41 protein-coding genes and 1 pseudogene (1 of these 42 only partly in view) are annotated in these 48873 nt (G+C 72.3%); 13 read left to right on the top strand and 29 right to left on the bottom strand.

Annotated elements, in window-relative coordinates; translation table 11 throughout:
• Window positions 1-363: 363 nt before the first annotated feature.
• Complete coding sequence (locus ACFYPJ_RS32465) at window positions 364-591, bottom strand: hypothetical protein (protein WP_389024941.1); 228 nt, start codon at window positions 589-591, stop codon at window positions 364-366.
• Between the two features lie 314 nt (window positions 592-905).
• Complete coding sequence (locus tag ACFYPJ_RS32460; protein WP_389024939.1) at window positions 906-1562, bottom strand: helix-turn-helix domain-containing protein; 657 nt, start codon at window positions 1560-1562, stop codon at window positions 906-908.
• Window positions 1563-1793: 231 nt separating this feature from the next.
• On the opposite strand from ACFYPJ_RS32460, the gene ACFYPJ_RS32455 reads away from it, so the two are divergent.
• From ACFYPJ_RS32455 to ACFYPJ_RS32425, 7 genes are all read left to right on the top strand, one after another.
• Window positions 1794-2465 carry a hypothetical protein gene (locus ACFYPJ_RS32455; RefSeq protein WP_389024937.1) on the top strand — a complete coding sequence of 224 codons (672 nt, stop codon included), beginning with the start codon at window positions 1794-1796 and terminating at the stop codon, window positions 2463-2465.
• 119 nt (window positions 2466-2584) lie between these two features.
• Window positions 2585-3583, top strand: coding sequence for a LacI family DNA-binding transcriptional regulator (locus ACFYPJ_RS32450; RefSeq protein WP_389024935.1), 999 nt, complete (start codon window positions 2585-2587; stop codon window positions 3581-3583).
• 120 nt (window positions 3584-3703) lie between these two features.
• On the top strand, window positions 3704-5056 hold the full coding sequence (locus ACFYPJ_RS32445; RefSeq protein WP_389024933.1) for an ABC transporter substrate-binding protein: 1353 nt from the start codon (window positions 3704-3706) through the stop codon (window positions 5054-5056).
• Between the two features lie 5 nt (window positions 5057-5061).
• A complete protein-coding gene (locus ACFYPJ_RS32440; RefSeq protein ID WP_389024930.1) occupies window positions 5062-6015 on the top strand; it encodes a carbohydrate ABC transporter permease in 954 nt (317 codons plus the stop codon).
• On the top strand, window positions 6012-6887 hold the full coding sequence (locus tag ACFYPJ_RS32435; protein WP_389024928.1) for a carbohydrate ABC transporter permease: 876 nt from the start codon (window positions 6012-6014) through the stop codon (window positions 6885-6887). Before ACFYPJ_RS32440 ends, ACFYPJ_RS32435 begins: the two co-directional genes overlap by 4 nt.
• A gap of 32 nt (window positions 6888-6919) precedes the next feature.
• Complete coding sequence (locus ACFYPJ_RS32430; RefSeq protein WP_389024926.1) at window positions 6920-8527, top strand: glycoside hydrolase family 13 protein; 1608 nt, start codon at window positions 6920-6922, stop codon at window positions 8525-8527.
• Between the two features lie 93 nt (window positions 8528-8620).
• Entirely contained in the window at window positions 8621-10792 is a 2172-nt protein-coding gene (locus ACFYPJ_RS32425; RefSeq protein WP_389024924.1) for a discoidin domain-containing protein, read from the top strand.
• A 165-nt stretch (window positions 10793-10957) separates the two neighbouring features.
• On the opposite strand, the gene ACFYPJ_RS32420 is transcribed toward ACFYPJ_RS32425, so the two are convergent.
• The 9 genes from ACFYPJ_RS32420 to ACFYPJ_RS32380 all read right to left on the bottom strand — a co-directional run bounded on the left by ACFYPJ_RS32420 (window position 10958) and on the right by ACFYPJ_RS32380 (window position 21420).
• Window positions 10958-11878, bottom strand: a complete 921-nt coding sequence (locus tag ACFYPJ_RS32420; protein ID WP_389024922.1) for an endo alpha-1,4 polygalactosaminidase — start codon at window positions 11876-11878, stop codon at window positions 10958-10960.
• Window positions 11875-12537 (bottom strand): spherulation-specific family 4 protein, encoded by a 663-nt coding sequence (locus ACFYPJ_RS32415; RefSeq protein WP_389024920.1) that lies wholly within the window; start codon window positions 12535-12537, stop codon window positions 11875-11877. The genes ACFYPJ_RS32420 and ACFYPJ_RS32415 overlap by 4 nt, the downstream gene beginning before the upstream one ends.
• Window positions 12534-13445: an NAD-dependent epimerase/dehydratase family protein gene (locus tag ACFYPJ_RS32410; RefSeq protein ID WP_389024918.1), complete on the bottom strand. Its 912-nt coding sequence runs from the start codon at window positions 13443-13445 to the stop codon at window positions 12534-12536. The genes ACFYPJ_RS32415 and ACFYPJ_RS32410 overlap by 4 nt, the downstream gene beginning before the upstream one ends.
• A 7-nt stretch (window positions 13446-13452) precedes the next feature.
• Window positions 13453-14166 (bottom strand): NDP-sugar synthase, encoded by a 714-nt coding sequence (locus ACFYPJ_RS32405; protein ID WP_389024916.1) that lies wholly within the window; start codon window positions 14164-14166, stop codon window positions 13453-13455.
• A gap of 67 nt (window positions 14167-14233) precedes the next feature.
• Window positions 14234-15235, bottom strand: coding sequence for an SDR family NAD(P)-dependent oxidoreductase (locus tag ACFYPJ_RS32400; protein ID WP_389024914.1), 1002 nt, complete (start codon window positions 15233-15235; stop codon window positions 14234-14236).
• Window positions 15236-15334: 99 nt separating this feature from the next.
• Entirely contained in the window at window positions 15335-16741 is a 1407-nt protein-coding gene (locus ACFYPJ_RS32395; RefSeq protein ID WP_389024912.1) for a hypothetical protein, read from the bottom strand.
• Window positions 16738-18264, bottom strand: coding sequence for a GT4 family glycosyltransferase PelF (pelF, locus tag ACFYPJ_RS32390; RefSeq protein WP_389024910.1), 1527 nt, complete (start codon window positions 18262-18264; stop codon window positions 16738-16740). The genes ACFYPJ_RS32395 and pelF overlap by 4 nt, the downstream gene beginning before the upstream one ends.
• Before the next feature lie 84 nt (window positions 18265-18348).
• Window positions 18349-20472: a hypothetical protein gene (locus ACFYPJ_RS32385; protein WP_389024908.1), complete on the bottom strand. Its 2124-nt coding sequence runs from the start codon at window positions 20470-20472 to the stop codon at window positions 18349-18351.
• 420 nt (window positions 20473-20892) lie between these two features.
• Complete coding sequence (locus tag ACFYPJ_RS32380; protein ID WP_389024906.1) at window positions 20893-21420, bottom strand: hypothetical protein; 528 nt, start codon at window positions 21418-21420, stop codon at window positions 20893-20895.
• 396 nt (window positions 21421-21816) lie between these two features.
• Between ACFYPJ_RS32380 and ACFYPJ_RS32375 the strand changes: the two genes are divergently transcribed.
• Entirely contained in the window at window positions 21817-23868 is a 2052-nt protein-coding gene (locus ACFYPJ_RS32375; protein WP_389024904.1) for a phosphocholine-specific phospholipase C, read from the top strand.
• Between the two features lie 182 nt (window positions 23869-24050).
• Here the strand turns inward: ACFYPJ_RS32375 and ACFYPJ_RS32370 are convergent, their stop codons facing one another.
• Window positions 24051-25226: a hypothetical protein gene (locus ACFYPJ_RS32370; RefSeq protein ID WP_389024902.1), complete on the bottom strand. Its 1176-nt coding sequence runs from the start codon at window positions 25224-25226 to the stop codon at window positions 24051-24053.
• Window positions 25223-26017, bottom strand: a complete 795-nt coding sequence (locus ACFYPJ_RS32365; RefSeq protein WP_389024900.1) for a phosphatase PAP2 family protein — start codon at window positions 26015-26017, stop codon at window positions 25223-25225. Before ACFYPJ_RS32365 ends, ACFYPJ_RS32370 begins: the two co-directional genes overlap by 4 nt.
• 218 nt (window positions 26018-26235) lie before the next feature.
• On the opposite strand from ACFYPJ_RS32365, the gene ACFYPJ_RS32360 reads away from it, so the two are divergent.
• Window positions 26236-26850 carry a TetR/AcrR family transcriptional regulator gene (locus tag ACFYPJ_RS32360; protein WP_389024898.1) on the top strand — a complete coding sequence of 205 codons (615 nt, stop codon included), beginning with the start codon at window positions 26236-26238 and terminating at the stop codon, window positions 26848-26850.
• A 168-nt stretch (window positions 26851-27018) separates the two neighbouring features.
• Here the strand turns inward: ACFYPJ_RS32360 and ACFYPJ_RS32355 are convergent, their stop codons facing one another.
• The 3 genes from ACFYPJ_RS32355 to ACFYPJ_RS32345 form a co-directional block, all read right to left on the bottom strand.
• The gene (locus ACFYPJ_RS32355) at window positions 27019-28104 is read right to left on the bottom strand and encodes a DUF2510 domain-containing protein (protein ID WP_389024896.1); all 1086 of its coding nucleotides are present in this window, start codon (window positions 28102-28104) and stop codon (window positions 27019-27021) included.
• Window positions 28105-28431: 327 nt separating this feature from the next.
• Entirely contained in the window at window positions 28432-29598 is a 1167-nt protein-coding gene (locus tag ACFYPJ_RS32350; RefSeq protein ID WP_389024951.1) for an anhydro-N-acetylmuramic acid kinase, read from the bottom strand.
• Between the two features lie 29 nt (window positions 29599-29627).
• Complete coding sequence (locus ACFYPJ_RS32345; RefSeq protein ID WP_389024894.1) at window positions 29628-30938, bottom strand: MFS transporter; 1311 nt, start codon at window positions 30936-30938, stop codon at window positions 29628-29630.
• 180 nt (window positions 30939-31118) lie between these two features.
• On the opposite strand from ACFYPJ_RS32345, the gene ACFYPJ_RS32340 reads away from it, so the two are divergent.
• Entirely contained in the window at window positions 31119-33800 is a 2682-nt protein-coding gene (locus ACFYPJ_RS32340) for an ATP-binding protein (RefSeq protein ID WP_389024892.1), read from the top strand.
• A 40-nt stretch (window positions 33801-33840) separates the two neighbouring features.
• On the opposite strand, the gene pcaD is transcribed toward ACFYPJ_RS32340, so the two are convergent.
• The 7 genes and pseudogenes from pcaD to ACFYPJ_RS32305 form a co-directional block, all read right to left on the bottom strand.
• Window positions 33841-35019, bottom strand: a complete 1179-nt coding sequence (gene pcaD / locus ACFYPJ_RS32335) for a 3-oxoadipate enol-lactonase (protein ID WP_389024890.1) — start codon at window positions 35017-35019, stop codon at window positions 33841-33843.
• Window positions 35016-36374 (bottom strand): 3-carboxy-cis,cis-muconate cycloisomerase, encoded by a 1359-nt coding sequence (gene pcaB / locus ACFYPJ_RS32330; protein WP_389024888.1) that lies wholly within the window; start codon window positions 36372-36374, stop codon window positions 35016-35018. The genes pcaD and pcaB overlap by 4 nt, the downstream gene beginning before the upstream one ends.
• Window positions 36371-36976: a protocatechuate 3,4-dioxygenase subunit alpha gene (gene pcaG / locus ACFYPJ_RS32325; RefSeq protein ID WP_389024886.1), complete on the bottom strand. Its 606-nt coding sequence runs from the start codon at window positions 36974-36976 to the stop codon at window positions 36371-36373. Before pcaG ends, pcaB begins: the two co-directional genes overlap by 4 nt.
• Window positions 36977-36980: 4 nt before the next feature.
• Window positions 36981-37754: a protocatechuate 3,4-dioxygenase subunit beta gene (pcaH, locus tag ACFYPJ_RS32320; protein WP_389024884.1), complete on the bottom strand. Its 774-nt coding sequence runs from the start codon at window positions 37752-37754 to the stop codon at window positions 36981-36983.
• Between the two features lie 67 nt (window positions 37755-37821).
• Window positions 37822-38364, bottom strand: a pseudogene (locus ACFYPJ_RS32315) (3-oxoadipyl-CoA thiolase); the annotation flags it as partial.
• A gap of 26 nt (window positions 38365-38390) precedes the next feature.
• Window positions 38391-39038: a CoA transferase subunit B gene (locus ACFYPJ_RS32310; RefSeq protein WP_389024882.1), complete on the bottom strand. Its 648-nt coding sequence runs from the start codon at window positions 39036-39038 to the stop codon at window positions 38391-38393.
• Window positions 39038-39793, bottom strand: a complete 756-nt coding sequence (locus ACFYPJ_RS32305) for a CoA transferase subunit A (protein ID WP_389024880.1) — start codon at window positions 39791-39793, stop codon at window positions 39038-39040. Before ACFYPJ_RS32305 ends, ACFYPJ_RS32310 begins: the two co-directional genes overlap by 1 nt.
• 206 nt (window positions 39794-39999) lie before the next feature.
• Here ACFYPJ_RS32305 and ACFYPJ_RS32300 point away from each other — a divergent pair, with 206 nt between their 5' ends.
• Window positions 40000-40461: a MarR family winged helix-turn-helix transcriptional regulator gene (locus tag ACFYPJ_RS32300; RefSeq protein ID WP_389024878.1), complete on the top strand. Its 462-nt coding sequence runs from the start codon at window positions 40000-40002 to the stop codon at window positions 40459-40461.
• Window positions 40462-40463: 2 nt separating this feature from the next.
• Here ACFYPJ_RS32300 and ACFYPJ_RS32295 read toward each other — a convergent pair whose 3' ends face one another.
• The 5 genes from ACFYPJ_RS32295 to ACFYPJ_RS32275 all read right to left on the bottom strand — a co-directional run bounded on the left by ACFYPJ_RS32295 (window position 40464) and on the right by ACFYPJ_RS32275 (window position 45112).
• On the bottom strand, window positions 40464-41498 hold the full coding sequence (locus tag ACFYPJ_RS32295; protein ID WP_389024949.1) for a DUF3048 domain-containing protein: 1035 nt from the start codon (window positions 41496-41498) through the stop codon (window positions 40464-40466).
• A gap of 124 nt (window positions 41499-41622) precedes the next feature.
• The gene (locus ACFYPJ_RS32290) at window positions 41623-42693 is read right to left on the bottom strand and encodes an ATP-dependent DNA ligase (protein WP_389024876.1); all 1071 of its coding nucleotides are present in this window, start codon (window positions 42691-42693) and stop codon (window positions 41623-41625) included.
• A 523-nt stretch (window positions 42694-43216) separates the two neighbouring features.
• The gene (locus ACFYPJ_RS32285) at window positions 43217-43636 is read right to left on the bottom strand and encodes an arsenate reductase ArsC (RefSeq protein ID WP_389024874.1); all 420 of its coding nucleotides are present in this window, start codon (window positions 43634-43636) and stop codon (window positions 43217-43219) included.
• Window positions 43629-44717, bottom strand: a complete 1089-nt coding sequence (arsB, locus tag ACFYPJ_RS32280) for an ACR3 family arsenite efflux transporter (protein ID WP_389024872.1) — start codon at window positions 44715-44717, stop codon at window positions 43629-43631. Before arsB ends, ACFYPJ_RS32285 begins: the two co-directional genes overlap by 8 nt.
• Complete coding sequence (locus ACFYPJ_RS32275) at window positions 44714-45112, bottom strand: ArsR/SmtB family transcription factor (RefSeq protein WP_389024870.1); 399 nt, start codon at window positions 45110-45112, stop codon at window positions 44714-44716. Before ACFYPJ_RS32275 ends, arsB begins: the two co-directional genes overlap by 4 nt.
• Window positions 45113-45192: 80 nt before the next feature.
• Here ACFYPJ_RS32275 and ACFYPJ_RS32270 point away from each other — a divergent pair, with 80 nt between their 5' ends.
• Together ACFYPJ_RS32270 and ligD are read left to right on the top strand one after the other, a co-directional pair.
• Window positions 45193-45621: an ArsI/CadI family heavy metal resistance metalloenzyme gene (locus ACFYPJ_RS32270; RefSeq protein ID WP_389024869.1), complete on the top strand. Its 429-nt coding sequence runs from the start codon at window positions 45193-45195 to the stop codon at window positions 45619-45621.
• A gap of 382 nt (window positions 45622-46003) precedes the next feature.
• Complete coding sequence (gene ligD / locus ACFYPJ_RS32265; protein WP_389024867.1) at window positions 46004-47071, top strand: non-homologous end-joining DNA ligase; 1068 nt, start codon at window positions 46004-46006, stop codon at window positions 47069-47071.
• A gap of 86 nt (window positions 47072-47157) precedes the next feature.
• Here ligD and ACFYPJ_RS32260 read toward each other — a convergent pair whose 3' ends face one another.
• Window positions 47158-48873: the 3' portion of an OmpL47-type beta-barrel domain-containing protein gene (locus ACFYPJ_RS32260; RefSeq protein ID WP_389024865.1), read on the bottom strand. Its footprint extends 483 nt past the window's final position; only the last 1716 of its 2199 coding nucleotides appear in the window; its start codon lies beyond the right edge, outside the window; the stop codon is at window positions 47158-47160.

Here is a 48873-nt window from a genome sequence, read left to right as displayed (position 1 = left end):
GGGAGACTCGCACGCCGGGTTCGGCGAGCGGCATGGAGAAACGGACCGGTGGTAACACCAGCACCGCGCTCCGTGCCGACTCAACAGACGGGCACACGTGCCCGCACAGCGCGGTGAAGCAGGAAGCCCCTGGAAGGGTCCAACGACCCAGGCCGGAATCCCTGGACTTCAGGCCAGGGAGCACGTCAAGGATTCCCCCTTTCCACATGTCGGTTCCTGAGTTCCCCCGAACCGGGAACGGGCGGCTTCCGGGTCGGGGAGGCGCGGCGTTCGCACGGCCGGCCGGGCACCGGATCACCGCCTCCCGGACGGCGGTCGCACCCGGCCGCTCCGCCGGCCGGGTCACCTCGACGCGGTCGCCGCTCAGTCCCTCGGGCACCAGGTGTGCAGCAGTCGGAAGAACGCCTCTTCGTTGCCCATGAGCCCGGCCTCGGTCATCGCCTGCTCCGCCTCGGCCAGCACGGCGGGTGGGACCAGACACGGCCGGTCACCGTCCGGTGGGCCGTCGAAGGCGGCGCGTACCGTATGGAGCAGGCGCAGGTATGCCTGAACGGCGGTGCGCTCGCGGTCGGTCAGTACGGCGGTGGACATGGTCGGCTCCCCGGGTCGGCTCTGCGGTCACGCGTCGGGACGGCGCGTACGCCGCGCGCGGTGGCGGCGTACCTCCAGCTTGCCGTCCGCCACTGACAACGCCGTCCGGGCGCACGTGGTTTCGCCCGCTCGGCGCAGCCCGCGGGCGGGCGGGAACGCGGGTTCGGCGAGGCCGGGGCGGTGGGGTGCGGCTCCGGGGCGGGGCCGCGATGCGGGCGTCCGGCGCGCGGGGCCGCGCCGGAGGGTGCCGGTCCGGTCGGCTCCGCGGGCCCCGGCACGCGGGTTCCTGCGGATACCCGTGTTCCGCCGCCGGATCACGACTCGGGGCGGTTGACGCTTTCCAGGAGCATGTCCAGCCACTCCGCGACCTTGTCCCGGTGCTGGTCGGTGGGCAGTTGCGCGGCACGCCAGGCGATGCCGCGCACGCCGTGGTCCTGCAGCAGCCGCTCCAGCGGGTCCACGGCGGCCGCGGCCGCCGCCCGTTCGCGGCCGGCCAGCTTCTGCAGCAGCTCCTGCTCGGTGTTCTGGAGCGCGCCCGCGACGGCCTCGGCGTCCTCCGCGGTGAGAAATCCGGCGTGCACGCGGAAGAAGCGCTGCAAGGCGTCGCAGTGCTCCATGGTGGGCCGCCGGTCGCCGTTGATGAGGGCGCCGGCCTGCTGCCGGGACATGCCCGCGCCGTCGGCGATCTCCTGCTGGGTGTACTTGCGTCCGTTGGGCTTGAGCCGGGTGCGGCGCAGCAGGTCCAGGCGTTGCAGGAACCTGGCCTGGACGTCGGGCTCGCCCGCGGGGCGGCCGCTCAGCAGGGCCCCGACGACGGGTTCGGGGACGCCGCAGGCGACGGAGAGCCGCCCGACGTCGAAGACTTCGGGATGCGGCACGCCGAGCCGGTCGGCGAGCGCGGTGACGCGTGCGACGACGGCCGGCAGCTGGGCGGTCGCCGTGGCGCCCGGATCCTCGTAGCCATCCGTCACGGACAGAACTCCTCGGTCTCTCAGGGGATGCGGTGGCTTGCCACCAGGGGCTGCCGTGAACTTCCCGGAGAGTAGCCCCTGCCCGGAACCCGCATCCAGGTCTCGCCACAACTGTGGCCAATTTCAGCCGTCAACGAGGTTGAAATGCCACGATAGTTGACATGGACCTTGTCTGGCAGCAGGATCACAACGCCGCGTGAAGGCCGCAGAGGCAAGAGGGGTGACCTCCCGATGGCATATCAGGCAGATGAGCGGCGGCCGGCGCCGCGGCCGGTTCCCGGGGACCGTGAGGTCCAGGCGTACCTCCAGGACTACGCGCTGCTTCTGGACGCGGTCGCGTTCCCGTCGCTCGTCGTCGATCACCGCTGGGACGTGGTGCTGGCGAACAGCGCCTTCGAGACACTTTTCCGCGGCGTCGGATCGCACCCCACGGCCATGCCCGGTGACAACTTCCTCCGCTTCGTCCTGTTCCACCCCGACGCCGGCACGGTGCTCGGGGAGCACGAGTCGAGCTGGGCCCTGCCGATGCTGGCCCGCTTCAAGGCCGCCCTGGAGCGGTGCGCCCACGACCACGGACTACAGGCGATCCGCCGGGAGATCGCCCAGGACCCGATCATGGAGGCCGCCTTCCGGCACGGGCTGCCGCACTGGATCCGCGCGGTCGGCGAGGCCGCCGCCGAACACGACGGCGCCGTCCGTCCGCTGCTGCACCCGGACCCGCGCTGGGGTGCCACCGACTGCCGACTCGTCGACGACACCCCGAAGACCCTCCGGGACCTGGGCCACACCTGCATCACCCTCGTCCTGCGCGACCCACGCCGCCCGGCCGCCACCGCCCGCCGTCCGCGCCGCCCCCGGGGTACGGCCGCCCATCTGACCGTCGTACCCGCACCGGAGCCCTGACCCGGCACCGCCGGCGTTCAGGTCGCCGACGGCGCCGGGCGGGTCCACCTGGCCGGAGGCAGTGTGTGCCCCAGCAGATAATGCAAGTATCTTGCGTATCTTGCGCTATTCTTGCGCTCATGACGCGACGACTTGCGGAAGTGGCGAAGAAGGTCGGGGTCAGCGAGGCCACGGTCAGCCGGGTGCTCAACGGCAAGCCCGGAGTCTCCGAAGCCACCCGGCAGGCGGTGCTGTCCGCCCTCGACGTCCTCGGCTACGAACGGCCCACCCAGCTGCGCGGGGAGCGCGCCCGACTGGTCGGCCTGGTCCTGCCCGAACTGCAGAACCCCATCTTCCCGGCCTTCGCCGAGGTCATCGGCGGTGCGCTGGCCCAGCTCGGGCTCACCTCGGTGCTGTGCACCCAGACCAAGGGCGGCGTCTCCGAGGCGGACTACGTCGAACTGCTCCTGCAGCAACAGGTCTCCGGAGTCGTCTTCGCCGGCGGTCTGTACGCGCAGGCCGAGGCCCCGCACGACCACTACCGGCAGCTCGCCGACCGCAACATCCCGGTGGTGCTGGTCAACGCGGCCATAGCGGACCTCGGTTTCCCCGCGGTGTCCTGCGACGACGCGGTCGCCGTGGAGCAGGCGTGGCGCCACCTCGCCTCCCTCGGGCACGAGCGGATCGGCCTGGTCCTCGGTCCCGGCGACCACATGCCGTCGGCGCGGAAACTGGCCGCGGCCCGCGCCGTGGCGGCTGAGCTGCCGGACGAGCACGTGGCCCGGGCGATCTTCTCGATCGAGGGCGGGCACGCGGCGGGCGCCAAGCTCATCGACCGCGGGGTCACCGGCTTCATCTGTGCCAGCGACCCGCTCGCGCTGGGCGTCGTACGGGCCGCCCGGCGCAAGGGCCTCGACGTGCCCACGCAGGTCTCGGTCGTCGGCTACGACGACTCCGCGCTGATGAACTGCACCGAGCCGCCGCTCACCACCGTCCGTCAGCCCATCGAGTCGATGGGCAAGGCCGCGGTCGAACTGCTCAACGCTCAGATCGGCGGGACCGCCGTGCCCGCCGACGAGTTGCTGTTCGAGCCCGAGTTGGTGGTCCGCGGCTCCACCGCGCAAGCGCCACGTGACTGAGATGCAGTAGATACCATTCCGCTGTCAAATAATTACAGATTCTGCGCGACATCTTGCGAACCTCTGGTCTCGATGCTTGAGTGTGCGGCACCCACAGCTCCTGTCCAGAGGGGTCCACCGATGTCAAGCACCGGGTTCCGCCGTACCTTCGTCGCGATCGGCGTCTGTTCCTCCCTGGCCCTCGTCGCCACGGCCTGCGGGTCGTCCGGCGACGAGTCGGCCGACGGCAAGACTCGCATCACCGTCAACTGCGAGCCGCCCAAGAGCGCCAAGGTAGACCGGACGTTCTTCGAGGAGGACATCGCCTCCTTCGAGAAGCAGAACCCGGACATCGACGTCGTCGCGCACGACGCCTTCCCCTGCCAGGACCCGAAGACGTTCGACGCCAAACTCGCCGGCGGGCAGATGGAGGACGTCTTCTACACCTACTTCACCGACGTCAAGCACGTCGTGGACATCAACCAGGCCGCGGATCTCTCGCCGTACGTCAAGGAGCTGAAGAGTTACGAGACCATCCAGCAGCAGCTGCGCGACATCTACACCGTCGACGGGAAGATCTACGGCATCCCGCGCACCGGCTACTCGATGGGCCTGATCTACAACCGCAAACTCTTCGAGAAGGCGGGCCTCGACCCCGACAAGCCGCCGGCCACCTGGGAGGAGGTCCGCGCCGACGCCAAGAAGATCGCCGCGCTCGGCGGCGGGACCGTCGGCTACGCCGACTACAGCGCCCAGAACCAGGGCGGCTGGCACTTCACCGCCGAGCTGTACTCGCAGGGCGGCGACGTCGTCAGCGAAGACGGCAAGAAGGCATCCGTCGACACCCCCGAGGGCCACGCCGTCCTGCAGAACCTGCGCGACATGCGCTGGACCGACAACTCCATGGGCACCAAGCAACTGCTCATCCTCAACGACGTGCAGCAGATGATGGGCTCCGGCAAGCTCGGCATGTACCTCTCCGCCCCCGACAACATTCCGATCCTCGTCAAGGAGAAGGGCGGCAACTACGACGACCTGGCGATCGCGCCGATGCCCGGCGGCCAGGCCACCCTCGTCGGCGGCGACGGATACATGTTCAACAAGAAGGACACGCCCGAGCAGATCCGGGCCGGCCTCAAGTGGCTCGACCACATGTTCCTCACCCCGGGCTCCGGCTTCCTCGGCGACTATGCCCGTGCCAAGAAGAACGACGCCCCGGTCGGCCTGCCGGAGCCGCGCCTGTTCGCCGGCGCCGCCGACGCCAAGGACCAGCAGATCAAGAAGGCCAACGCCAACGTCCCGGTGGCGAACTACCAGTCCTTCCTGGACGGCAACCAGCAGCTCCAGATGAAGATCGAGCCGCCCAACGCCCAGCAGATCTACTCCGTCCTCGACGGAGTCGTCTCCGCCGTCCTCACCAAGAAGGACGCGGACATCGACCAGCTCCTCAAGGATGCCTCCGGCAAGATCGACAGCATCCTGGCCCGGAGCTGACGGCGATGACGAAGACGGCCGCGCGGCGAGACACCCCAGTGATCGCCGTACGCCCCGTTCCGGCGCCGCCCCCGGTAGGGGGCCGGGGGCGGCGCCGCCTCCTCGACCAGCTCCACGCCTACGGATTCCTTCTCGGCGGCCTCGTCTGCTTCGCCCTGTTCTCCTGGTACCCGGCGATCCGCGCCGTCGTGATCGCCTTCCAGAAGTACACGCCGGGCGCACCGCCCGAGTGGGTCGGCACCGCCAACTTCACCCGGGTCTGGCACGACCCGGAGTTCGCGGCGGCCTGGCGCAACACGCTCACCTTCACGCTGCTGGCCCTTCTCATCGGCTTCGCCATCCCCTTCGTGCTCGCCCTGGTCCTCAACGAACTGCGGCACGCCAAGGCGTTCTTCCGGATCGTGGTCTACCTGCCGGTGATGATCCCGCCGGTGGTCAGCGCCCTGCTGTGGAAGTGGTTCTACGACCCGGGGGCCGGCCTCGCCAACGAGGCGCTGCGCTTTCTGCACCTGCCCACCTCGAACTGGTCCAACGGCGCCGACACCGCCCTGGTCTCCCTGGTGATCGTGGCGACCTGGGCGAACCTGGGCGGCACCGTCCTGATCTACCTCGCCGCCCTCCAGTCCATCCCCGGCGAACTGTACGAGGCGGCCGAGCTGGACGGCGCGAACCTCCTGCAACGCGTGCGGCACGTGACGGTCCCGCAGACCAGGTTCGTCATCCTGATGCTGATGCTCCTCCAGATCATCGCCACCATGCAGGTGTTCACGGAGCCGTTCGTCATCACGGGCGGCGGCCCGGAGAACGCCACGGTCACCGTCCTCTACCTGATCTACAAGTACGCCTTCCTCTACAACGACTTCGGCGGGGCCTGCGCGCTCAGTGTGCTGCTCCTGGTGCTGCTCGGCGCGTTCTCCGCCGTCTACCTGCGGCTCACCCGCTCCGAGGGGGACGCATGAGCACCCGGACCCTGGTCTCCCCGGCGGTGCTGGCCCGCCCGCGCGGCAAGGCCGTCTACTGGGCCGTGTTCACCGGCGTCGTCCTGCTGTTCGCGCTTGCCTTCCTCTTCCCCGTCTACTGGATGGTGACCGGCGCGACGAAGTCGCCGGACGAGGTCGCGCAGACCCCGCCCACCCTGATCCCGAAGGCGTGGCACACCGACGGCTTCACCGACGCCTGGGATCTCATGCAACTGCCGCAGCACCTGTGGAACACGGTGGTCCAGGCCGCCGGCGCCTGGGTGTTCCAGCTGGTGTTCTGCACGGCCGCCGCCTACGCGCTGTCCAAGCTGAGACCCGCCTTCGGCAAGGTGGTCCTCGGCGGCATCCTGGCCACCCTGATGGTCCCGGCCCAGGCCCTGGTCGTACCGAAGTACCTCACGGTCGCCGATCTGCCGCTGATCCACACGAGCCTGCTCAACGACCCCCTCGCGATCTGGCTGCCGGCCGTCGCCAACGCCTTCAACCTCTACCTCCTCAAGCGGTTCTTCGACCAGCTCCCGCGCGACGTACTGGAGGCCGCCGAGATCGACGGCGCCGGAAAGCTGCGCGTCCTGTGGTCGATCGTGCTGCCCATGTCCCGGCCGGTCCTCGGCGTGGTCTCGATCTTCGCGCTGGTCGCCGTGTGGCAGGACTTCCTGTGGCCGCTGATGGTCTTCTCCGACACCGACAAGCAGCCGATCAGCGTGGCCCTGGTCCAGCTGTCGCAGAACATCCAGCTGACCGTGCTCGTCGCCGCCATGGTCATCGCCAGCATCCCGATGGTCGCCCTGTTCCTCGTCTTCCAGCGGCACATCATCGCCGGAATCAGCGCGGGCAGCACCAAGGGCTGACACGGCCTCCCCTCGACAGAAAGGCACGCACAGTGGGACAGCCCACCCATGCCCACAACCGGACCGACTGGTGGCGCTCCGCCGTCATCTACCAGGTCTACGTGCGCAGTTTCGCGGACGGCGACGGGGACGGCACCGGTGACCTCGCGGGAGTCCGCGCCAGGCTCCCGTACCTCGCCGAACTCGGCGTGGACGCACTGTGGTTCACGCCGTGGTACGTGTCGCCGCTGAAGGACGGCGGCTACGACGTCGCCGACTACCGGGCCATCCATCCGGCCTTCGGCACCCTCGCCGAGGCGGAGAAGCTCATCGCGGAGGCCCGGGAACTGGGCATCCGCACCATCGTCGACGTCGTACCCAACCACGTCTCCGACCAGCACCCGTGGTTCACCGCCGCGCTCGCCGCGTCCCCGGGCAGCCCCGAGCGCGAGCTGTTCCACTTCCGGCCCGGGCGCGGCGAGCACGGTGAACTGCCGCCCAACGACTGGCCGTCCCAGTTCGTCGGCTCCACCGAACCGGTGTGGACCCGGCTGCCGGACGGCGACTGGTACCTGCACCTGTTCACCCCCGAGCAGCCCGACCTCAACTGGGCCCACCCGGCGGTCCGCCAGGAGCACGAGGACATCCTGCGCTTCTGGTTCGAGCGGGGGGTGGCGGGCGTCCGCATCGACTCGGCCGCCCTGCTCGCCAAGGACCCCGCCCTGCCGGACTTCGTCGCGGGACAGGACCCGAACCCCTTCGTCGACCGCGACGAACTCCACGACATCTACCGCTCCTGGCGGTCCGTGGCCGACGACTACGACGGCGTCTTCGTCGGCGAGGTGTGGCTGCCCGACCCCGAGCGGTTCGCCCGCTACCTGCGTCCCGACGAACTGCACACGGCCTTCAACTTCTCCTTCCTGTCCTGTCCCTGGGAGGCGCCCCGGCTGCGCAACTCGATCGACACGACCCTCGCCGAGCACGCCCCGGTGGGTGCCCCCGCGACCTGGGTGCTGTGCAACCACGACGTGACCCGCACGGTCACCCGCTACGGCCGCACGGACACCGGCTTCGACTTCGCCGCCAAGACCTTCGGCACCCCGGCCGACCTGGCCCTGGGCACCCGGCGGGCGCGGGCCGCCGCGCTGCTGTCGCTGGCCCTGCCCGGCGCCGTCTACGTCTACCAGGGCGAGGAACTCGGCCTGCCCGAGGCCGACATCCCGCTGGACCGCATCGAGGACCCGATGTACTTCCGCTCCGGCGGCACCGACCCGGGCCGCGACGGCTGCCGGGTTCCGCTGCCCTGGACGGCCGAGGCGCCGTACGCGGGCTTCGGCTCGGGTGAGCAGCCGTGGCTGCCGCAGCCGGCCGGCTGGACGGAGTACGCGGCCGACCGGCAGCAGCGGGATCCCGCCTCGATGCTCGCCCTCTACCACACGGCGATCCGGCTGCGTCCCGTCTTCGGGGACGATCCGCTCGGCTGGCTGCCCGCCCCCGAAGGAGTGCTTGCCTTCACCCGCGCGCCGGGCACCAGCTGTGTGGTGAACCTCGGTGCGGACCCCGCCGAGCTGCCCGCGCACAGCGAACTCCTGCTCACCAGTGGCCCCCTGGACGAGTCGGGCCGGCTGCCGCAGGACACGGCGGCCTGGCTGCGCGCCTGAGCCGCCTCCCCACCCCCGCACCCGGCGGCCCGGCCCCGCGGCCGAGCCGCCACCGCACCTCCGCTATCCCGCACCCCACGAAGGGATCAGCACATGCACAGCAGCACCCGCAAGACGGTCGGGCGCATGCCGGCCATCGGCGCGGCCGTCGCCCTGGCCGCCGGAATGCTCGTCACCATCGCGCCGTCCGCGCACGCGGCGGCCGGCGCCACCCTGCCCTTCACCTCCGTCGAGGCCGAGTCGGCGACCACCACCGGCACGAAGACCGGCCCCGACTACACCCAGGGCACCCTTGCCTCCGAGGCATCCGGACGCCAGGCGGTACGGATCACCTCCGGCCAGCGCGTCGAGTTCACCGTGCCGCGCGCGGCCAACGCCGTGAACGTCTCCTACAACGTCCCGGACGGCCAGTCCGGCACACTCGACGTGTACGTCAACGGGCAGAAGCTGGCGAAGACCCTCACGGTCACCTCCAAGTACTCCTACGTCGACACCGGCTGGATCGCGGGCGCCAGGACCCACCACTTCTTCGACAACGCCCGCCTGCTGTTCGGCCAGAACGTGCAGGCCGGTGACAAGGTCGCCTTCCAGTCGAACGGCACCCAGGTCACCGTGGACGTCGCCGACTTCGAGCAGGTGGCCGCGGCGGCCGGCCAGCCCGCCGGATCCGTCTCCGTCACCTCCAAGGGCGCCGACCCCAGCGGCAACGGCGACTCCACCCAGGCTTTTCGGGACGCCATCGCCGCCGCCCAGGGAGGCGTGGTCTGGATCCCGCCGGGCGACTACCGGCTGACGTCCTCGCTCAGCGGCGTGCAGAACGTGACGCTCCAGGGCGCCGGAAACTGGTACTCCGTCCTGCACACCTCCCGCTTCATCGACCAGTCCAGCTCCACGGGCAACGTCCACATCAAGGACTTCGCGGTCCTCGGCGAGGTCACCGAACGCGTCGACTCCAGCCCCGACAACTTCGTCAACGGATCGCTCGGACCGAACAGCTCTGTGTCGGGCATGTGGATCCAGCACGTCAAGGTCGGCCTGTGGCTGATGGGCAACAATGACAACCTGGTCGTCGAGAACAACCGCATCCTCGACACCACCGCCGACGGCCTCAACCTCAACGGCAACGCCAAGGGCGTCCGCGTCCGGGGCAACTTCCTGCGCAACCAGGGTGACGACTCCCTGGCCATGTGGTCCCTGTACGCACCGGACACCGACAGCAGCTTCGAGAACAACACCATCTCGCAGCCCAACCTCGCCAACGGCATCGCCATCTACGGCGGTACGAACATCGCCGTGAAGAACAACCTGATCTCCGACACCAACGCCCTCGGCAGCGGCATCGCGATCTCCAACCAGAAGTTCGCCGACCCCTTCTCCCCGCTGGCCGGCACGATCACCGTCGACGGCAACACCCTCGTGCGCACCGGCGCCCTGAACCCCAACTGGAACCACCCCATGGGCGCGCTGCGCGTCGACGCCTACGACAGCGCGATCAACGCGACCGTCACCATCACCAACACCACCATCACCGACAGTCCCTACAGCGCCTTCGAGTTCGTCTCCGGCAGCGGCCAGGGCCACGCGGTCGGGAACGTCACCGTGGACGGCGCGACGGTGCGGGGCACCGGGACCGTCGTGGTGCAGGCCGAGGTCCAGGGCGCCGCCACCCTCCGCAACGTCACCGCCTCCGCGGTCGGCGCCGCCGGCATCTACAACTGTCCCTATCCGTCCGGTACCTTCACCCTCACCGACGGCGGCGGCAACTCCGGCTGGAACACCACCTGGCCCGACTGCTCGGCCTGGCCGCAGCCCGGCCAGGGCAACCCGGACCCCGACCCGACCACCAACCTGGCCAAGGGCCGTCCCGCCGGCGCCACCGGCTCCGTGGACGTCTACACGCCCGGCAAGGCGGTCGACGGCGACGCGAACAGCTACTGGGAGTCCACCAACAACGCCTTCCCGCAGTCCCTGACCGTCGACCTCGGCTCGGCCCAGGCGGTGCGCCGACTGGTGCTGAAGCTGCCGCCGTCCACGGCCTGGGGCGCGCGCACCCAGACCGTCACCGTGCTCGGCAGCACCGACGGCCAGAACTTCTCCACCGTGGCCGGCGCACAGGGCTACCGGTTCGACCCGGCCACCGGCAACACGGCCACCGTCGCCCTGCCGAGCGGCACCAGCCTGCGCCACCTGCGGCTGACCGTCACCGCCAACACCGGCTGGCCCGCAGGCCAGTTCAGTGAGGTGGAGGTGTACCGCACGCCGTGACCCCGGGCGGTGCCCCGCGCTTCCCGGCGGCGTCCGCCGCGGATCCAGTGTGATCCGGGCCGTGGACCCACAGCCGGCGAGCGCGGGGCCCACGCACGCGTGTACGGCGCTCCCGCGGTGCGACGATCCCGGCCACCGCCGCCGTCCGCGTTCCACGACCGCGGCTCAGCAGGGCTGGCGCCACACCCCGAGATCCAGCCTCTTGCGCATGGACGACAGCTTCAGCTCACGCGACTCGGTGCAGAACGCGCCGGTCGGCTCGGCGTACTCGACGTGGAAGACCGCCTTGCCGGCCGCGATGAACGGCCGCAGCGCGCCGCACTCGTCGTACTGCGCGCACTCCTCGTTGACCGCGAAGTCGAACCGCCCGACGAGCTGCGGGATCTGCCGGAGGTCGTTCTTCAGCCCCACCGCCAGCCCGCGTTCGTGCGCGATCTCGGCGATCATGCGGTTGTAGGCCAGCTGGTCGTCCGCGGTCAGCGGGAACCCCGTCCTGTCGGCGTACCCCTCCACGAGGTCCGGTTCCACGGCGTCGAACCCCTTGGCCCGGCACATGTCCATCCGGCGAGCCATGACCGGCCGCAGCACGTCCCGGCGCCGGACGTCCAGCCACCGCTCGCCCGCCCATCCGTTGGCGGCACCGAGCACGGACTTGGGGAAGGCGTCCTTGTCCGGGCGGAAGGTCTCCCACGCGCCGACGTTGAGGTAGCAGATGACCTTCCGGCCGGCGCGGTGCAGCCGGGCCACGTCCGCCGCGGAGTTCTCGAAACCGTCGATGTCGTAGACGGGGACGTCGACGGACGGGTCGGCCCTGCCGTCGAGCTGCCACTGCCAGGCCAGACCGGGGCGCGGCTGCCAGCGCTGCCGGCCGGCCGGCGCCGGTGTGCGCGAGGCCGGGGACCGGTTGCCCGGGGAGGCGGACGGCGTGGGCCGCTCCGTCGCGGCCGGACCGTCCGGCGCGCTGGAAGCGGGGCCGCTCCCGACGGGCTTCGCCGGTCCGCCGGCCCGGCCCCCGCCATCCGGGCCCGCACACGCGGTCAGCGCCAGGGCCGTCACCAGTGCGCACACCCACGTGACCCGTCTCATTGCTTCGCCTCCGTCAGCGCGGGCGTCAACTGCGCCCAGGGATTGGGTAGTTCACCCGTCACCGGTCCGGCGACGGCCGCGCCCCGCTCACCCGCGGTGCGGACGGCGAGGGGCACCAGCGCCTCGGGCACCCCGTACACGAGATGGCAGAACCGCTCCGGTGGATGCCGTGCCGTCCACGCCGGTCTGCTGAACGCCGACACGTAGGTCGACCAGTGGCCCTCGAAGGTGACGACGAGGTCGGCGAGCCGGGCGTACCCCGGGGCCGGGTGGACGCCGGGATTGAGGACCACCGTCGCGGCACCGAGCCTGCGCACCGACCGCACGAGGCGCCGGCAGGCGGGCAGTTCGTCCGGCGAGGCGGTCACCTGGTCGAGGAAGCAGCCGTCGGTCCCGTACCACTCGCGGTACCGGATGACGTCCGCCGTCACCTCGGCCGGCTCGCGGGTGCCGTAGTCGGTGTCGACGTAGCCGAGCAGCCGGGCACCGGCGGTCCGCAGTGCCCCGGCCGCCGCGGCGAACGCGGGGTCGGGCCTTCGGCCGGGGCCGCCCGCCGGATTGAGCACCACCGCATAGGTTCCGGCGGCCGAACCGATCAGGCGGTGCCAGGCACCGGGGTCCTCGGCCGGGTGGACGTAGAGCGGAACGAGCAAATTCACGGGATCCGGTCGCCTTCCCGCGGCGCGGTGGCCGTCCACAGCGCGGCCAGGGAGTCGTCCAGGGTGTACGACGGCCGCCAGCCGAGCGCCTCCGCGGCGGCCGTGACGTCGGAACACTGCCACGAGACCTGCGCCGACCGGGCCGAACCGCCCCCGTGCTCCTCGATCCGCCCCCGGAACCCGGCGACGCGGGCCAGCACCCGCACCAGGTCCCGCACCGGGACGGCCCGTCCGCCGCCGATGTTCAGGACGTCCGGCAGGGGCCGCGGGGCCGACACCGCGAGCGCCGCGGCCCGTGCCACGTCACGCGCGTCGACGAAGTCGCGGTACGCCGACAGGTCGCCGAGCCGCAGCACCGCCCCGGGATCGTGGCCGGCCTCCCGCAGCAGGCCGGCGACCCGGCCGGGCAGCCCGGCCGCCGGGGCGCCGGCCCCCACCGGGTTGCCCACCCGCAGCACCACCGCGTCGAGCCCCGACGTGGTGACCGCGACCGTGCCGGCGAGCTTGGTGGCGCCGTACATCGACAGCGGACGCGTGGGCGCCGACTCGGTCGCCGGGAGGTCCGGGATGCCCGGACCGTACTCGGCGGCCGAACCGAGATGCACCAGCCGGGCCGTCGGCGCGGCCTTGCGCAGCGCCGCGCAGAGCACCGCGGGACCACGGGCGTTGACCTCGGTGAGGGTCACCGCGTCACCGCCGGTCGCGCCCGCGCAGTTGACCACCGCGTCGGGCGCGGCGTCGGCCAGGATCCGGGCCAGCTCGTCCGCCTGGGCGGTGGCGAGGTCGATGCCGGACTCCGCGGCGGGGGAGCGGCCGGCGCCGAGCACCCGCACGCCCGCGAGGGCGCGCAGGTGTCCGGCGACATGGCCGCCCAGATAGCCGGTGAAGCCCAGGACGAGAATGCGCATCGGGTGGTCAGGCTCCCTTGAGCAGCAGTGACTTGCGGGTGGTGAACTCCGCGTTGGCCCGGTCGTAGTCGTCCGGGCGGCCGATGTCCAGCCAGTACCCGTCGAACTCGTAGGCGTGCGGCGGGTTCTGCGTCCTGAGCAGGTCGATGACCAGCTCGTCGAAGCCCAGCGGCAGCCCCGGCGTGTAGCCGTCGAGCGTGGATCGGGAGAGCCCGTACACGCCCATGGAGACGCGGTAGTCCATGCTCGGTTTCTCGGTGAAGGCGACGACACGGCTGTCGTCGGTGGTCAGCACCCCGAAGTCGATGTGCACCTTGCGGGCGTACGTCGCGATGGTCAGCGGCGCCCCGGATCCGCGGTGCGTGCGCAGCACTGCCGCGAAGTCGAGGTCGGTGAGGACGTCGCCGTTCATGACGAGGAACGTCTCCGGCAGCCGCTCGCGCAGGGTGAGCAGCGGGCCCATGGTCCCCAGGGGGCTGTCCTCGGTGGCGTAGTCGACGGTCATGCCCCACTGTCTGCCGTCGCCCACATAGGCGCGGATGATCTCGCCCAGATGGCCGATGGCTATGGTGCAGCTGGTGAAACCCGCCGTCGCGAGCTGGCGCAGCACGATCTCCAGGATGGCGTGCTGGTCGCCGATGGGCACGAGCGGTTTGGGCAGCGCGGTGGTGTAGGGCCGCAGCCGGACGCCCTTGCCTCCCGCCAGGATCACTGCGTGCATGGGACTCCTCCTTGGTGTCCTCGGTGTCCGTGGTGTCCTTCGTGTCCTGCGTGGACGTGCGGCCGGGTCAGATGTTGTAGATGCCGGTCTTGTAACGGGCGAGGTTCGCCGGATCGCGGAAGAACTCCACGGTGTGCGCCAGGCCCTCCTCCAGGGAGTGCGCGGGCCGCCAGCCGGTCGCCGCGGTGAGCCGGCTCGCGTCGCAGACCAGCCGCATCACCTCGGAGGCCGCGGGCCGGATGCGCGCGCCGTCCTCGCGGACGTCGAGGCCGGTGTCCATCACCTTGCCGATCAGCGCCACGAGGTCGCCGACCGAGATCTCCCCGCCGGTACCCGCGTTGAAGGTGCGGCCCACGACCTGCCCGGCGGACGCGCGGCCGACCGCGAGGAACGCCTGCGCGGTGTCCTTGACGTAGCTGAAGTCCCGGGTGGGGCGCAGGTCCCCGAGAGTGATGGTGCGTTCGCCGGCGGCCACCTGGCCGATGACGGTGGGGATGACCGCCCGCATCGACTGGCGCGGACCGAAGGTGTTGAAGGGCCGCAGCGTCACCACGGGCGTGCCGAAGCTCGCGTGGTAGCTGTCGGCCAGCCGGTCGCCGCCCGCCTTCGAAGCGGCGTACGGGGACTGGGTGTTGATCGGATGGTCCTCGGTGATCGGGACCGTCTGCGCGGTCCCGTAGGTCTCGCTGGTCGAGGTGTGCACCAGCCGGGGCGTGCCCAGGGCGCGGACCGCCTCCAGCACGTTGAGGGTGCCGGTGACATTGGTGTCCACGTAACTGTGCGGGGCGCGGTAGGAGTACGGGATCGCGATGAGCGCGGCCAGGTGGTAGGCGCAGTCGGCGCCTTCGAGGAGATCCCGGACGGAGCCGGGGTCCCGTACGTCACCGAGGACGATCTCCACCTGGTCGAGGACGTCCTGGGGCAGCGTCTCCAGCCAGCCGTAGGAGGAGAAGGAGTTGTACTGCGCCATGGCCCTCACCCGGTGTCCGGAGGCGACCAGCGCCTCCGTCAGGTGTGAGCCGATGAAGCCTTCGGCCCCGGTGACGGCGGCGAGCGGTGCGGTGGTCAACTGGTGCTTCCTTCCGGTTGTTTGTGCTTCCTTGTGGGGGGTTGGGCGGTACGTCGTCCGGACCGGGCGCGGCTCTCCCGCCCACCGCGGGCCGGACGGTCAGGCGTGCGGGGCGGGCCGTCCCAGCAGGCGCAGCGCGCCCGATGTGAGACACAGGGCGGCGACGCCGCAGCACAGCGACAGGACGCCGGCATGCGGCGGCGGGCCGAGGCGGGTGAGCGCGGCGGCCGCGCCGGCGGCCGTGAGGCACACCCCCGCCGGCAGCCACGCCACGCCGAACGCCTGGAGCAGCAGGGCCGTCCACAGGGCCGCCGCGAGCAGCAGCAGCGGGGCCGGGGCGGAGCCGGTGAGCAGGGCCGCCGGGAGGAGGGGCAGCAGATAGGCGCTCACGCACAGGGCGAGCACGCCCGCCGACCGGAGCCGGAAGGCGGCCGGGGTGGCGGTCCTGCGCAGCGCCGCCACGGACAGGCCGCGGTACCGGTACAGCAGCCACTCGGCCGGCCCCATGCTGACGGTCAGCACGATCACCGCGTACGGCTCCTCCCGGCCCGTGAGCAGCACCAGCGTCCCGGCGGCCAGACCGAACAGACCGTAGGGCAGTGAACCGAGCAGCGAGGGCCGGGCGGCTGCCGCTGTCCGGGGGCCGGCCAGGGCGGAGCGCAGGGCCCAGCCCGCCGCGGCCACGGTGCAGAGCAGGGCCAGCAGCGGCAGCCCGGCCCGCAGCAGGGGGCCCGGTTCCCACCACGGGAGCGCCGCGGCACCGGCGATCACCGGTGTGAGCGCGGCCAGCAGCAGCCGTTCCCCGCCCAGCACCAGCAGCACGCCGGCCGCCGCGAGATACGCCGACTGCGCCCCGGCGGCCGGTACGGCGGAACCGGAACCGGCGACCGGCCATGCGGTCGCCGTCGCCACCAGGGCGCCCACCGGGGCCCCCTTGAGCAGGGTGCGGCCCGCCTCCCGGCGCCCCGTGCCCATCCGCAGGAAGGCCCGGTGGCCGAGCGCCTGGCCCCAGGCCCAGGAGACGAGTCCGGCCACGACCAGGACCAGGACGGCCCGCTCGGCGTGCCACAGCGGCGCGATGAGCAGGTAGGCGAGTCCCGGCAGCGCGAACAGGGCGCCGCGCAGCGCGCACCGCACGTGGTCCGGGCGCCACGGGTCGGCCGGCGGCGGGGGTTCGGGGAAGGTGCGTGGCACCCGCTCGTACAGGGCGGCGGCGAGGGAGAAGATGTCCGGGTGGCCGTACCGCTCCTTGATGACCTCGGCGGTCAGTCCCTCCGACTCCAGGAGCGCGGCCACCTCGTAGGGGTGGACCGCCGGGCCGATGCCGTCGGCGAGTTCGGCGGCGAGCGAGTCGACGGCGGCGTGGTCCGCGCCCCAGCGCGGCCGGCGCAGCGCGAGTGTGCGGTCGTGCCGGACCCGTCTGCGGGGCACAGGGTCCTCGGACAGCCGCAGCGACAGGGTGTCCTGCTCCGCGCCGTCCGGTTCGAGGGCCATCGGTCCGCTCATCCCGCCAGGCTCCCCGTCCTCGTGACCGCCGGACGACCCGCCGGGGCGGGCGCCGGGCGGGCGTCCGGTGGGCGGATCCGGCCGAGCGCCGACAGCTCCAGATAGATGGAGCGGAAGGTGTCGACGGTCTGGCGCAGGGTGAACTGCTCGACCACCCGGAGCCGGGCCGCCTCGCCCATCCGGCGCCGGCGCTCCGGATCGGCCAGCAGGTCCAGCGCGGCGTCGGCCATCCGCGCCGGGTCGCGCGGCGGCACGACCAGGCCGGTGTCCCCGACGGCCTCGCGCACTCCGCCGACGTCCGTGGAGACGGTCGCCCGCCCGCACGACATGGCCTCGATCAGGGTGAACGGGAAGCCCTCGCTGATGCTGGAGAGCATCACGACGTTCCCGGCGGCGTAGGCGTCCTTGATGTCGTCGACCCGGCCCTCGAAGCTGACCGCGTCGCCGTGCCCCAGCTCCGCGGCCAGTGCCTGACACCGCTCCCGGTAGCTCTCCCCGCCCCGCGGTGTGCCGCCGAACAGGCGCAGCGCGGCGTCCGGGACCCGGCCGCGGACCAGGGCGAACGCACGGATGAGGGTCTCCAGGTCCTTGATCGGGTCGACCCGCCCGGCCCAGCTGAGGGTGGGCCGCTGCGGTTCCGGGCCGGCCGGCGGGAAGGCGGCCGGGTCGACGCCGTTGTACACGGTGCGGATCGACTCGGGCGCGGCGCCGCCCTGTTCCTCCCACAGCCGGTTGTACCGGTTGCCCGGGGTGATCAGCGCCGCACGGCGGTAGGTCTCCTCGGCGAGCAGCCGGAAGAACCCGAGGACGACGGCCTTCACGGGCCAGCGGTAGGGGGCGGTGCGGTAACCGAGGTAGCGCTCGCGCAGATAGACGCCGTGTTCGGTCAGCAGCAGCGGTACGCCGTGCTGTTCGAGGGCGGCGAGGCCCGGCAGCACGGCGACGCCGCCGCTGACGGCGTGGGCCACCCCGGTCCGGGGCGCCTGCGTGGCCAGCGGCCGCAGGGCGTGCTCCAGCAGGGCGGTGGCGGTGATCGCGTCGTGCAGGGTGGGGCGGGCCTCCCGCACGGCCAGGCCGGGGCGGTTCCACACCGCGGTCAGGACCCCGATCGCCAGGTCGCCGCGGAGGAACGGACTCAGCGTGCCGTCCGTCGCGGCCCGTGCCATCGCGTAGAGGGCGGTGGCGAAGCCGTCCTCGGCCCGGGGGTCGAGCAGGGCCACGAGGAACTGCTCATAGGCCGTGGTGAGCTGGTTGCGGGCGCGGCCCCGGGGCGGGCGTCCCGCGGGCGCGGGACCCCACATGGGGACGGAGACCACGCGTGTGACCTGGTGCGGCAGGTCCCATACGAGGGGTTCACGTCCGGTGCCGGTGACGGCGAGGACCTCGAAGTCGAGGTCGGGCATGCCGGTGACGAGCTGGTCGCACCAGACGCTCACCCCGCCGTGACTGTGCGGGTACGTGCCTTCGGTGAGCAGGGTGACACGCGTCGAGCCGGAGCGGCGCGCGCCGTGCTGAACGTGCATGGATGGCTCCACGGCCGAGGTGGGTGACGGTCGTACCGGGCCCGGCCGCGCAGGGTGCGGCCGGGCCCGTGGTGCGGGCCGGACTCAGTCCTCAGGGGCGTACGGCACCGGCTCGGTCACGCCGGCCGGCTCCGTGGTCAAGGGAGCGGTGGAGACGGTCGCGGAGTCGGCCGGGCGGGCGGTCGCGGCCGGGGCGGCGGCGGACGAGGGGAGGGTCAGCGCGACCGGCTGCCCCGTCGCGGTGGTCCAGCCGGAGACCTCGCCCGCGTACGCGGAGCCGAACGCGGTGCCGCCCCGCGTGGAGCCGGTGGGCAGGGTCGCGGGCACGGCCACGCCGTCGGGGGCCTGGACGGTGACCGTGTCGCCGATGCGGTACGCGCTCACCTGGCCGGCGTCGAGCGCCGCGTCCCAGGCCGCGCGCCGCTGCATCTCGGTGCCGATGTCCTTCATCCGCAGGTTCACCACGGGGGTGTTGTCGGCGAACAGCGCGTGGTAGCTGTCCAGGACGCCGTCGAGGACGGGGTAGGCGATACGGTCCTCGGTCAGGTTCGACTGGTGGATGAAGTGCGGCCTGGGGTCGTTGGAAAGCACGTGCCCGAGGGCGGTCCTGGTCTCCAGCGGCACGATGTGGTCGGCGTAGCCGGTGGCGGTGTCCAGCGGCGTGGTCAGGCAGGTGGAGGTCGCCGGGTTGTCCTCGCAGACGCCGCTGCCGCCCTGGGCGCGGCTGGTGTAGATCCAGTTGTACTCGTCGACCTGCTCGGCGGCGCGTCCCGCGTTGTAGAAGACGTTCATCGGGTAGCGGGAGACGGTGGTCGCGGGACCGACCTGACGCTGCACGGGGTCACGGGAGTTGTCGGACGCGAGCCACTTCACGCCGTTGTCCGTCAGGGCGGGCGCCAGGTTGGGGTTGTCCGCCGGCTGCTGCGGCAGGATCCGCAGGCCCGAGTGCTCGCCGGTCACCAGCTCCTGGTCGTCCAGCGGAAGTCCGACCGACCTGCCCCAGGCCCGGTTGTTCGCGATCTCGTCGGAGATCTCCGTCCGGCTGACCCACCGGGTGCTGCCGTCGGCACGGGTGGCGCACTTCCACGGCACCACGCTGACGTCCTGGACGCACCCGAGGAACGGGTGCGTGTAGGTGTGGTCGACCCAGCGGAAGCTGTCGCGTCGTGCGACGAACGCGTCGGCGAGGGCGTCGACGCCGTCGTTGTCCTCGCGCTGGTTCACACTGCCGGAGCCGTTGAACACCATGTCCAGGGTGAGGCCCTGCCGCCGTTGCCAGGCGACGGCGTACTCGACGTCGGCCGCGGTCATCCGGATCGGGTTCTCCGTGCCCTGCCCCGGCGGGCAGTCGATGTCGCCCGGCGTGCAGTTGAGGTTGCTGTCCCAGCGGTCGTCGGCCGCGAACACGTCGTCCACGTGCACCGCGAAGTAGTTGCGGGAAGCGCCGAGGTGCACCCCGCCGGTCATCCACTCCACGATGCCGCGCGCCAGCAGCCGGAACTGCTGCTGGTACTGGTTGTACACGAACGTGACGACCAGTTCGCGCCGTCCGTCGTGCCGGTACTCGCCGACCAGCGACCCCCTCGTCGACCTGCCCGGGATCGCCGCGTCGACGAAGGTGGTGAAGTCCGCGCCCGCCGCCGGCTGCGCCAGATAGGCGTAACTCTCGCCCACGGTCGGGGAGTTGTCCTCGAACGGCACGGCGCCGTCCAGATACCCGAACGGCCCGGCCGCGCCGGCGTCGGTGACCTGCGCGGTGACGCCGTCCACACTGCCGGAGTAGCCGGGGACGTTCAGACCCACCTGGGTACGCGCGTAGGTGTAGGCGTCGACCTGCGGGATCGCATACGTCTGCTCGTACGCGGCCAGCGCCGCCATCTCGCCGGAACCGGCCGCGAACGGGTTGTCGCTCGGCAGGACGACGGCCTGGAACCTGGCCCGCGGGCGGCCGTCCACCACGTCCGCCAGGAATCCGGCGTCGATCACGGGTCTCGCGGGGTCGTGAAGGTCGATCTCGGTGTACGGCGTTCCCGCGTTGTCGAGTTCGGCCGCGATGGCGTCGGTGGACGGTCCCCCGTCGCTCACCACGAGGACCCGCAGATCGACGCGGGGTGTGTCCGGGCCGGCCTGGGCCGTGGTGGCCGGCAAGGCGAATAAGACGATGAGGGCGCTTGCAAGCAGCGCCGTAGTGCGTATGTTCCGCTTCATGCGGTGAAGTCCCCTCCCCGGGAGGGGGTGGCCCACGCTCACGCCTGGAGCGGACGCACCCCCGCACGCGACGCCGTGCCCCCCTCAGACGCCGGTCGTCGCGCTGTCGTCGCATCATATGGTGATGGTCCTGTGTAGCTTTTGTGGTCATGTTGCGAAACGTGACGGAAAAGCGAGGCGCGGAGTCGGGTCCGCGACCGTGCGGACGGCCGCGGTCGGGCGGGGTGTGCGGCCGCTCGACGGCTCCGTGCGCAGGTCGGGGGGTGGCAGCCGGTCGGATCGCGGGCCGTCCGCCGGGTTCGGAACGGGTTTTTCCGGACGGCGTACGTCATTCCGTTCTCGTCCGGATTTGGCTCACCCCGTGCCCCCGGGACGCGAGAGCGGCCGGCCCGCGGGGGCCGGCCGCCGGGTGACGGACCGTCAGACGCAGAGCACCCGGGTCTCGGGCGTGTAGGTCGGCCCGCCGCTGAGGTTCGTGCTGTCGCTGAACTCGATGTAGGAGTACGAGTAGAAGCCGATGTTGCCGTTGCAGCCGGAGTCGGCCGCGACCTCCAGGGTCAGGGTGACGGTCCGGCTCTGACCGGGCGGGATGGTGGCGCCGTAGTTGGTGCCGAGGTTGGCGGGCCCGGTGCCGGAACACGGGACGGCGCCGTCGGCGGTGGCCAGACTGCAGCCGGTGAAGCTGTACTTGAGGTCGGGGCGCTGGGTCGTCAGCCACGTCGGGTCGATGGTCTGGTACACGAACCAGATGTCGTAGGTGTGGTTGTTGGTGATGGTCATCGACAGGTTCACCTTGCCGCCGGGTGTCGTGGTGGCGGTGTCGGTGGTGAAGGCGAGGTCGGCCTTGGCGGCCGGGGCGGCGCTCGCGGCGGGTGTCAGGCCGAACAGGGCGAGGGCGAGGGCGAGGACGGCGGTGAGGCCGAGGCGCCTCAGCAGTGTGGATCGCATGGCCCGGGAGGCTAGGCAGACGACGCCCGCCGCGTCTGCCCCGTTCGGTGCCCCGGGAACGCCGGTCGGCTGAAAGTGTGCGTCTTGTGAAGAAGATGTGAGTGGGTCGTCACATGACGCCCCGGCCGCCATCGCCGCACGACACCGCCGGTGTACGGGGTCCGGCCGACCTGTCGTACCGTCCCGGGCGGCGCGGCACGGCGTCCCGACGCGATTGGCGAATGCCCGCCGTCGTCCCGCCGGACGACGGACGTCCGGCCCACCCCGCGTACGGACATCTTTCACATGGACGCCACCGGACCCTTCCCTCAGGTTCGGTGCGCTTGGAACACTCGCTGGGCGCATATGCCGTCACGTTCCGGCCGTCCGTACCTCAGGATGAAAGGCTGTCTCTCCATGCCCGAAGTCAATCGGCGCCGATTCCTCCAACTCGCCGGCGCCACCACGGCCTTCACCGCCCTGTCCGGCAGCATCGAGCGTGCTGCCGCGCTGCCCGCGAACCACCGCACGGGCTCGGTCGAGGACGTGGAGCACATCGTCGTCCTCATGCAGGAGAACCGGTCCTTCGACCACTACTTCGGCACGCTCAGGGGCGTCCGCGGCTTCGGCGATCCGCGCCCGGTGGCACGACCCGACGGCAAGCCGGTCTGGTACCAGTCGGACGGCAAGAAGGACCTGCTGCCCTTCCACCCCGACGCCGACGACCTGGGACTCGCCTTCATCCAGGACCTGCCGCACGGCTGGAACGACACGCACGCCGCCTTCGACGGCGGCAAGTACGACAAGTGGGTCCCCGCCAAGGGCGCCACGACCATGGCGTACCTGACCCGGGACGACATCCCCTTCCACTACGCGCTCGCGGACGCCTTCACCGTCTGCGACGCCTACCACTGCTCGTTCATGGGCTCGACCGACCCGAACCGCTACTACATGTGGACGGGGTACACGGGTAACGACGGCCAGGGCGGCGGCCCCGTCCTCGGCAACGACGAGGCGGGCTACTCCTGGACGACGTACCCCGAGCGGCTGGAGCAGGCGGGCGTCTCCTGGAAGATCTACCAGGACGTCGGCAACGGCCTCGACGCGGGCGGCTCCTGGGGCTGGATACCGGACGCCTACCGCGGCAACTACGGCGACAACTCGCTCCTCTACTTCAAGCAGTACCAGAACGCGAAGCCCGGCGACCCGCTGTACGACAAGGCCCGTACCGGCACCGACGCCCGCACCGGCGAGGGCTTCTTCGACCGGCTGAAGGCCGACGTCAAGGGCGGCAGGCTGCCGCAGGTCTCCTGGATCGTCGCCCCCGAGGCGTTCACCGAGCACCCCAACTGGCCCGCGAACTACGGTGCCTGGTACGTCTCCCAGGTCCTTGACGCGCTCACCGCGAACCCCGAGGTGTGGTCGAAGACCGCCCTGTTCGTCACCTACGACGAGAACGACGGTTTCTTCGACCACCTGGTCCCGCCGTTCCCGCCGTCCTCCGCCGCGCAGGGCAAGTCGACGGTCGACGCCGGCCTGGACCTGCTCAAGGGTCGCGCCGGCTACTCCGACGGCGCCTACGGGCTGGGCCAGCGGGTGCCGATGCTGGTCGTCTCCCCGTGGAGCAAGGGCGGTTTCGTCTGCTCCGAGACGCTCGACCACACCTCGATCATCCGGTTCATGGAGCGCCGCTTCGGCGTGCACGAGCCGAACATCTCGCCGTGGCGGCGCGCGGTCTGCGGTGACCTGACCGCCGCGTTCGACTTCTCCCGCAAGGACACCGAGCCGGTCACGCTCCCGGCCACCGACGGCTACCAGCCGCCCGACAAGGACCGGCACCCCGACTACGTGCCGACCCCGCCCGCCAACCCCGCCCTGCCCCGGCAGGAGCGCGGCGGGCGGCCCACCCGCCCGCTCGGCTACGCCCCGCTGGTGGACGGTTCGGCCGACCCGGCGGCCGGCACGTTCACGCTCACCTTCGCCTCCGGCGCACAGACCGGCGCCGCCTTCCTCATCACCTCGGGCAGCCGCACCGACGGACCCTGGACCTACACCACCGAGGCGGGCAAGTCCGTCGCCGACACCTGGAACTCGGCGTACTCGAAGGGCTCGTACGACCTGACCGTGCACGGCCCGAACGGCTTCCTGCGCGTCTTCAAGGGCCCCGGCAAGACGGCCGGACCGGAGGTCACCGCGCGGCACTCCGGCGAGAACGTCCAGCTCACCTTCACCAACAAGGGCTCCGGCACGGTACGGCTGAAGATCGTCGACGGGTACGGCGGCAAGCCGGTGACGGTGCCGGTGCGCGCCGGTGCCACCGTCCGGCACACCGTGGACCTCGCCATGAGCCGGCGCTGGTACGACCTGACCGTGACGTCGGAGGCCGACCCCGGCTTCGTGCGCGGATTCGCCGGACACGTCGAGAACGGGCAGGCGGGGGTCAGCGACCCGGCGATCGCCACGGTCTGAGGCCCGCCCCGGCCCGACCCGCCGGCCGGCGGGCCCGGCGGGCGGTCACCCGGCGCGACGCCGACGGCGGCCGGTGGACGCGGCATCCCTCCGCGCCCGTCGGCCGCCGCGTGCGTGCCGCCCCGGCCGGCCCGGTACCCCCGAGGACCCGGGCTCGGCCAGAGCGAAGTCCAGAGCGAAGTTCAAAGCGAAGTGAGATGCCCCGGATCCGGCCGCCGTGGCGCCTGCGCCGGTGCGGCGGGGTTGGTGTGCGGCTTCAGGGCAGGCGCTGCTTCGGCGGGCGAGATGCGTGACTTCAGGGCAGGCGTCGGCGTTCCGGGGGCAGCGCGTGGCTCCAGAGCGGGCGTCGGCCTGGCGAGGGCGCTGCGTGGCTCCAGGGCAGGTTTCGGTTCTGTGGGAGCGGTGCGTGGCTTCCGGGCGTCGGCCGGTGCTGCGGGAGCGATGCCCGGCTCCAGAACGCGCGCCGGCGCTGTGAGAGCGATGCGTGACTCCAGGGCGGGCATCGCCGCCGTCGGGCCGGCCCCGGCGGGCCGGGGGGCGGGGCGCGGCACCCGGGTGAGCAGCACCACGCCCCAGGAAGCGGCAGCCGCCCCGGCGAGCGCCAGCAGTACGCCCTCGGCGCCGCCCTGGAGGCCCTGCCCGAGCAGGGTGAGCCCGAGCACCGAGGCCGCCACCGGATTGGTCAGGGTCACCAGGGCGAGCGGGGCGCCCAGGCCGTCGCGGTAGGCGGTCTGGGAGAGCAGCAGCCCGCCACTGGCGAACGCCGCGACCAGCAGCGCGACCACGATCACCGTCGGGCTCAGCGCGGGCCCGGTGCGGTCCGTCGCGGCCACCGTCACCGTCTGGGTGAGCGCCGACGCCACGCCCGAGGCGAAGCCGGACGCCGTCGCGTGCCGCAGTCCCGGCCGGGTGCCGGGCCGGGCGAGCACGCCGATCAGGGCGGCCGTCGTCCCGGCCACCGCCAGCGCCTCGGTCAGGGTCAGCACCCGCTCCGGTGCCGGACCGGACGCGGTGACCAGCAGCGCCGCGAGACCGAGCAGGGTCAGGGCGGTGCCCCGCCACTCGACCGCGCTGACCCGCCGCCCCGCGAACCGGGCGCCCATCGGCACCGCGGCGACCAGGGTGAGCGCGCCGAGCGGCTGGACGACGGTCAGCGGACCGTACGTGAGCGCCACGACGTGCAGCGCCGCCGCCCCGCCGTTCAGTCCGACGGACGTCCACCACGCGCCCTTGCCCAGCAGCCGCAGCAGGCCGGTGCCGGAGTTGCGGGCGGCCAGGCGCTCCTGTGCGACCGCGGCGGCCGCGTAGGCGACGGCCGAGACCAGCGAGAGGGCGACGGCGACCAGGGCGGGGCTCATCGGCCCGCCCCCACCAGGACGTGCTGCTCCGGTGTGAACCGCCGCGTGCCGCGGCTCGCCGGGCCGGCCCTGTGGTGCGACCGGTGGATCACCGCGAGCGCGAGGCCGAGCATGGCCGTGGCGGCGACCGCGTCCAGCCAGTAGTGGTTAGCCGTCCCGACGATCACGAGCAGGGTGGCCGAGGGGTGCAGCAGCCACAGCCAGCGCCAGTGCGAGCGCGTCGCCGCGATCAGACCGATCGCCACCATCAGCGCCCAGGCGAAGTGCAGCGACGGCATCGCCGCGAACTGGTTGGAGAGGTGGTCGCTGGACGGCGGGCCGTACACCGACGGCCCGTACACCCGGGCGGTGTCCACCATGCCGGTGGCGGTCAGCATCCGCGGCGGGGCGAGCGGAAACGTGAACGGCAGCACCAGGGCGGCCGCGGTGACCGTGGCGAGGACCCGGCGGGCCCACCGGTAGTGGGCGGGGCGCCGCAGGTACAGCCAGGCCAGGAAGCCCAGCGTGGCCGGGAAGTGGACCGTCGCGTAGTAGGTGTTCGCCAGGTGGACGAGCAGGTCGCCGTGCAGCAGTGCGGACTGCACGGTGACCTCGTCGGGAAGGTGCAGCGTCCGTTCCAGGCCCCACATCCGGCGGGCGTTGTGGAGGGCGTCACCGGTGTGGCCCACGGCCAGCATGCGGCCGGCCTTGTAGACGAGAAAGAGCCCTGTGACGAGCAGGAACTCACGGAGGAGCGGGGGTCGGGCCATGCGGTCCGGCTCTCTTTCCGCAGGCTCGGTTCGGGCGTTCATCCCCCGGCCCTTTCACTGACGGTCGTGCGTGTGGTGGAGCTGAGCCCCGGACCGCTTGCCGGAGCTCATCGATACGACTTCGTACCGATACGTCAGTGTACCGATACGGCCGGGTTCCGGTACACTCACGTATCGATTGATGTGCGACACACTGAGAACGGGGACTCGCTTCTCGCATGTGGGCCCGGGCGGGCCGCCGCGAGTGAGAGGAAGGGCACATGACGTCGCAGGCCGCGGACGGACCGGAGACGGTCGCCGCCCCGCGCCGCTCCAAGATCACGCCCGAGCGTGAGCGGGAGTTCTTCGACGCCGTGCTCGAACAGATCCGGGAGTGCGGCTACGAGGCCGTCACCATGGAAGGTGTCGCCGCGAGCACGCGGTGCAGCAAGTCCACGCTCTACCGGCAGTGGAAGACCAAACCCCAGTTCGTGGCGGCGGCGCTGCGCGCCAGCGGCCAGGCACGCTTCAGCGGCATCGACACCGGATCGCTCGCCGGTGATCTGCGCGAGGCCGCGCGCGCCGTGGGCGACTGGTCCGGCAAGGACACCCGGCTGCTGCACGCGCTCGGCCATGCGATCATGACCGACCATGAGCTGAAGGGCGTACTGCGCGAGGCGCTCGTCGATCCCGAGATCGCCGTGCTCCAGAAGATTTTGCGGCGCGGGATCGAGCGCGGCGAGGTGCGCGCGGACAATCCGGCGCTGGACTACGTGCCCGCCATGATGTTCGGCGTCCTGCGCACCCGGCCCATGCTGACCGGCCAGTACGCCGACTCCGAGTATCTCGTCGGGTTCGTCGAGGCCGCGGTGCTGCCCGCACTCGGTCTGACCTGAGACTCAGGCCACCGTCCACGGGATGACAGGACGGTGGTCTGTCCGCGCCGCACCGTGGGGACGGGGGCGGCGCACCAGGGCGGGTGGGGCGCCTCTTGAGCGAAGAGGGACCCCACCCGCCCGATCGTCCACGCGGGTGCTCCGTCCGGTGGTCCGGCCGCGGCCGGATCAGACGTTCTGTCCGTCGCCGCCGCCCGACGACACCTTGATTTGCTGGGTGATCTCGTCGATCACCGAGAGGTTCCCCCCGACGTCGACGCCGAAGCGGACCACCACCATCTGCCGGGCGTTGGCGGGGGAGGGGAAGGCGAGCGATTCGACGTAGCCGTCGGCTCCCTTGCTGGTGACGGCCTTCCAGCGGACCAGGTAACCCTGCTGCCCGGCCACGGTGACCGCCTTGGAGGCCAGCACCTCGTGCGAGGTGATGCTGCCGTACGTCTTGCCCCCGTACGACTCCTCGGCGTTGGTCTCGATGTCCGCCTTGGCGACCTCCTCGGCCGTGCGCCCCTTGGTGCCGAGCGCCAGCGCCGGTGCCGAGTAGGCGCCGCCGGCGGTGCACTTCTGCGAGGTGTCGCCGGGGCACTCGTAGGAGTGGTCGGAGGTCAGCTGCGCGCCGGCGCTGAACGTCCGCCCGGTCCAGCCGTCCGGCACGGGCATGCTGATGCCGTTGAGCGGGTCCGACACCGTACCGCCGCCCTTGACCTCGGGGGCCCCGGACTTGTCCGGCGCAGGCGACTGTCCGCCGGAGCCGCCCGTGCCGTCCCCCGAGTCACCGCCCGAACCGCCCTGGCCGCCGTTCTGCCCCTCGGAGCCGCCCTGGCCGCCCTGGCCGCCCGGCCCGCCCGACTCCCGCGGGGCGTCGGCCCGGTCGCCGCCTGATCCGCCGCCGGATCCGCTGTCTGACAACGCGTACACACCGACCCCGATGCACGCGAGCACCGCCGCCGCCACGCCGACCGCGATCCCGGTGCGCAGCCCGCGCCGGGGGGCGGCCGGCGGCTGGGCGGGATACGGCGGATACGGCCCGTAGGGCCCATGGGGCTCGCCGGGCTGCTGGGAGCCGTAGGGCTCGCCGGGCTGCTGGGGCGGGTTGGGTCCGGCGGGCTGTGCCGGTGTCGGGGGACCCCATGCGGCCGAACCGGCGGGGCGGGTCTGGTCCGTCCATGCCTTGCCGTCCCACCAGCGCTCGGTGGGCGGACCGTCATTCGTCTGCCCGGGATCGGGGTACCACCCGGGAGGAGTCACCTGCGTCATGCCCCTACCGTATGAGGCATCTGTGAAAGGGGGATGAGAGGGGACCGGTCAGGTTCGGCACGAGACCCGGAAACAGGTCACGAGCCGTCCGTTCGGGGCGACCGGTCCGCGCGGGGCCCGGGTGGACACGCCGCCCCGCCAGCCCGCCAGCCCGCCAGCCCGCCAGCCCGCCGGCCCGCCGGCCCGCCGGCCCGCCGGCCCGCCGGCCCGCCGGCCCGCCGGCCCGCCGGCCCGCCAGCCCGCCAGCCCGTCGGCCCGCCGGGCGCGACCGGCCGCGACGGCGCCGCGGACAAGCGACGGACCACCGCGGCACTTCCGGCGGAGCGCTCAGTGCTCGATCACCAGCCGGCCGGGTCCGCCGCCCGTCACCGGCGGCGGCAGCCGCAGGCCGCCCCTGCCCGGTGTCACCGAACCGAGGACGCTGGGATGCCGGGCGCCCGTGCTCGACGGGGCGGTGCCCGGGAGGCCGTGCGCGGTGAGGAATCCCAGCACGGCGAACGCGTACGCCTCCTTCGCGTCCGCAGGCAGCCCGAGTTCGTCGGAGCGGCGCAGCGCCACGCCCGGCAGCCGGTCCGCGAGCATCGCCATCAGCACCGGATTGCGGGTGCCCCCGCCCGACGCGAGCACCTCCGTCGCGCCCACCGCGTGGACCGCGTCCGCGACCGTGCGGGCGGTGAGCACCGTGAGCGTCGCGATCACGTCCTCGGCCGGCAGCCGTCCCGCCCCCGCCCCCGCCTGTGCGGCGCGCAGATACCCGGGATGGAAGAGTTCCTTGCCGGTGGTCTTGGGCGCGGGCAGCCGGTAGTACGGCTCGTCCAGGAGCCTGCCCAGCAGCCCCTCGTGGACCTGTCCGCGTGCGGCGAGCCGTCCGTCGGTGTCGTGCGCGAGCCGGCCGCCGCTGAATTCCCGGGCGGCGGCATCGATCAGCGCACAGCCGGGGCCGGTGTCGAAGGCCGTGCCGTCGGGGGCCGTGAGGTTGGCGATCCCGCCGAGGTTGAGCGCGACCGGCGTACCCGGCCGGCCCCGCAGCCACAGCAGGTCCACCAGGCTCACCAACGGCGCCCCCTGCCCGCCCGCGGCGATGTCCCGCGGCCGGAAGTCGGCCACCACGGGCAGCCCGGTCGCCTCCGCGATCCAGGCGGGCTGCCCGAGCTGCAAGGTCCCGTGCACGGTTCCGTCGGTCACCCAGTGATAGACGGTCTGCCCGTGCGAGGCGACCAACTCCGCCCGGCCGGCGCACAGTTCGGCAACCACCCGCACGGCCGCCGCCGCGAACGCCTGCCCGATCCGGGTGTCGAGCCGGCACACCTCGGCCAGCGGCACCACGCCGGGCGGCAGCGCCGCCGCGAGCGCCGCGCGCAGCTCCGCGTCGTACGCCTCGCTGACCATCCCGAGCGGCCGCAGCACCAGCGTGTCCCCGACGAGCCGCAGCTCGGCCGCCGCCGCGTCGATGGCGTCGTACGACGTCCCGGACATCAGCCCGATCACCCGCATCGGGCCGCACACCCCGTACGGATCCCGGTTCATCCCGCCTCCCGTTCCGCCGCCCTGCCCACCCTCGGTGCGGTCGCCAGGGCGAGCACGCTCACCGCGCAGGTCACGGCGGCGTAGTAAGCGGGCACGTCCGCGTTCCCGGTGCGCTCCACCGCCTTGGTGATGACGAGGCCCGCGCAACCGGAGAAGACGGCGTTGGACAGGGCGTACGCGAGACCCAGGCCGGTGTGGCGGACGGTGGTCGGGAACATCTCCGCCAGCATCGCGGGACCCGGCCCCGCCATCAGCCCCACCACGGCACCCGCGCCGCACACCGCCGCGCCCTTCTGCACACTTGAGGCACCGGTGTCCTGGAGCAGGTCGAGCAGCGGCAGCGCGAGGACCACGACCAGCAGCGCGCCGGCCAGCATCACCGGCCGCCGTCCGATCCGGTCGCTGAGCAGCCCGGCCGGCAGGATCGTCACCGCGAACCCGAGGTTGGCGAGGACCGTGGCGATCAGCGCCTGCTGGAAGCTCGCGTCGAGGGTGCTCTGCAGATACGACGGCAGTACGACCAGGAAGGTGTAGCCGGCCGCCGACCAGCCCATGACGCGTCCCGCGCCCAGTGCGATCGCCCGGGCCACCTCGCGTCCGGACGGACGCACGACCGCGGCCGCCGACCCCCGCTCCCGCCGGAAGGACGGCGTCTCCTCCAGACCCAACCGCAGCCACAACGCCAGCAGTCCGAGCGGCGCCGCCAGCAGGAACGGCAACCGCCAGCCCCACGCCTGCACCTGAGTCTCCGTCAGCACGGTGGCCGTGACCGCCGCGATCGCGGCCCCGCCCAGCAGCCCCAGCGCCACCGTGAAGGACTGCCACGCCCCGTACAGCCCCCGGCGTCCCGGTGGCGCGAACTCCGTCATCAGCGCCACCGCGCCACCGAACTCGCCGCCCGCCGAGAGCCCCTGGACCACTCTCAGGAACGTCAGCAGCCACGGCGCCGCCGCGCCGGCCGTCGCGTACGTGGGGAGCAGCCCGATCAGCGCCGTCGCGCCCGTCATCAGCGAGACGGCCAGGATCAGCACCGGCCGTCGGCCGATCCGGTCGCCGAGCCGCCCGAACACGGCCGCCCCGACGGGCCGGAAGAAGAACGCCAGCGCGAAGGAGGCGTACGTCTGCACCAGGGCCTCGGCCTCGCTGCCGCCCTCCGGCGTGAAGAACCGCGCGGCGATGACGGTGGCGAAATAGCCGTAGACGCCGAACTCGTACCACTCGATGAAGTTGCCCACCGAGCCCGCGCACACGGCCCGCACACCCGGCCGGTCGGAGCCCGCCTCACACCTGCGGAAAGTCTGCTTCACACCTGGGCTGTTGACCGCGAGCCCGCCGCGCAAACCTCCGGCGCGGGCCGCTGCCGTCGTCCCGCCGCGTCCCGGTTCACCCGACCTGGCAACAGCTGCCCGGACCAGCCACCACGGGGTCCGCCGGACGGCTACGCTCGGGGTCCGTACGTCGTTCGGGCGACTTGGGGAGGTTACGGGATGACGGAGGTACGGCCCGGCGGGGCCGCCTCGGCTTCCCTGTGGGAGCGCGACGCGGAGATCGCTGCCGTCACGCAGGCGCTCGACGCCCTGTGCGCCGACCGGTCCTCCGCGGGCAACCTGCTGGTGTTCCTCGGCGAGGCGGGGCTCGGCAAGACCGCTCTGCTGGCCGAGACCCGACGGATCGCCGAGCGGCGCGGCTGCACGGTGTGGTCCACCCGCGGCGGCGAGACACTGCGGTCCGTCCCCTTCAACGTGGTGCGGCAACTGCTGCAGCCGGCGCTGATCTCGCTGATGCCGGAGGAAGCCCGCGAATACCTCGGTGACTGGTACGACGTCGCGGGGCCCGCCCTCGGCATAGCGGACCCCGGGGAACGGCATGCCGACCCGCAGGGCGTGTGCGACGGACTCGTCGCCGCGGTCAGCAGGCTCGCCAAGCGGGAGTGGCCGCTGGTGCTGCTGATCGACGACGCCCACTGGGCCGACCAGGAGACCCTGCGCTGGCTGGCCGCCTTCGCGCAGCGCCTGCCCGACCTCTCCGTGCTGGTCGTGGTGGCCCGCAGACCCGGTGAGGTGAGCGGCGAGAGCGCCCGCCACCTCGACGCGGTCGCCGCCGCCGCGGGCTGCCCCGCCAGCAGCCTCAGCGCCCTGACCCCGCAGGCCACGGCCGGGCTGACCCGCGCCACCCTCGGCCCGCACGCGGACGCCCCGTTCTGCCGCGAGGTCTGGGCGGTCACCGGCGGCAACCCCTACGAGACCGTCGAACTCCTCGCCAAGGTCCAGGACAGCGAACTCGACCCGGTCGAGGCGCACGCCGGTGAACTGCGCACGCTCAACCGGGCCGCCCGCGGCGGCGGACTCGTCACCCGCCTGGAGGCCCTCGGCATCGACGCCACCCGGTTCGCCTGGGCCGCCGCCGTCCTCGGCACCGGCATCACCGTGGACCTCGCCGCCCAGCTCGCCACCATGAGCGCCGAGAAGGCCGAGCGCTGCGCCCAACTGCTGCACAACGCCCGCATCCTCACCCAGCCGGACCCGGCGCAGCCCCGCTCGGACGCCGGTGACCTGGAGTTCGTCCACCCGCTGATCGCCTCCGCCGTCTACAACTCCATTCCCGAAGCGCTGTGCACCGCCATGCACGGCATCGCGGCCCAGGTCGTCACGGACTCCGGGCGCGGTGTCGCCGCGGCCTCCCGGCATCTCCTCCAGGTGCATCCGGACGACGACGAGGAACTCGTCGAGCAGCTGCGCGAGGCCGCCCGCGAACATCTCGCCGTCGGTGCGCCCGACGCGGCCCGCCGCTGTCTGGAACGCGCCCTGCTGGAGCCGCCGCTGCCCGAGGTCCACGCGCGCGTGCTCTACGAACTGGGCTGCGCCACCCTGCTGACGGCGCCCGCCACCACCATCGACCATCTGCAGAGCGCCCTCGGCATGCCCGGACTCGACGGCGCCACCCGGGTCGACGCCGTCTTCCGGCTGTCCCAGGCGCTCATGCACAACGACCAGCTGGAAGAGGCCGTGCGCACCGTGGAGGCCGAGGCGGCGCGGCTGCCACCCGGACCCGCGCGGCTGCGGTTGCAGGCCGTGCACTTCATGTGGGAAGGCATCCACGGCGGGGCCGCCTCGGCGGGCCGCTCCCAGCGGCTCGCCGATCTCGCGCGGACCTGCTCCGGCCGCGACAACTCCGAACGGGCCCTGCTGATCCTGCGCGGATTCGACGCGATGACGCACGGCGAGGGCGCCGAGGAGGTCGTCGAGCTGTGTGACCGCGCCCTGGTCAACGGGCGGCTCGCGCCGGGCCTCGGCTGGACGGACACCGAGTGGGGCATGGAACTGCTGATGATGCTGGGCAGTTCGTACGCCTACGCCGACCGGCTCGACCGTGCCGAGAGCCTGTTCGCCGAGGCACTGCGCGCCTATACGACCGCACGCTGGAGCGGCGGCCACCTCTCCCTGGCGAACGCCTTCCTCGGGCTCGCCTACCGCAGGCAGGGCCGGCTGAAGGACGCGGAGACCGTCCTGCGCGACTCGGTGCGGCTGGCCGAGCGGGTCGGCCGCAGGCTGCCCCTGTACTGGTCGGCGACGTGCGGACTTGTCGACACCCTGCTGGCCCGCGGCCGGGTCGAGGAGGCGTGGGAGGTCGCCGAGCAGTACGGTTTCGCACCGCCGTATCCGTCGACCATCGTGCTGCCCGACCCCCGTTCCGTGCGCGGGCGGCTGCTGCTCGCCGTCGGCCGCACCGAGGAGGGTGTCAACGAACTGGAGGCCGCGGAGAAGACCGCCGCGTCCCGCTGCGGCCACAATCCGGTGCTCGCGCCCTGGGCCGTCGATCTGGCCAGGGCGCTCGCCGCGACGGATCCGGTCCGGGCCGGCCAGTTGGCCGACGACGCCCGCAGGCAGGCCGAGCGGTTCGGCACCGACACGGCGATCGGCGAGGCCCTGCGCTGTGCGGCGGCCCTGGAGACCGGGCAGCGCGCGGTGCGCCTCGCCGCCCAGGCCGTGGCGTATCTGGAGGCTTCGCCCTGCCAGTACGAGCACGCGGCGGCCCGCGTCGAATACGGCATCGCGGTCCGCTCGGCCGCCGAACTCGACCGGGGCCTGACGCTGGCGCGGTCCTGCGGCGCGGACGGACTGGCGGCACGGGCCGTGGAAGCCCTGCGGACGGTGAGCGGGCCGAGCTGACCGGGCCGGGGCCGCCGTCCGGTCTTAGGTGGCTCCGGCGTCACTTGGCCCCAGCCGCCCCCGTTGCCCCCTCCGGTCCCGCTGCCCCGTTTTCGTTTTCCTCCTCCGCAAGCACCCGCTGCGCGACGGCGAACGCCGAGTCGGCGGCAGGCACACCGCAGTACACCGCCGTCTGCAACAGCACCGCGCCGATCTCCTCGGGCGTGAGCCCGTTGCGCCGGGCCGCCCGCACATGCAGCGCGAGCTCGTCGTAGCGGCCGTGTGCGACCAGCGCGGTCAGCGTGATCATGCTGCGTTCGCGGCGCGAGAGCGACGGATCGGTCCAGATCTCGCCCCAGGCGTACCGGGAGACGAGGTCCTGGAAGCGGGCCGTGAACGGAGTCTGCCGGGCCTGCGCCCGGTCGACGTGCGCGTCGCCCAGCACCTCCCGGCGCACCGCCATGCCCGGCAGGCCGCCGCCTCCGCCCGCGCCCAGGTGGGTGCGCAGCGCCGTCAGCACGGCCCGCGGGCACTGGGCGGGCGCCAGATGCGAGGCCCCGGGGATCTCGACGAGCGCGGCGCCGGGCACCGCGTCCGCGATCTCCCGGAGGTGGGTCGGCGGGGTGGCGGGGTCCTCCCGGCCCGCGACCAGCAGCATCCGTACGGGGATCTCGGCGAGCCGGTCGCGCAGGTCGAACGCGGCCAGCGCGTCGCAGCAGGCGGCGTAGGCCCCGGGGTCGGCCTCCCGGAGGTCCCGGACGAGCCGCGGCACGGTGAAGCCCGGCGTGAACCAGCGGGAGCCGGCGGTCTCCGCCAGCCACTCAAGGCCCTCCTGGCGTACCCGCGCGGCCCGCTCCCGCCAGGGACCGGCGCCGTTGAAGTGGGCGGAGGAGCAGATCACGGCCAGCGAGCTGAGCCGCTCGGGGTGGTGCACGGCGAGGTGCAGCCCCACCGCGCCGCCGAGCGACACACCCGCGCAGGCGAACCGTTCGATGCCGAGGGAGTCGGCGAGCGCCAGCACCAGACCGGCCAGGTCGCCCACGGTGGCCCCCGGCCCGATCAGGTCCGCCGCCGAACCGCCGTGCCCCGGCAGGTCCCAGCGGACCACCCGATGGGTGATCGACAGCTCGGGGGCGATCTCGTCCCACAGGGCGTACGAGGTGCCGAGCGAGGGTCCGAGCAGCAGCGGCGGTGCCGAGACGGGCCCTTCGGCACGGTGGTTGAGGAGGTTCCCGGTCAACGTCGCTCCAGGGCACGGTCGGTGAGGGCTGAGGCGGCGCCGGTGTAGCGGGCGGGATCGGTGAGGTCGTCGAGGCCGACGTCCTGCAACTCGGGCTGCTCGGCGAGGAGTGCGGCGAGGCCGCGCCCCTCGGCGTGGGCGCGACGGGCGAGATCGGTGAGCAGTTCTTTGGCGCGGGCGCGGCCGAGCACCGGTGCCAGCTGGGCCGACAACCGCTCCGAGACGATCAGCCCCTGGGTCAGGTCCAGGTTGCGGCGCATCGCGTCCGGGTGCACCCGCAGCCCTTCCGCCAGTTCCGCCGCGTCGCGGGCCGCGCCGCCCACCAGCCGGAGCAGGTCGCGCAGCGGCTCCCACTCGGCGTGCCAGGCACCGGCGGGCCGCTCGTCCTCGGCGACGAGCGACCCGTACAGCGTCGCGGCGAGCTGCGGGGCACGCCGGGCCGCCGCGGCGAGCAGCGCGGACCGTACCGGGTTCGCCTTGTGCGGCATGGCTGATGACCCGCCGCCGCTGCCTTCGCCGACCTCGCCGATCTCCGTACGGGAGAGGGTGAGCACGTCCGCGGCGAGTTTGCCGAGCGCGCCCGCCGTGAAGGCCAGGCAGCCGGCCAGGTCGGCGATGGGGGTGCGCAGGGTGTGCCAGGGCAGCGGCGGCTCGGCGAGCCCGAGTTCACGGGCGTACGCGGCGGGCAGGACGAGCACGTCGGACGCGCCGTACGCGCCGAAGGCGGCCAGGGTTCCGGCCGCGCCGCCGAGTTGCGCGGGCAGCGAGGCGCGGACCCGGGCGCAGCGGTCCCGGGCGTCGAGCACCAGCGAGCGCCAGCCCGCCGTCTTCAGCCCGAACGTGGTCGGCACGGCGTGCTGGGTCAGCGTGCGCCCCGGCATCGGCGTGGCACGGTGGCCGGCGGCGAGCCGGGCCAGCGCCCGCTCCGTCCGTACGAGGTCGGCCAGCACCGGATCCAGGGTGCGCACGGCGACCAGCATCGTCGCCGTGTCCATGATGTCCTGGCTGGTGGCGCCCCGGTGGACGTACGGCCCGTACTCCGCGCCGACCGCCGTGGTCAGGTCGGCGACCAGCGGGATCACCGCGTTCCCGCCGTCCCGGGCGCGGTCGGCCAACGAGCGGACGTCGAAGCGGGCGGCCCCGGCGGCCTCGGTCACCGTGCGCGCGGCCTCGGCCGGCGCGAGTCCCAGCGCTGCCTGGGCGCGGGTCAGCGCGGCCTCCGCGTCGAGCAGCGCCCGCAGATACGCGGTGTCGCTCGTCGCGGCCGCGGCGGCGGAGCCGGCCCACCCGGGCGCGAGCAGGCCGCAGTCGCCGTCGGCCGGCGGTGCGGCGTGCCCGGCGGGTCCGGGCGTCACCGGTACTCCAGGAAGACCGTCTCGGCCTCGCCCTGCAGACGGATGTCGAACCGGTACGTGCCCCGGCCCTCGTCGGCGGCGATCAGCGTGCCGCGCCGCGCCGGGTCGATCCGGGTAAGCAGCGGGTCCGCGCCGAGCGCGGCGTCGTCTCCGGGCAGATAGATCCGGGTGAACAGGTGCACCAGCAGCCCGCGTGCGAAGACGCACACGCTCAGGTAGGGGGCGCTCTGCCCGCGGGCGCCGGGCCGCAGCGTACGGGCGTACCAGTGCCCGGCCGCGTCGGTCTGGATCCGCCCCCACCCGGTGAACTCCACGCCGTTGCGGCCCAGATGGCCGCCGGTCGACGCGTCGCGCCGGATCGAACCGTCGACCCGCGGCACCCGGCCGTCCGGGTCCGCGCCCCACAGCTCCACGAGCGCGTCCGGCAGCGGGTCGCCCGCGCCGTCGTACACGTGCCCCCGGAGGGTGATGGTGTCCGGGTGGCCCACCGGCGCGATGTCGTTGCCACCGGTGAAGGGCAGCGCGTAGCCGTAGAAGGGGCCGACCGTGTGCGAGGGGGTGGGCAGCACGCCCTCGGACCGGTCCGTGTCGGTCTTGGTCATGAGGTCAGCGTCCTTCTTCGATCCAGGTGGCGTGCGGGCCGTCGAGCACGATGTCCCAGCGGTAGCCCAAGGAGAACTCCGGTACCGACAGGCTGTGGTCGTACGTCGCGATCAGCCGCTGCCGGGCCGCGTCGTCGGTCACGGACTGCAGGATCGGGTCGTAGGGGAACAGCGGGTCGTTCGGGAAGTACATCTGCGTCACCAGCCGCTGGGTGAACGCCGCGCCGAACACCGAGAAGTGGATGTGCGCCGGGCGCCACGCGTTGACGTGGTTGCGCCAGGGATACGGACCCGGCTGGACGGTCGTGAACCGGTAGTGGCCCTCAGCGTCGGTGAGGGTGCGGCCGGCGCCGGTGAAGTTGGGGTCGAGCGGCGCGTCGTGCTGCTCGCGCCGGTGGGCGTAGCGGCCCGCCGAGTTGGCCTGCCAGATCTCGACGAGCTGACCGCGCACCGGACGGCCGGCACGGTCGAGGAGCCGGCCGGAGACGGTGATGCGCTCCCCGATCGGCTCGCCGGTGTGCTGCCGGGTGAGGTCGTTGTCGGTCCCGGTGACGTCGCGTTCCCCGAAGGCGGGGGAGCGCAGCTCCACCAGCTCCGGGTCCTGCCGTACGTCGACGGGGACGAGCGGCTGCTCGGGGTGGCGCAGTACGGAGGAGCGGTAGGGGGCGTAGTCGCGGCGCGGGTGGTGCTCCACGGGGGCGCCCTCGGCGAGCCCCTTTTGGTACCCGGCGCGCTTCGCCGCGATCTCCTGGTCGATGTCCTGCTGACTGAGAGTCATAGGTCGCTTCCTGGCGTTCCGGACGGTTTCCCGAAGACGAAGCGGGGCGGTATCCGTTCTTGAGAAGCAGGGCGCAGACGCCGGTCGCCGAGACGCGGGCCAGCGGCTCGCGGCCGGTGGCCTTCAGGCCCTCCTCGTCGGTCAGCAGCAGGGCTGCAGCGCCGTCGTTCAACGGTGACGCCCTGCCCGCGGTCACCGTCCCCGCCTCGGTCCGGAAGGACAGCTTGAGCTTGGCCATCGTGGCGCGGGAGGTGTCCGGGCGTACGCACTCGTCGGCGGCGACGACGAACGGGTCGCCCTTGCGCCGCGCGACGGTCACGGGCGCGATTTCCGCGTCGAACAGGCCCGCCTCCTGGGCCGCTGCCGCCTTCCGGTGGCTGGCCAGCGCGTACTCGTCCTGCTGCGTGCGGCTGATCCCGTACTGGTCCGCGATGAGTTCGGCGGACTCGCCGAGCGGGATGGTCCACTCGGGGTTCATCCGCGGGTTGACCATGCGCCAGCCCAGGGCGGTCGAGTACAGCTCCGTGTTCCCCGCCGGGAACGGACGGTCGCTCTTGGGCAGGACGCAGGGGGCGCGGGTCATGGACTCGACCCCGCCCGCCGGGGTGCGCACGGCGTCGACGACATACACGTCCGTCACGGCCGGGCCTCCTCGGGGATGTGCACCTCGGCACCGGTCCTGGCGGTGATCTCCGCGGCGGCGACACCGGGCGCGGTCTCCACGAGCACCAGTCCGTCGTCGGTGACGTCGAGGACGCCGAGGTCGGTGACGATCCGGTTCACGCAACGCTTGCCGGTCAGCGGCAGCGTGCACTCCGGGAGGATCTTCGGGGCGCCGTCCTTCGTGGTGTGGGTCATCACCACGATGACCTTGCGAGCCCCGTGCACCAGGTCCATGGCCCCGCCGATGCCCGTGACCAGCTTGCCGGGCACCGACCAGTTCGCCAGGTCACCCCGTTGTGAGACCTGCATCGCGCCCAGCACCGCCACGTCGATGTGCCCGCCGCGGATCATGGCGAACGACAGCGCCGAGTCGAAGAAGGACGCGCCCGGCAGTACCGTCACGGTCTCCTTGCCCGCGTTGATCAGATCCGGGTCGACCTCGTCCTCGGCCGGATAGGGGCCGGTGCCCAGGATGCCGTTCTCCGATTCCAGCACCACCTCCACCCCCGGCGGCAGATGGTTCGGGATCAGCGTCGGCAGCCCGATCCCGAGGTTGACGTACTGCCCGTCCGTAAGCTCCCGGGCCGCCCGGGCGGCCATCTCCTTGCGCTCCCACGCCATCAGGACCTCACCGTCCGCTGTTCGATCCGCTTGTCCGCCGCCTGGGCCGGTGTCAGCGCCACCACCCGCTGCACGAAGATGCCGGGCACGTGCACCGCGTCCGGGTCGATCGTGCCCGGTTCGACCAGTTCCTCCACCTCGGCCACCGTCACCCGGCCCGCCATCGCCGCCAGCGGGTTGAAGTTGCGGCTCGACTTGTTGAACACCAGGTTCCCGTGCCGGTCGCCGCGCGCCGCCCGCACCAGCGCGAAGTCCGTGCGGATACCCCGCTCCAGCACGTACTCCACGCCGTCGAAGTCCCGTACCTCCTTGGGCGGCGAGGCCACCGCGACCGCGCCGGAGCCGTCGTAGCGCCACGGCAGGCCGCCCTCGGCGACCTGCGTGCCCACCTCGGCGGGCGTGTAGAACGCGGGAATCCCGGCGCCGCCCGCCCGCAGCCGCTCCGCCAGCGTGCCCTGCGGTATCAGCTCGACCTCCAGCTCCCCGGCCAGGTACTGCCGGGCGAACTCCTTGTTTGCTCCGATGTAGGAACCGGTCGCCCGGGCGATCCGTCCGGACGCCAGCAGCACCGCGAGCCCGGACTCCATCGCGCCGCAGTTGTTCGACACCACCGCCAGCCCGGACACGCCGCGCTCGTGCAGCGCCTGGATCAGCACGTTCGGCACACCGCTCAGTCCGAAGCCGCCCACCGCCAGCGAAGCGCCGTCCGGCACGTCAGCCACCGCCTCCAGGGCCGTGGCAACCACTTTGTCCATCCGTGAAGCCTCGTCTCTTCCGAACGCCCACAGCGGTGGCTTCCCGCGAATTAATCAGGGTACTGACTATCTGGCGAGGTGTCCATCGCGCTGCCGTCGTGCAGCTTTACCCTCAAGACCTCGCATGATGTGAGTCACGTCGGCACACGTCGGGCGGGCAGCCAGGTATCGTTCAGTGCACAGACTAATTTGATCAGGGGGCACGCATGACGGTAGACCTCACCAGCCACCCCGGGCACCTGGCCCGCCGACTCCAGCAGGCGCACTACCTGCTGTGGAACGCGATGGTCTCGGAGGAGATCACCGCGCCGCAGTTCGCGGTGCTGAACGCGCTCCTCGCCGAGCCCGGCCTGGACCAGCGCACCGTGGGGGAGCGGGTGGGCCTCGACCGGTCCACCGTCGCCGAGGTGATCAGCCGGCTCGGCCGCCGCGGCCTGCTGGTCAAGGTGCGCGACCCGCAGGACGGCCGGCGCTACCTGCTCCGGCTCACCGATGTCGGCCTGCGCACCCACCGCAAGCTGACCGTGCGCACCGCCCGGATGAACCAGGTCTTCCTGGCCCCGCTCTCCGCGGCGGAACAGGACCTGTTCGTCGAACTGATCCGCCGCGTCACGGATGCGGCAGAGGGGCTGCGCAACCCCGCGGAACCCCTCGTCGGCCGGCCCTGAGCTCAGCCGCCGGCCCGGGCGTACACCACCCATACCTGGCCCTCGGCGAAGTTCAGCGGCGCCCCCTCCGGCGTGGTGAACTCGGTGCCGCCGCCCGCCGTCCGACGTTCCCAGAAACCGTCGTAGGCCCGGCCGTCGCGCAGCACCTCCGCCGTCCCCGAGCCCACCGTCTCGGTGTACGGGGTGTTACTGCCGAGCACGTCGTGGTAAGCGGACGCGTGCACCTTCACGTACTGCACGACGACCGTGGCGGGAGCCACCCGCTTCCCTCCGGCCGTCCGGGTGGGCGTGCCGTCCATGGCGACCAGCCAGCGGTTCAGGTCCGGTGACCAGCTGAAGCTGAAACGGACCGACGGATAGCGCACGGTGCGCGTGGACTCCGGCCGGCCGTCGGCGGGCGCCGTGCCGTAGCGGAAGCCGGTGGTCAGGGCCGCCGCGCCGGGCGGCGTGGACAGCAGCAGGTGCGGGCGCACATAGAGGTCGTGCGGCGCCGTCCGGCCGACGTCGCGGAAGTACGCGCCGGAGGCGTCGTCGGGCGCCGCCGGCCGCAGCGGAGCCCGGTCGATCAGCGGCAGCAGCTTGCGCTGCGCCCCGGAGAAGGCCAGCACCGGCCGGTCGAACTGGCGCAGCAGCTCCAGATCGGACTCGCGGGCGCTGCGTACCGGCCCGACCACCTCGGGCAGCTCGGACGCGTACACGGCCAGCAGCCGGCTCAGCCCGCCCTCGACCGGTTCCGCGTACACCACGTCCGCCGCGTCCAGTCCGGCCTGCGGGCGGGCCGCGCCCACGTTGTCGATCTTCACCGCGAGGAGCGGGCCGGTCGCGGAGCGGGTCGCGTCCGGCGTGGCACCGCCTCCGGAGCCGCCCGCGGCGCTCGGTGACGACGCCGGGCGGTGCTCCGTGCCGCGGCCGTCGTCCACCGGGCGCTGCCCTGTCGCGCAGCCCGCCAGAAGGGCCGCCGTGATGGTCGCGGCCAGTACGCCCGCCGTCGTCGCGCGCCCACCGCGCGCCCGCTGCCCCATGCCCACCGTCGCCATCCCGTCCAAGCCGTCGATCGTCCGTTCATCGGTTCATCGACGGCCCTACCCGACGGCTGCCGGTTCCGCGCGCGGACTGGGCCGTTCGGCCCAGCCACCGGCCGTACGGTTCAGCCCCTGGGCGTCAGTCCCGCGGCCCGAGGATCTCCGCGAGGTCGTAACCGACCGGCTCCTCCAGCTGGGCGTAGGTGCAGCTCTCGGGGGTGCGGTCCGGGCGCCAGCGGCGGAAGCGGGCCGTGTGCCGGAAGCGGGCCCCGTGCTCCATGTGGTCGTACGCCACCTCGACCACCCGCTCCGGCCGCAGTGGCACCCAGGACAGGTCCTTCTTGCCCGACCAGCGGCTCGGCGCCCCGGGCAGCCGGGCCGTCTCGTGCGCGGACTCCTCGGACCACGCCGCCCACGGATGCCCTGACACATCCGCCAGCCGCAGCGGCTCCAACTCCTCGACCAGCTCCGCGCGCCGCTTCATCGGGAACGCGGCGGACACCCCGACGTGCTGGAGCGTGCCGCGGTCGTCGTAGAGCCCCAGCAGCAGCGAGCCGACCACCGGGCCGCTCTTGTGGAAGCGGTAGCCGGCCACCACCACGTCCGCCGTGCGCTCGTGCTTGATCTTGAACATCGCCCGCTCGTCCTGCCGGTAGCGCCCGGCCGGGGGCTTGGCGACGACACCGTCAAGACCCGCACCCTCGTACTGCTCGAACCACCGCCGCGCCACGTCGATGTCCGTCGTCGCCGGTGCCACGTGCACCGGCGCGCTCGTGCCGGACAACGCCCGCACGAGCAGCGCCCGCCGGTCCGTCAGCGCCACGTCCAGCAGCGATTCGTCGGCCAGCGCCAGCAGATCGAAGACGACGAACGAAGCGGGCGTCCGCTCGGCCAGCGTGCGCACCCGGGAGTCGGCCGGATGGATCCGCTCGGTCAGCGCGTCGAAGTCCAGCCGCCCGTTGAGGGCGATCACGATCTCCCCGTCCAGCACGCACCGCTCGGGAACCCGCTCCTTGAGCGCCGCGACCAGCTCAGGAAAGTACCTGGTCAGCGGCTTTCCGGTGCGACTGCCCAACTCGACCTCGGGCCCGTCGCGGAACACGACGGAGCGAAAGCCGTCCCACTTCGCCTCGTAGTGCATGTCCGGCGGGATCTTCGCCACCGACTTGGCGAGCATCGGCTTCACGGGCGGCATGACCGGCAGATCCATGCTCCGACTCTATGGGCCGTTTTCGGTGTCCGCCCATCGTTGTGGCGTCCACTGTGTCCATGGGGGACGGGGTTCGGAGGCTTTTCCGCATGGAGGCTGTGAGAGCTGCGTGAGACGGCGTCGGATGCGGGTACGGCCCGGCCCCGGTTGGTCGAGCTTTCCGGTCCTCCGCCAGTCGGGGCCGGCGGGTCTGGCGCCAGATTATATCGAACAGTAGTTCTGGGTGGTTCGGCGTATGCGACTTCCGCTACGGAAGTCCGCCCCGCCGGAGGCGGGGAGCAGGCGAGCGGGGCCGCAGGGTGTCAAGCGCGGGCCCGGAGACGGCGGCTTCGTGCCGAACCAGCCCGACCAGGGAAGGCCGAAGGAAACCCGTGGCATCTGGCCCTGGATGCAGCGGCCCGTATCGCGCGGGTGGGGCCGTGGGCGCTCCTGCGTCCGGGCATGACGAAACGGCCCCCGCTGCCTCGGGCAGCAGGGGCCGACGAGGCGTCGGTTCACGAGCACCAACAGCACCGGCTTGTCATCATGCTCGGGCCTGGATGGCAAGCTCGGCCATCAGGCCGCGGACACGCTTCTCGATCTCGTCGCGGATAGGCCGGACGGCGTCGACGCCCTGGCCGGCGGGGTCGGCGAGCGTCCAGTCGAGGTAGCGCTTGCCGGGGAAGACAGGGCAGGCGTCGCCGCAGCCCATGGTGATGACGACGTCGGATGCGTGGACGGCCTCGACGGTGAGCACCTTCGGGGTTTCGGACGAGATGTCGATGCCGGCCTCTGCCATGGCCTGGACGACGGCGGGGTTGACGGTGTCGGCGGGGACGGATCCGGCCGAGCGGACTTCGACGCGGTCACCGGCGAGGTGGGTGAGGAATGCGGCGGCCATCTGGGAGCGTCCGGCGTTGTGCACGCAGACGAAAAGCACGGACGGCGCGGTGGTGTCAGACACGGGCGGGGTCTTCCTGGGCGGCAGGAGCGGTGAAGTAGCGGCGGGCAAAGAGAGCAACGTAGACCAGGCCGATCAGGGCGGGGACCTCGATGAGGGGGCCGACGACGCCGGCGAGGGCCTGTCCGGAGGAAGCACCGAAGGTGGCGATGGCAACCGCGATGGCGAGTTCGAAATTGTTGCCCGCGGCGGTGAATGCCAGCGTTGTGGCGCGGGGGTAGTCCAGGCCGACGGTGCGGCCCAGGGCCATGGACCCGGCCCACATGACGGCGAAGTAGACCAGCAGCGGCAGGGCGATGCGGGCGACATCGAGGGGCTGTGAGGTGATGGCTTCGCCTTGGAGGGCGAAGAGGATGACGATGGTGAACAGCAGCCCGTAGAGGGCGAACGGGCCGATGCGGGGCACGAGTTCGGCCTCGTACCAAGTGCGGCCCCTGGACTTCTCGCCGATGCGGCGGGTGAGGTAGCCGGCCGCGAGGGGGATGCCGAGGAAGACGAGCACGCTGCGGGCGATGGTCCACACCGGGACATCGAGGCCGCTCTGTTGCAGGCCGAGCCAGCCGGGCAGGACGGAGAGGTAGAACCACCCCAGCGCGGAGAAGGCGATCACCTGAAACGCGGAGTTCAGGGCGACGAGGACGGCGGCGGCTTCGCGGTGACCGCAGGCGAGGTCGTTCCAGATGATGACCATGGCGATGCAGCGAGCCAGGCCGACGATGATCAGGCCGGTGCGGTAGGCGGGTAGGTCCGGCAGGAACAGCCAGGCCAGGGCGAACATGAGCGCCGGACCGACGATCCAGTTCAGCAGCAGGGACGGCAGCAGCAGGCGGCGGTCACGGGTGACGGTGCCGAGACGGTCGTACCGGACCTTGGCCAGCACCGGGTACATCATCACCAGCAGCCCGAGGGCGATCGGCAAGGACACCCCTGTCACGGTCACCTTCGCGAGCGCGTCACCCAGGCCGGGCACCAGGCGGCCCAGACCGAGTCCCACGGCCATCGCAGCGAGGATCCACACGGCCAGAAAGCGGTCCACGAAGGACAGACGCCCCGCCACATGCCCCTCGGAGACGTAGGTGCTCACGAGGCGGCCCCGGCCGGGTCATCCAGTGGGCGGCCTGCGGGGCGGGTCAGGATGCCCGCGAGGCGGTCCGTCATCTCCGGGACGAGCCGGTAGTACACCCAGGTGCCGCGCCGTTCGCTGTCGATGAGTCCGGCCTGCCGCAGCAGCTTGAGATGGTGCGAGATCGTCGGCTGGGACAGGTCGAAGGCCGGGGTCAGATCGCACACGCAGATCTCGCCGCCCGCCTGTGAGGCGATCATCGACAGCAGGCGCAGCCGGACCGGGTCACCCAGCGCCTTGAACACTTTCGCCAGCTCCGCGGCCTGGCCCTCGTCCAGGGGAGCGGTCAGCAGCCGCGGGCAGCAGACGTCGACGCCGTCGCCCTGACCGAGCACCGTGACCTCTTGTTTCGACATTCCTCTATGTTGACGGACTTCGATTCAACCTGCAAGGTTGCATCGACAGACATCAATCAAATCCGGATGGGAGTCGTGTCATGTCCCGCGCTCAGCTCGCCCTGCGCGTCAGCGACCTGGAGGCGTCGATCACCTTCTACTCGAAGCTGTTCGGCACCGAACCGGCCAAGCGTCGCGAGGGCTACGCCAACTTCGCCATCACCGAGCCCCCGCTCAAGCTCGTCCTGATCCAGGGAGAACCCGGGAAGGAAACCCGGCTGGACCACCTCGGTGTCGAGGTCGAGTCCGCCGACCACGTCACCGCGGCCGCCACACGCCTCAAAAACGCCGGCCTGGCCACGTTCGAGGAGAATGACACCTCCTGCTGCTACGCCCTCCAGGACAAGGTCTGGGTCCACGGCCCCGGCCGGGAACCCTGGGAGGTCTACGTGGTGAAAGCTGACGCCGACACCCTCGGGAAGAGCGCCACCAGCACCGCCCCACAGACCTGCTGCGCCGCCGGACAGTAACCCCGCTCGCCCGAACCTCGACCGGCGCGTGGGCCCCAGGACCGGAACCGGCCGCGACTCACGCGCCGAGGGACGCCGACGCACTTCGCGAACTTCTGAACTCCTGTCACGGATCGAGTGCCGCCCGTTCGTTCGCCTGAGCGCGGACTCGGGCGGTACCACTTGCGTCTTCCGTCGCCGGTGCGAAGCCAGGACGGCAGCACCTGCACGGCAGACAGGACCATGACGCGGGCGAGGCCGCCGGCGACCGCCAGGGCGCCCGCGACCCACGGCAGGGAGGGGACGTCGGACGCGCTCCGATTCTGCGCAGGGGCGCTCACTCCCGCTTACGGCGGGTGCGTTCCGGCGTGCGAGGTGTACGGGCTGCGCCTACCGTGGCCGCATGGGTGACGCGGTGGAGCTGGAGGCGGGCGGCCGGACCGTACGGCTGTCCAGCCCGGACAAGGTCTTCTTCCCGGAGCGCGGATTCACCAAGCTGGACCTCGCCCGGTACTACCTCGCGGTCGGTCCCGGCATTCTGCGCGCCCTGCGCAACCGCCCCACCACCCTGGAGCGCTACCCCGACGGGGTGACCGGCGAGTCCTTCTTCCAGAAACGGGCGCCCAAGAACATGCCCGGCTGGATCCCGACCGCCCACATCACCTTCCCCAGCGGTCGCAGCGCCGACGAGATGTGCCCCACCGAAGAGGCCGCCGTGCTGTGGGCCGCGCAGTTCGGCACCCTCACCTTCCACCCCTGGCCGGTGCGCCGCGACGACGTCGACCGCCCCGACGAACTGCGCATCGACCTCGACCCGCAGCCCGGCACCGACTTCGCCGACGCCGTGCGCGCCGCCCACGAACTGCGCGCCGTCCTCGACGAGTTCGGCGGTCTGCGCGGCTGGCCCAAGACCTCCGGCGGTCGCGGCCTGCACGTCTTCGTGCCGATCGAACCGCGCTGGACCTTCACCCAGGTGCGGCGCGCGGCCATCGCCGTGGGCCGGGAACTTCAACGGCGGATGCCGGACCAGGTGACGGTCAAGTGGTGGAAGGAGGAGCGCGGCGAACGCATCTTCGTCGACTACAACCAGACCGCGCGCGACCGCACCATCGCCTCCGCCTACTCCGTGCGGCCCCACCCGCACGCCCCGGTCTCGGCCCCGCTGCGCTGGGACGAGGTGGACCGGGTCCAGCCCGGGGACTTCGACCTCGCGACCATGCCCGCGCGCTTCGCCGAACTCGGCGACGTACACGCGGACATGGACGAACAGACCTACTCCCTGGACGCCCTGCTCGATCTGGCGCGGCGGGACGAGCAGGACCACGGTCTGGGCGATCTGCCGTACCCGCCCGAGTACCCGAAGATGCCCGGGGAGCCCAAGCGGGTACAGCCGAGCCGGGCGCGCAAGGAGCAGGCGGCCACCGGCCAGGAGGAGCCGGCCGTGGGCAGGGAGAAGCCGGCCGGGTCCTGACGGCCGGCCGGCTCCTCGTCCGCGCTGTTCCTCGTGGGCCGCCGTCCCCTACGGGCCCGGCGCCCTTCGTCGTCCCTCGCGGTCTCCTACAGGTCCTTGATCCGGACGTCCCGGAAGGAGATCACGTCCGACGTGCTGTGCACCTGCAGTCCGATGTAGCCGGAGGCGAACCGCCGCCCGTCGGTGCCCGGGTCGTCCGAGCGGGGCGGGGTGAAGAGCTGGCCGCCGGTGTTGTCGAACTCGTTGATCAGCACGCCGTTGCGGTAGATGGAGTAGTGCTGGTCGACCACGCGGATCTCGTAGTCGTTCCAGGTGCCCTTCTGCGTCACACCGGCACCGGCAAGACCGACCCGGTCGAAGCCGTAGACCGAACCGGTCTTGTACATGTCGCCGTCGGGCTGGTCGAACACCTGTACCTCGTGCCCGTACTTGATGGCGGCCCACTCCGGCCGCGGTTCCTCCGGATTGTCGTGGACCTGCGGGAACCGGACGAACACACCGGAGTTGGCGTTGCCGGTGCCCGGAGCGTCGTCACGCCACTGGAGCCGCAGTGAGAAGTCGCCGTACTTGCGCTGCGGGAACCACAGCATCCCCAGGCCGTCCTTGCTGGTACCGCTGGTGATCGACCCGTCGCCGTTCAGCGCGAACGAACCGCCGCCCACCTGTTCCCACTTGGCGAACGAGTCGGCGGTGCCGTCCAGGATCGTGCGGTAGCCGGTGGTCTGCCCCGGCTTGCCGATGCCCGACTGCCGGGCGGCCCGCTGGATGGTGTTGTACTCCCGCTGGTCGATCACCCCTTCCTTGCGGAGCCGGTCCAGGACCGTCTTCACGTGCTTGAGGAACAGCGCCTGGGAGGTCCACTCCTTCTCGTCCTCGATCAGTTCGTTGATGCGGCACCGGTTGTTGGTGACCCGGTTCGGCACCCCGGTGTCGACCGTGCCGACGATCACCGTCAACCGCTCGTCGTACTCCGGGCAGTCGGGGGCCGGCACACCCCCGCCCGCGACCACCGTGAAGCTCACGGAGCGCGGCTCGGCGGTGTTGCCCGCCTGGTCGGTCGCCCGGTACGACACGGTGTGCGCCCCGGCCCGGTCCACCACCACGGGAGCGGTGTACGCGAGGTAGGGCCCGGCGTCCAGCGAGTACTCGACGGCCGCGACGCCCGAGCCGCCCTCGTCCGCGGCGGTCACGGTCACCTTGGCGTTGCCCACGTACGCGCCGTCCGAGTTGCGCGTGCCGTCGACGCTCACCCCGGTGACCGGCGGCGTGGTGTCCTGCGGGGGCGCCGAGACCACCGTGAACTCCACGCTCTTGTCCGCGGCCGCGTTGCCCGCCTTGTCGGTGGCCCGGTAGCGGACGGTGTGGTCGCCGGTCTGGTGCACCATCGCGGGCCCGGTGTACGGCTGCCAGGCACCCGAGTCGACCGCGTACTCGATGGTGTTGACCCCCGACCCGGTGTCCGAGGCGGTGACCGTCACCGTGGCCATGTCGATGTACGCGCCGGCGGCGTCGCGCTCACCGCTGACCGTCGCCGAGGTCTCCGGCGGTGTCGTGTCGTCCGAGGGCGGGGCGACGACGGTGAACGCGACGTTCTTCTCCGCGGCCGCGTTGCCCGCCTTGTCGGTCGCCCGGTAGCGCACCGTGTGTGCGCCCACCTGGTCGATCACCACGGGCGCGGTGTAGGGCTGCCAGGCGTCGGAGTCGTCGACCGCGTACTCCACGCGGTCCACGCCGGATCCCGCGTCGGTCGCCTCGATCGCCACGCTCGCGGAACCGACGTACTCGCCCTGCGCGTTCCTGGT

It is taken from the genome of Streptomyces sp. NPDC006012, assembly GCF_042871185.1.
In the GTDB taxonomy this organism is placed as follows: domain Bacteria; phylum Actinomycetota; class Actinomycetes; order Streptomycetales; family Streptomycetaceae; genus Streptomyces.
Note: the sequence above shows the minus strand (reverse complement) of the source record. Positions and strands in the feature narration are given on the sequence as shown.

What these genes read in the sequence shown, in the direction of transcription:
- ACFYPJ_RS32290 (WP_389024876.1), bottom strand. Translation starts at nt 42,693, where the DNA reads ATGGATCTGCCGGTCATGCCGCCCGTGAAGCCGATGCTCGCCAAGTCG.
- ACFYPJ_RS32395 (WP_389024912.1), bottom strand. Translation starts at nt 16,741, where the DNA reads ATGAGCGGACCGATGGCCCTCGAACCGGACGGCGCGGAGCAGGACACC.
- ACFYPJ_RS32445 (WP_389024933.1), top strand. Translation starts at nt 3,704, where the DNA reads ATGTCAAGCACCGGGTTCCGCCGTACCTTCGTCGCGATCGGCGTCTGT.
- ACFYPJ_RS32465 (WP_389024941.1), bottom strand. Translation starts at nt 591, where the DNA reads ATGTCCACCGCCGTACTGACCGACCGCGAGCGCACCGCCGTTCAGGCA.
- ACFYPJ_RS32375 (WP_389024904.1), top strand. Translation starts at nt 21,817, where the DNA reads ATGCCCGAAGTCAATCGGCGCCGATTCCTCCAACTCGCCGGCGCCACC.
- ACFYPJ_RS32360 (WP_389024898.1), top strand. Translation starts at nt 26,236, where the DNA reads ATGACGTCGCAGGCCGCGGACGGACCGGAGACGGTCGCCGCCCCGCGC.
- pcaG (WP_389024886.1), bottom strand. Translation starts at nt 36,976, where the DNA reads ATGACCAAGACCGACACGGACCGGTCCGAGGGCGTGCTGCCCACCCCC.
- ACFYPJ_RS32295 (WP_389024949.1), bottom strand. Translation starts at nt 41,498, where the DNA reads ATGGCGACGGTGGGCATGGGGCAGCGGGCGCGCGGTGGGCGCGCGACG.
- ACFYPJ_RS32310 (WP_389024882.1), bottom strand. Translation starts at nt 39,038, where the DNA reads ATGGCGTGGGAGCGCAAGGAGATGGCCGCCCGGGCGGCCCGGGAGCTT.
- ACFYPJ_RS32340 (WP_389024892.1), top strand. Translation starts at nt 31,119, where the DNA reads ATGACGGAGGTACGGCCCGGCGGGGCCGCCTCGGCTTCCCTGTGGGAG.
- ligD (WP_389024867.1), top strand. Translation starts at nt 46,004, where the DNA reads ATGGGTGACGCGGTGGAGCTGGAGGCGGGCGGCCGGACCGTACGGCTG.
- ACFYPJ_RS32385 (WP_389024908.1), bottom strand. Translation starts at nt 20,472, where the DNA reads ATGAAGCGGAACATACGCACTACGGCGCTGCTTGCAAGCGCCCTCATC.
- ACFYPJ_RS32455 (WP_389024937.1), top strand. Translation starts at nt 1,794, where the DNA reads ATGGCATATCAGGCAGATGAGCGGCGGCCGGCGCCGCGGCCGGTTCCC.
- ACFYPJ_RS32350 (WP_389024951.1), bottom strand. Translation starts at nt 29,598, where the DNA reads ATGCGGGTGATCGGGCTGATGTCCGGGACGTCGTACGACGCCATCGAC.
- ACFYPJ_RS32365 (WP_389024900.1), bottom strand. Translation starts at nt 26,017, where the DNA reads ATGAACGCCCGAACCGAGCCTGCGGAAAGAGAGCCGGACCGCATGGCC.
- ACFYPJ_RS32270 (WP_389024869.1), top strand. Translation starts at nt 45,193, where the DNA reads ATGTCCCGCGCTCAGCTCGCCCTGCGCGTCAGCGACCTGGAGGCGTCG.
- ACFYPJ_RS32435 (WP_389024928.1), top strand. Translation starts at nt 6,012, where the DNA reads ATGAGCACCCGGACCCTGGTCTCCCCGGCGGTGCTGGCCCGCCCGCGC.
- ACFYPJ_RS32370 (WP_389024902.1), bottom strand. Translation starts at nt 25,226, where the DNA reads ATGAGCCCCGCCCTGGTCGCCGTCGCCCTCTCGCTGGTCTCGGCCGTC.
- ACFYPJ_RS32440 (WP_389024930.1), top strand. Translation starts at nt 5,062, where the DNA reads ATGACGAAGACGGCCGCGCGGCGAGACACCCCAGTGATCGCCGTACGC.
- ACFYPJ_RS32420 (WP_389024922.1), bottom strand. Translation starts at nt 11,878, where the DNA reads ATGAGACGGGTCACGTGGGTGTGCGCACTGGTGACGGCCCTGGCGCTG.
- ACFYPJ_RS32305 (WP_389024880.1), bottom strand. Translation starts at nt 39,793, where the DNA reads ATGGACAAAGTGGTTGCCACGGCCCTGGAGGCGGTGGCTGACGTGCCG.
- ACFYPJ_RS32300 (WP_389024878.1), top strand. Translation starts at nt 40,000, where the DNA reads ATGACGGTAGACCTCACCAGCCACCCCGGGCACCTGGCCCGCCGACTC.
- ACFYPJ_RS32410 (WP_389024918.1), bottom strand. Translation starts at nt 13,445, where the DNA reads ATGCGCATTCTCGTCCTGGGCTTCACCGGCTATCTGGGCGGCCATGTC.
- ACFYPJ_RS32450 (WP_389024935.1), top strand. Translation starts at nt 2,585, where the DNA reads ATGACGCGACGACTTGCGGAAGTGGCGAAGAAGGTCGGGGTCAGCGAG.
- ACFYPJ_RS32275 (WP_389024870.1), bottom strand. Translation starts at nt 45,112, where the DNA reads ATGTCGAAACAAGAGGTCACGGTGCTCGGTCAGGGCGACGGCGTCGAC.
- ACFYPJ_RS32380 (WP_389024906.1), bottom strand. Translation starts at nt 21,420, where the DNA reads ATGCGATCCACACTGCTGAGGCGCCTCGGCCTCACCGCCGTCCTCGCC.
- pcaH (WP_389024884.1), bottom strand. Translation starts at nt 37,754, where the DNA reads ATGACTCTCAGTCAGCAGGACATCGACCAGGAGATCGCGGCGAAGCGC.
- ACFYPJ_RS32355 (WP_389024896.1), bottom strand. Translation starts at nt 28,104, where the DNA reads ATGACGCAGGTGACTCCTCCCGGGTGGTACCCCGATCCCGGGCAGACG.
- ACFYPJ_RS32425 (WP_389024924.1), top strand. Translation starts at nt 8,621, where the DNA reads ATGCACAGCAGCACCCGCAAGACGGTCGGGCGCATGCCGGCCATCGGC.
- pelF (WP_389024910.1), bottom strand. Translation starts at nt 18,264, where the DNA reads ATGCACGTTCAGCACGGCGCGCGCCGCTCCGGCTCGACGCGTGTCACC.
- ACFYPJ_RS32405 (WP_389024916.1), bottom strand. Translation starts at nt 14,166, where the DNA reads ATGCACGCAGTGATCCTGGCGGGAGGCAAGGGCGTCCGGCTGCGGCCC.